General features: G+C 54.6%; 41 protein-coding genes. 19 read left to right on the top strand and 22 right to left on the bottom strand.

The window, feature by feature from the left end:
- The first annotated feature begins 330 nt into the window (after positions 1–330).
- The gene (locus IQ254_RS09450) at positions 331–474 is read left to right on the top strand and encodes a hypothetical protein (RefSeq protein ID WP_193965923.1); all 144 of its coding nucleotides are present in this window, start codon (positions 331–333) and stop codon (positions 472–474) included.
- Between the two features lie 18 nt (positions 475–492).
- On the opposite strand, the gene moaA is transcribed toward IQ254_RS09450, so the two are convergent.
- Positions 493–1,479, bottom strand: coding sequence for a GTP 3',8-cyclase MoaA (moaA, locus tag IQ254_RS09445; RefSeq protein WP_193965922.1), 987 nt, complete (start codon positions 1,477–1,479; stop codon positions 493–495).
- Between the two features lie 708 nt (positions 1,480–2,187).
- Between moaA and IQ254_RS09440 the strand changes: the two genes are divergently transcribed.
- Positions 2,188–3,270 carry a class I fructose-bisphosphate aldolase gene (locus tag IQ254_RS09440; protein ID WP_193965921.1) on the top strand — a complete coding sequence of 361 codons (1,083 nt, stop codon included), beginning with the start codon at positions 2,188–2,190 and terminating at the stop codon, positions 3,268–3,270.
- On the opposite strand, the gene IQ254_RS09435 is transcribed toward IQ254_RS09440, so the two are convergent.
- Positions 3,231–4,220 carry a methyltransferase domain-containing protein gene (locus IQ254_RS09435; protein ID WP_193965920.1) on the bottom strand — a complete coding sequence of 330 codons (990 nt, stop codon included), beginning with the start codon at positions 4,218–4,220 and terminating at the stop codon, positions 3,231–3,233. The two genes, IQ254_RS09440 and IQ254_RS09435, sit on opposite strands and share 40 nt — an antisense overlap.
- Positions 4,221–4,862: 642 nt before the next feature.
- On the opposite strand from IQ254_RS09435, the gene IQ254_RS09430 reads away from it, so the two are divergent.
- Entirely contained in the window at positions 4,863–5,333 is a 471-nt protein-coding gene (locus IQ254_RS09430) for a pentapeptide repeat-containing protein (RefSeq protein WP_193965928.1), read from the top strand.
- A gap of 110 nt (positions 5,334–5,443) precedes the next feature.
- Here IQ254_RS09430 and IQ254_RS09425 read toward each other — a convergent pair whose 3' ends face one another.
- Genes IQ254_RS09425 through IQ254_RS09415 form a run of 3 tightly spaced genes read right to left on the bottom strand, consistent with a single transcriptional unit; the run spans position 5,444 to position 8,236 of the window.
- Positions 5,444–5,872: a thioesterase family protein gene (locus tag IQ254_RS09425; RefSeq protein ID WP_193965919.1), complete on the bottom strand. Its 429-nt coding sequence runs from the start codon at positions 5,870–5,872 to the stop codon at positions 5,444–5,446.
- 60 nt (positions 5,873–5,932) lie between these two features.
- Positions 5,933–7,399, bottom strand: a complete 1,467-nt coding sequence (locus IQ254_RS09420) for a peptidoglycan DD-metalloendopeptidase family protein (RefSeq protein ID WP_228040426.1) — start codon at positions 7,397–7,399, stop codon at positions 5,933–5,935.
- A gap of 9 nt (positions 7,400–7,408) precedes the next feature.
- Positions 7,409–8,236: a biotin--[acetyl-CoA-carboxylase] ligase gene (locus tag IQ254_RS09415; RefSeq protein ID WP_193965918.1), complete on the bottom strand. Its 828-nt coding sequence runs from the start codon at positions 8,234–8,236 to the stop codon at positions 7,409–7,411.
- Positions 8,237–8,491: 255 nt separating this feature from the next.
- On the opposite strand from IQ254_RS09415, the gene pgeF reads away from it, so the two are divergent.
- Positions 8,492–9,310 carry a peptidoglycan editing factor PgeF gene (gene pgeF, locus IQ254_RS09410; protein WP_193965917.1) on the top strand — a complete coding sequence of 273 codons (819 nt, stop codon included), beginning with the start codon at positions 8,492–8,494 and terminating at the stop codon, positions 9,308–9,310.
- A 1-nt stretch (position 9,311) separates the two neighbouring features.
- Here the strand turns inward: pgeF and IQ254_RS09405 are convergent, their stop codons facing one another.
- The 5 genes from IQ254_RS09405 to IQ254_RS09385 form a co-directional block, all read right to left on the bottom strand.
- Positions 9,312–10,922 (bottom strand): Ig-like domain-containing protein, encoded by a 1,611-nt coding sequence (locus tag IQ254_RS09405; RefSeq protein ID WP_193965916.1) that lies wholly within the window; start codon positions 10,920–10,922, stop codon positions 9,312–9,314.
- Between the two features lie 3 nt (positions 10,923–10,925).
- Complete coding sequence (locus IQ254_RS09400; RefSeq protein ID WP_228040424.1) at positions 10,926–11,720, bottom strand: TIGR03943 family protein; 795 nt, start codon at positions 11,718–11,720, stop codon at positions 10,926–10,928.
- 77 nt (positions 11,721–11,797) lie between these two features.
- The gene (locus IQ254_RS09395; RefSeq protein WP_193965915.1) at positions 11,798–12,817 is read right to left on the bottom strand and encodes a permease; all 1,020 of its coding nucleotides are present in this window, start codon (positions 12,815–12,817) and stop codon (positions 11,798–11,800) included.
- Between the two features lie 144 nt (positions 12,818–12,961).
- Positions 12,962–13,936, bottom strand: a complete 975-nt coding sequence (locus tag IQ254_RS09390) for a 3'(2'),5'-bisphosphate nucleotidase (RefSeq protein ID WP_193965914.1) — start codon at positions 13,934–13,936, stop codon at positions 12,962–12,964.
- Between the two features lie 170 nt (positions 13,937–14,106).
- Positions 14,107–14,961, bottom strand: coding sequence for a PfkB family carbohydrate kinase (locus tag IQ254_RS09385; RefSeq protein ID WP_193965913.1), 855 nt, complete (start codon positions 14,959–14,961; stop codon positions 14,107–14,109).
- A 132-nt stretch (positions 14,962–15,093) separates the two neighbouring features.
- Here IQ254_RS09385 and IQ254_RS09380 point away from each other — a divergent pair, with 132 nt between their 5' ends.
- Entirely contained in the window at positions 15,094–15,285 is a 192-nt protein-coding gene (locus IQ254_RS09380; protein ID WP_193965912.1) for a hypothetical protein, read from the top strand.
- A 75-nt stretch (positions 15,286–15,360) separates the two neighbouring features.
- Here the strand turns inward: IQ254_RS09380 and IQ254_RS09375 are convergent, their stop codons facing one another.
- Positions 15,361–16,908 (bottom strand): GTP-binding protein, encoded by a 1,548-nt coding sequence (locus tag IQ254_RS09375; RefSeq protein ID WP_193965911.1) that lies wholly within the window; start codon positions 16,906–16,908, stop codon positions 15,361–15,363.
- Positions 16,909–17,037: 129 nt separating this feature from the next.
- A complete protein-coding gene (locus tag IQ254_RS09370; RefSeq protein ID WP_193965910.1) occupies positions 17,038–20,661 on the bottom strand; it encodes an AAA family ATPase in 3,624 nt (1,207 codons plus the stop codon).
- Positions 20,662–21,354: 693 nt separating this feature from the next.
- On the opposite strand from IQ254_RS09370, the gene IQ254_RS09365 reads away from it, so the two are divergent.
- From IQ254_RS09365 to IQ254_RS09350, 4 genes are all read left to right on the top strand, one after another.
- Positions 21,355–25,494: a response regulator gene (locus IQ254_RS09365; RefSeq protein WP_193965909.1), complete on the top strand. Its 4,140-nt coding sequence runs from the start codon at positions 21,355–21,357 to the stop codon at positions 25,492–25,494.
- A 44-nt stretch (positions 25,495–25,538) separates the two neighbouring features.
- Positions 25,539–28,661, top strand: a complete 3,123-nt coding sequence (locus IQ254_RS09360; RefSeq protein ID WP_193965908.1) for a GAF domain-containing protein — start codon at positions 25,539–25,541, stop codon at positions 28,659–28,661.
- A 151-nt stretch (positions 28,662–28,812) separates the two neighbouring features.
- Positions 28,813–31,116 carry a hybrid sensor histidine kinase/response regulator gene (locus IQ254_RS09355; RefSeq protein WP_193965907.1) on the top strand — a complete coding sequence of 768 codons (2,304 nt, stop codon included), beginning with the start codon at positions 28,813–28,815 and terminating at the stop codon, positions 31,114–31,116.
- On the top strand, positions 31,097–32,221 hold the full coding sequence (locus IQ254_RS09350) for a response regulator (protein WP_193965906.1): 1,125 nt from the start codon (positions 31,097–31,099) through the stop codon (positions 32,219–32,221). Before IQ254_RS09355 ends, IQ254_RS09350 begins: the two co-directional genes overlap by 20 nt.
- A 208-nt stretch (positions 32,222–32,429) precedes the next feature.
- On the opposite strand, the gene IQ254_RS09345 is transcribed toward IQ254_RS09350, so the two are convergent.
- A complete protein-coding gene (locus IQ254_RS09345) occupies positions 32,430–32,831 on the bottom strand; it encodes a response regulator (protein ID WP_193965905.1) in 402 nt (133 codons plus the stop codon).
- Positions 32,832–33,178: 347 nt separating this feature from the next.
- Between IQ254_RS09345 and gyrA the strand changes: the two genes are divergently transcribed.
- The 3 genes from gyrA to IQ254_RS09330 are packed head-to-tail and all read left to right on the top strand — an operon-like array spanning position 33,179 to position 37,398.
- Positions 33,179–35,719, top strand: coding sequence for a DNA gyrase subunit A (gene gyrA, locus IQ254_RS09340; RefSeq protein WP_193965904.1), 2,541 nt, complete (start codon positions 33,179–33,181; stop codon positions 35,717–35,719).
- Between the two features lie 8 nt (positions 35,720–35,727).
- Positions 35,728–36,045 carry a hypothetical protein gene (locus tag IQ254_RS09335; RefSeq protein ID WP_193965903.1) on the top strand — a complete coding sequence of 106 codons (318 nt, stop codon included), beginning with the start codon at positions 35,728–35,730 and terminating at the stop codon, positions 36,043–36,045.
- Between the two features lie 36 nt (positions 36,046–36,081).
- On the top strand, positions 36,082–37,398 hold the full coding sequence (locus tag IQ254_RS09330; protein WP_193965902.1) for an ABC transporter ATP-binding protein: 1,317 nt from the start codon (positions 36,082–36,084) through the stop codon (positions 37,396–37,398).
- Positions 37,399–37,427: 29 nt separating this feature from the next.
- Here IQ254_RS09330 and IQ254_RS09325 read toward each other — a convergent pair whose 3' ends face one another.
- The 5 genes from IQ254_RS09325 to IQ254_RS09305 all read right to left on the bottom strand — a co-directional run bounded on the left by IQ254_RS09325 (position 37,428) and on the right by IQ254_RS09305 (position 43,702).
- Positions 37,428–37,790, bottom strand: coding sequence for a co-chaperone YbbN (locus IQ254_RS09325; protein ID WP_193965901.1), 363 nt, complete (start codon positions 37,788–37,790; stop codon positions 37,428–37,430).
- A 230-nt stretch (positions 37,791–38,020) separates the two neighbouring features.
- Positions 38,021–40,558: a bifunctional diguanylate cyclase/phosphodiesterase gene (locus IQ254_RS09320; protein ID WP_193965900.1), complete on the bottom strand. Its 2,538-nt coding sequence runs from the start codon at positions 40,556–40,558 to the stop codon at positions 38,021–38,023.
- 959 nt (positions 40,559–41,517) lie between these two features.
- A complete protein-coding gene (locus IQ254_RS09315; RefSeq protein WP_193965899.1) occupies positions 41,518–42,312 on the bottom strand; it encodes a TIGR00297 family protein in 795 nt (264 codons plus the stop codon).
- 29 nt (positions 42,313–42,341) lie between these two features.
- Positions 42,342–42,767, bottom strand: a complete 426-nt coding sequence (locus IQ254_RS09310) for an ATP-binding protein (RefSeq protein ID WP_193965898.1) — start codon at positions 42,765–42,767, stop codon at positions 42,342–42,344.
- 164 nt (positions 42,768–42,931) lie between these two features.
- The gene (locus IQ254_RS09305; protein WP_193965925.1) at positions 42,932–43,702 is read right to left on the bottom strand and encodes a DUF1350 family protein; all 771 of its coding nucleotides are present in this window, start codon (positions 43,700–43,702) and stop codon (positions 42,932–42,934) included.
- A gap of 219 nt (positions 43,703–43,921) precedes the next feature.
- Between IQ254_RS09305 and IQ254_RS09300 the strand changes: the two genes are divergently transcribed.
- Positions 43,922–44,782: an alpha/beta fold hydrolase gene (locus IQ254_RS09300; RefSeq protein WP_193965897.1), complete on the top strand. Its 861-nt coding sequence runs from the start codon at positions 43,922–43,924 to the stop codon at positions 44,780–44,782.
- Positions 44,783–44,802: 20 nt separating this feature from the next.
- Here IQ254_RS09300 and IQ254_RS09295 read toward each other — a convergent pair whose 3' ends face one another.
- Positions 44,803–45,042, bottom strand: a complete 240-nt coding sequence (locus IQ254_RS09295; RefSeq protein ID WP_193965896.1) for a hypothetical protein — start codon at positions 45,040–45,042, stop codon at positions 44,803–44,805.
- A 150-nt stretch (positions 45,043–45,192) separates the two neighbouring features.
- On the opposite strand from IQ254_RS09295, the gene trxA reads away from it, so the two are divergent.
- The 3 genes from trxA (at position 45,193) to IQ254_RS09280 (ending at position 46,646) form a co-directional block, all read left to right on the top strand.
- Positions 45,193–45,513 (top strand): thioredoxin, encoded by a 321-nt coding sequence (trxA, locus tag IQ254_RS09290; protein ID WP_193965895.1) that lies wholly within the window; start codon positions 45,193–45,195, stop codon positions 45,511–45,513.
- 3 nt (positions 45,514–45,516) lie between these two features.
- Positions 45,517–46,014 (top strand): 2-amino-4-hydroxy-6-hydroxymethyldihydropteridine diphosphokinase, encoded by a 498-nt coding sequence (gene folK, locus IQ254_RS09285; RefSeq protein WP_193965894.1) that lies wholly within the window; start codon positions 45,517–45,519, stop codon positions 46,012–46,014.
- Between the two features lie 68 nt (positions 46,015–46,082).
- Positions 46,083–46,646: an NUDIX hydrolase gene (locus IQ254_RS09280; RefSeq protein ID WP_193965893.1), complete on the top strand. Its 564-nt coding sequence runs from the start codon at positions 46,083–46,085 to the stop codon at positions 46,644–46,646.
- A 45-nt stretch (positions 46,647–46,691) separates the two neighbouring features.
- On the opposite strand, the gene IQ254_RS09275 is transcribed toward IQ254_RS09280, so the two are convergent.
- Positions 46,692–47,414: an HAD family phosphatase gene (locus tag IQ254_RS09275; RefSeq protein WP_193965924.1), complete on the bottom strand. Its 723-nt coding sequence runs from the start codon at positions 47,412–47,414 to the stop codon at positions 46,692–46,694.
- Between the two features lie 321 nt (positions 47,415–47,735).
- Here IQ254_RS09275 and IQ254_RS09270 point away from each other — a divergent pair, with 321 nt between their 5' ends.
- The 3 genes from IQ254_RS09270 to IQ254_RS09260 all read left to right on the top strand — a co-directional run bounded on the left by IQ254_RS09270 (position 47,736) and on the right by IQ254_RS09260 (position 50,318).
- Positions 47,736–48,521, top strand: a complete 786-nt coding sequence (locus tag IQ254_RS09270; protein WP_193965892.1) for an RNA polymerase sigma factor SigF — start codon at positions 47,736–47,738, stop codon at positions 48,519–48,521.
- 280 nt (positions 48,522–48,801) lie between these two features.
- A complete protein-coding gene (locus IQ254_RS09265) occupies positions 48,802–50,082 on the top strand; it encodes a tetratricopeptide repeat protein (RefSeq protein WP_193965891.1) in 1,281 nt (426 codons plus the stop codon).
- Between the two features lie 53 nt (positions 50,083–50,135).
- On the top strand, positions 50,136–50,318 hold the full coding sequence (locus IQ254_RS09260) for a hypothetical protein (protein ID WP_193965890.1): 183 nt from the start codon (positions 50,136–50,138) through the stop codon (positions 50,316–50,318).
- A gap of 194 nt (positions 50,319–50,512) precedes the next feature.
- On the opposite strand, the gene IQ254_RS09255 is transcribed toward IQ254_RS09260, so the two are convergent.
- Together IQ254_RS09255 and IQ254_RS32040 are read right to left on the bottom strand one after the other, a co-directional pair.
- Positions 50,513–51,364, bottom strand: a complete 852-nt coding sequence (locus IQ254_RS09255; protein WP_193965889.1) for an SDR family oxidoreductase — start codon at positions 51,362–51,364, stop codon at positions 50,513–50,515.
- Positions 51,365–51,398: 34 nt separating this feature from the next.
- Positions 51,399–51,521 carry a hypothetical protein gene (locus IQ254_RS32040; RefSeq protein WP_255526990.1) on the bottom strand — a complete coding sequence of 41 codons (123 nt, stop codon included), beginning with the start codon at positions 51,519–51,521 and terminating at the stop codon, positions 51,399–51,401.
- Positions 51,522–51,608 lie beyond the last annotated feature (87 nt).

The following is a 51,608-nucleotide window of genomic DNA, read 5'->3' as shown; positions in this document are numbered from 1 at the left end:
GCTGGGGAGGGAGCAGGTTGTGAGGGGACGGGTGCTGCTGGCGCCGCAGACTTATGCCCAGGACTGCCAATGGTAAACGAAACGGGCTTCCGTGGTGTGGGCTCTTCGCTGGGGCCAATAGTCGAGGGGGCTACCGGAGGCAACTCAACGGAGTCTAAAAAATTATCCATAGGGGATGGAAGACAGATAAGCCAGACGGACGAAGACGATACAAAACCCGATTTCAGGAATGCTTGCTTGGGCAGTGGGGGGCTACAAAGTAAGAATCTCCCCTGCATGCTTCAATTTATACCTGAATCATTGGAATTCAGACCAATAAATACTGTTGAATTGCCCAAAATTAAGGGTAAACAGCCCTTTGGGGCAGTGAATCTGAATGACCAGGCCGACGAGGCGGTCGGAGACGCCCATACCCGTATGACCCAGCAGGGGCAAGACCTGGTCGAAGAACTGGAGTTTGTGCGCATCAACTAAAGCGCTTCGGGCCTGGGCTCACCCGCCAATCTGCGACATGGTACGGCCATAGGCTCCAGTGGTGCCCGACTCGCGCATCTTGTAATTAATATCGGGCTTGGCGGCCAGCAATTCAGCTACCTGGCGCTTGAGTTCGGCGGTCGGGACTCCCTGACGGAGGGAGGTGCCGAGATCAATTTGCCCGGTTTCGTTGAGCAGGCAGGGGCGCAGCCAGCCGTCCGCTGACAGGCGCATACGGTTGCAGCGATCGCAAAAGCACTCCGACATCTGGCTAATGAACCCCACCGTGCCCTTCGCCCCAGGGATTTGGAACACATCCGCTGGGCCATTGCCGAGCACATCGCCCTCGGTCAGCCCCCAGCGCTGGCGAATGCGATCGCGCAGCGTCTCCGAATCGACCCAGCCCTTTTGCTCAAACAGGCTGTCGTTGCCGATCGGCATGAACTCAATAAAGCGTACGTGCCACTCTCGCTCCAGAGTCAGGGCAGCCAGATCCAGCACCTCGTGATCGTTGACGCCAGGGATCACCACCACGTTCAGCTTCAACGGCGAAAACCCCACCCGATGCGCCGCCTGAATGCCCTTCCAGACCTGGGGCCAGCGCGACTTGCCCCGCCCGCCCACAATTTGATCAAAAATCGCCGGATCTAACGAATCCAGACTGATATTAATGCGCCGCAACCCCGCATTCCATAGATCCTGTGCCATGCCGCTGAGCAAAAAAGCGTTGGTGGTGAGCGCTAAATCTTGGGTGCCGGGCAGGTTAGCAATGTCGCGCACAATATCGATTACCCCAGGGCGCACCAGGGGCTCGCCCCCGGTCAGGCGAAAGTTTGAGAACCCCAGGGGCATAAACACCTCCTGCAACAGCTGCCGCAGCTCTGCCTGGGTCAGCCATTGCTGCTGGGGCAGATACTGCAAGTCGGCCCCCTCGGGCATGCAGTACTGGCACTGAAAGTTGCAGCGATCGACCAGGCTTATGCGGAGGTAGTCAATGGCAGGCATAGGCGCGGGGGCAAAAACAACAGGTACGTTCTCCCGATTATGGCACCCCCACCCAAATCCATCGGTTCCTCTGCTTAAGCTAACGGCGTCCGCCTACTCACGCTGGATTGGGCTTACCCGGCCGACAATGTCGATTGGGTTTTTCAGGGTGGGTTTTTCAGGGTGAGTTTCGCAGGGTGGGTTTCGCAGGGTTTGCTTCTGATGTCAAACTCAGCTGTCAAACTCAGCTAGATTTTAGGTTTGTCCGTCATTATCTCAGCCCATAGGGAGAACCAATCTATGGCTCGACCGTTTCTCAAAGGTTTGCTTTTAGGCGTAGTAGTGACTGCTCTGGTTGGTTTTAGCTTGGCGAAAGCCTTACATCAGCCTGCCTACGTTGATTTGTCTGGGCTAGTTTTAGTAGATAGCGCCAGCCACCCCGACAGCCGCCTGAACAACCGGATTTTTTTGGTGGAGGCTGCGCTCCCAGAGCCCGTTTACATTAACTCAAAGACTATTGACACCAACACTCTGTACAAGTTGGTGGATCAATCTGTCCAATTTCGAGGTGAGCTTAAACGCCTGACGCTGTCTACGGGCGAGTCCATACTTGAAATAGATGTGAGGGCAGTAAGCCAGGCTACTACCATTAGGTAGATCCATCTTTAGGTGACCTTGGGCTAACGTTTAGATAGCCCGTGCCCGAATGTTGTGATTTAATTCGCCGCTATGGTAACCGCTCTCTCATCTGCCCATACGATCGCCGACTGGCTTGGCCCTGAGGCTGAGTCAATGCTCACCTACGAGGCCAAGGTGTCGAAGTCGATGCTGCACCTGCCGGGGCCCGATTGGGTCGATCGCAGTTTTGCCCAGAGCGATCGCAGCCCCCAGGTGTTGCGCAGCCTGCAGCAGCTCTACGGCACGGGCCGCTTGGCCAACACCGGCTATCTGTCGATTTTGCCGGTGGATCAGGGCATTGAGCACTCCGCTGGGGCCTCTTTTGCGCCCAACCCGATCTACTTTGACCCCCAGAATATCGTCGAGCTGGCGATCGCAGGCGGCTGCAACGCCGTAGCCACCACTCTTGGGGTACTGGGCAGCGTATCCCGCCGCTATGCCCACAAGATTCCTTTCATTCTCAAGCTCAACCACAACGAGTTGCTCACCGCTCCCAACCGCTTCGATCAGGTCATGTTCGCCGATGTCGAGCAGGCCTGGAACCTGGGGGCCGTGGCTGTTGGAGCCACTGTCTACTTCGGCTCTGAGGAATCGACCCGGCAAATTCAGGAGGTCAGCGCCGCTTTCCAGCAGGCCCATGAATTGGGCATGGCCACTATCCTCTGGTGCTACCTGCGCAATAGCGCCTTCAAGCAAGACCAAGACTATCACCTGGCCGCTGACCTCACCGGTCAGGCCAACCATCTGGGCGTCACCATTGAGGCCGATATCATCAAGCAAAAATTGCCGGAGTGCAACAACGGCTACGGGGCCGTAGCGCAGGCGATTGGCAGTTCCTACGGTAAAACCCATAGCCGAGTCTATAGCGACCTCACTACCGATCACCCCATCGATCTCACCCGCTACCAGGTGCTCAACTGCTATGCCGTGCGCATGGGGCTGATCAACTCTGGTGGCGGCTCCGGCGATAACGATTTTGCCGATGCCGTGCGCACCGCCGTCATCAACAAGCGGGCTGGGGGGATGGGCCTAATTTCTGGGCGCAAAACCTTCCAGCGCGATTTCAAAGACGGCGTGAAGCTGTTTCACCTGATTCAGGATGTGTACCTGTCTGATGTCGTTACCATCGCCTGAGGCGGGGCCGGGGAGCTAGCCCGCACGGCGCGAAACATGCCAAACCGACACAGCCCGGTACCAAAGGCCAGCCGCATTAGCAGCAGGGTCGGCACCTCCCGCACCGACTTCACAATTCCCGCTGGCCCAAAGCGCACCATGCCCTGGGGCCGGATCACCCCCTGCCAGATCGAGTCCAGCCAGGAGGGCAGCGTCTCCTTCGACCAGTCGGCGGTGACCACCTGGCCTGCCACCAGTCCGGTGGCCTCTAGCTGTTCGGCGAAGCCTTCAATGCTGGCAAAGGCCGGGTGCGACCACTGGTCGAGCAGCTGACGCATCACCGGCTTTTCCCAAGCATTTAGAGGAATTTTGCGATCATCGCGTTGGTTCCAGTCAGCCACGACCAAAATACCCCCTGGTTTCAGCACCCGCAGTAATTCGCGGGCAAAGACAGCCTTATCTGGCATATGGGGGCCAGCTTCCACCGACCAGACCACATCAAAGCTGGCATCGGGAAACGACAGTGCCATGGCATCATCTACCTGGAAGCGGGCCGAAACCTCCGGGGGAGTGAGCTGTTGGGCACGGTGTACCTGGTTGGGGCTGATGGTCACGCCAGTGACGGCGAAGTTATAGGTTTGGGCCAAAATGCGGCTGCTGCCGCCGATGCCACAGCCTACATCGAGCAGGGTAGTGCCGACAGGAAGACAAGCTAGGCCGCCCCAACGCACCATTTCATGGACAAAGTCGGCCTTGGCGGTGAGAAAGTCTTTGCGCCGAGGGGGAGCCCCATAGTGGCCCAGGTGAATGTGTTCGCCCCAGTAAAATTCGAGAATGCCGTCCTCGGTCCACTGGTCATAGGAATTAGCGACGGAGTGAGAAGATTCATAGCGGCGAGGGGTCAGCAAGTAAACTACGGTGCCTACGCCTAATAGCGCCAGCAGCACCCCAAAAATATTTAGGAGGGTCATTTGTGAAAAAAGACCGTAATGTAACGGTTTGTATCGTCATCTGTCACTGTATTGTGACAAGCTGGAGCCTCCCGAGCAACCCAAAGGGCTTACCTGTAGCCGTAACCGCAATGATTAGGGCTTTATCTGAGTCAATTCTTGACCGTCCTCGCCGTGGAAACGGGAATTTATTTGAGAGTTGAGAGCCATGACTTGCCAGTGGATACCCGCCTAAGGGGAATGACGGCGCTGTCTTGCCCCCATCTGAGTGGCTGTGGTCACACCACCGATCGAGGCACTGTAGGCCTAAATTTTCCGCCAATAAAAACCCCCGACCGTGGCCGGGGGAAACCCCATCAGGAGACGCCTATCCGACGTTCAATTCAAGAACTAAGCCGCCCTTTAAGCGCATGTAACTAGACTATCGGACTCGTGGACAAATGGGGAATCTGGCCACCGTAATTTCACGCAAACTACACGGCTACCTTCAAGAAATACTCACAAAATCTGGGTGCTATCGATAGGGCCGGAGTTTGGGGCGTCTGGTTGACCCTAGGCCACCGCCTCAACTGCAGCCAAAAACTCAGGGTGATACAACTAAAGCAGTGGTTTAGGAGGTATCTAATGCCGTTTTCTGCCCCGCTAACAGGCGCGATCGCAACCATGCTCGGGCTGGCGATCGGGCTTTGTCTATGGATTGGCGGTGCGGCGGCGGCCGAGTATCCGCCACCCTTGTCGTTTAGCAATGCTGAGCTGAAAGGCAGAGATTTTTCGGGTCAGGAACTCCGGGCGGCAGAATTTTCTAACGCCAATTTGGAACTCACCAACTTTAGCGAGGCTGATGTCAGAGGAGCGATATTCAGCGGGTCGGTGGCGACCGACGCTAACTTCCACGGGGCTGACTTTACCACCGGCATGCTTGACTCGGTGAGTTTTACCCGCAGCGACTTGGGAGATGCGGTGCTAGTCGATACTATTTTGCTGCGAACCACCTTTGAGGACGCCACGATTGCCGGGGCAGACTTTTCAGGCGCAATTTTGGACGGGGCTCAGGTTCGTCAACTCTGTTTGCGGGCAGCGGGGATCAATCCTAAAACCGGGGTGGCGACCTGCGAGTCGTTGGGCTGCCGTTAGGTCACGACTACTTTGAGCGATCGCTGAGTACCAGCGCCGCGATCGCCACCAGAAACCCCACATAGCCTGCTACAAACAGCCACTCCTGCCAAGTGCCTGCCACCATGCCCTTACTCCTCTCCTGCTGCTGTAGGCTGGTCGATCCAAGACATGAGCCACCGCTCCATTGCCGTTGGTAGCGCACAGCGGTGGCGACCAGTGGTCTCGATGCAGACGTGGCGGGTGATGGCTTGGGCTGCCAGTATTTCTCCTAACATCACCTGATAGTGAATCTCAAAGGTGCTGTCGTTGAGCCGAGTGGGGTTGAGGTGAATGGCAACGCGATCGCCACACCGCAGCGGGCGGCGGTAGTCCATGCTGGCATGGATAATTGGGTAGGCCCTGGTTTGAGCCTGGAAAATGTCTCCGATATTTAGGCCAGCCGCCGCCAGAGAAGCTTCGTAGGCGATGTGACACATGACTAGCCCGTTGGCAAAATACACCACCCCCGCCCCGTCGGTTTCGTGAAACCGTACCTGGTGCTCAAAGACAAAACCCATAGTCGCTACCCCAGCAGCGTCAGTGCCGATACGAGTAGCGACCAGTCAGCGACCTTTCCCCTAGCTAGCATTGGGCTGTGCAGGCCGAAAAGGATACTCAATCGGAGTACCGTCTTCGCTGGTCTGAGCTGCGTTAGCCCCTTTCGGGTTGAGCGCCAGCATCGGATTGTTGATAATGTCTAGTAGGTTGGCAACGCCATATTCCAGAACCTCGATCGGGTCTACCGCAACCCAGCCTTCGGCGGTGAGCTGACGCAGCTCAAAGTGTAGGTGTGGCCCCGTCGAAGTACCTGTACTACCCACTAGGCCAATCACTTCGCCCTGTTCTACCCATTCCCCGGGCCGGACTGCGACCTGAGATAGATGGGCGTAGCGCGACTCCAGATCGTTGTTATCGTGGCGCAGAATGACTGTCAGACCGTACCCACCCAAAACATCAGACACGGTTACCCGGCCAGCCCGAGTCGCTAAGACCGGAGTACCCATGGGTGCCGCAAGGTCAGAGCCCGAGTGAAACCGCCAACTCTGGTGAATGGGGTGCATGCGCCAGCCAAACAGCGACGAAATCGAGGCGGGTACCGACAGCGGAAAAACGTACTCTTGGCTACCTCGCCGCAGCACGTTTAGCGGGCGCAGCTTTTCGTTGAGGGCTTCGCGGCTGACAATGGTAGTGCCGCCCAGCCGTACTCCCTGGGAACCAACAGCGATTGGCCCTACCTGAATTTCACCCTGATCTCCCCTAGCTGAACGGCTTCCGGGGTTAGCTGAGGCCGTTGGCGAACAGGAAGAATGGGGATCAGATTGGCCCGATGCCAACGTAATTTGGCAACCGGTGGAGCGTTCTGAAAATACAACACTGGGCGTGTTGGCTGCTGGGGTTTGGGTCGCCCCCAAACTGTAGTCGGTGGAATCAATGAAAACGCTGTTGTAGCCTGCGGGCACCGACTCATCGGCGGCAATATCAGCGGGCACCACTGGGTTCGCATCAACCTGTGCTGCTGCCGGGGGCGTTGCTGTGGGCGATGGCTCGAATTCTAAGGTCTCAGATGAAGCTTCTGGCGAGCGTTCTGCCATAGATGCCACGGCTGGCTTGAGCAAGCTTTCAGCCATGGTGGGGGCCGTGCTGGGGGCTGGTAATGTAACCGTAATAGCCGCGGGAGGCGGCGGGGGAACCGGAGAGAACATCGGCTGGCTCGCTGGAGGAGACGTCACATTGGCTGACACAGAGGGGCGCTGCGGTGAAAACTCAGGGCGCGCCACCGATGAGGTTGGAACACTGAGCGTGACCGCAGGGCCAGAGATATGGGTGCTGTTGATGGCTGGAGCCAGATCTTCTGCCGAGGTCTCGACCGCGTCACCTTGGTTAGAGGGTGCTACGGTTACAGGCTCTGCAGTTTCAGCAACGGCCTCACCACTTAAGGCTAGGCCTATGCCAAGGCCTAACATCAGCTTTAACATGGCCAGCGCTGCATAAATCTCGGGAGATTTAGCGGCTGGAATCATCTCTAAGCTATCTTTTTTAGTCATAGTCAGCCGTTACGCATTGTAGCCCAAAGTTACTTTGCCTGGTTGAATCTCTAGTGTTTCAACCACCGGGGAATGGTTGTGGGTTTGTGCTACTTGCACTTGCAGGTTACCCGATGGAGCAACCCCAATTACCTCTGCAGGTTCTCCTTCTAGGGTTATGACCTGACCTAGATTGGCCAGGCGAGCCTGGTAGGCATCGAGAAATGCCTCATCTCCCTGGTTTTGCCAGTGAAGATAGCCCTGCATGAGGCCATAGAGTGCGATCGCAGCTAATCCCTCCAAGGTCTTCAGGGCGGGTGCAGCGGTTTCCGGTTGAATTAGCTGCTGAATTGAAATCCCGGTGGGGGGCACTGGGTTAAAGCCATTGAGTCCCAGGCCAATCACGACATCCTGCACCATGCCGCCGTCGATCCGGGTTTCGGCTAGTACGCCACCCAATTTTTTGCCCTCTATCACCAGGTCATTGGGCCACTTCACCTGCACCGGCAGGCTGAGATTAGCCAAGCTGGTGGCGACTCCCCAGGCGCTAGCCAGCGTCAGGTAATGGCTGCGGTCGGCCGGTAATTCAGGCTTGATCCCCAGCGATAGATACAAGCCGCCTGCTGGCGATTGCCATTGCCGCCCCCACTGCCCTCGACCCAACCGCTGAGTAGTGGCCACTAGCGCTGTACCAGACGGGGCACCTGCCGCCATCATCTCCGCTAGTACCTGGTTGGTAGAGTCAGCCTGATCGACCCAGTGGAGGTGAAACCGAGGTCGCAGTGCCCGATAGGTGGGCATGATGCCGAGGGTTTCAGGGGGTTGTAGGAGGGCCTGGCGCAATCGTTTTAGGTTCACCCGATAATTACCAGCAGAATTTTGTATAAGACGTATCAATAAAGCATTAAGCCTGAAAACTACGCTATCACCTCAAGGAATGGCCGTAGAAAGCCGGGCCCGACTCCAAATAGAACTTGATAAAGTTGCAGGGTATCTTAATGCCTTCTCTATAGGGCTGCGCCCACTATTTTCCCAGGGCTCACCTTGAGGCCCTAGGGACTGGGCAGAGACGGTAGCATCGTAGTGGCGTTTTTAGGGGCTCCGATTGGCACCATGGCAGACTGGTATTGGCGGCCCTGGCAGGGGCAAGAATTTTTAACCTGTGGGCTGTTGCAGCCCTGGCCCCACGGCTTTTTTACCCGTCAGTTTTGGCCTCGGCTGCCGCCTGACCTGGGTGCGGCCCTGGCCGCAGATGCCACCGTACAGCGAGTCAAACAGGTGCACGGCAATCGAGTGCTGTGCCCTGCTGACCTGCCTGGGGAGAATCCGACTGGGGGGCTGGCCGAGGCCGATGGATTGATTAGCGATCGCGCTCAGCAATCACTTTGGGTCTGCTCGGCTGACTGTAGCCCTGTGTTAATTGGCGATCGCGCTACGGGGCAGGTAGCGGCTATCCACGCGGGCTGGCGTGGTACGGCCCAGGCCATAGTGCCAGTGGCGGTCAGTAAACTCCAGGCCCAGGGTAGCCGTTTGGAGGATTTAGTCGTGGCCATTGGCCCAGCGATCGCCGGGTCGGTCTACCAGGTTGCGAACGAGGTGGCGGCGGCGGTGGGGCGCCCCCTAATGACCCAGGCCGCCGATAACGACGGAGCGGTTGACGACGGAGCGGTTGACGACGGAGCGGCCATAGAGGCGCTGTTTGAGCAAGACCATGCCTTCCTGCTGCCGGATGAGAACCCTGGTAAAGTACGGCTGGATGTACGGTTGGCCAACCTAGAGCAGCTCGTACAGTTAGGCCTGAGCCGCGAACAAGTGGCGGTTGCCCCCCACTGCACCTTTCAGGAACCCGATCGATTCTTTTCCTACCGCCGGACAGGAGAAAAGCAGGTGCAGTGGTCGGGCATTGTCAGCCAGGGCAGCCTTGGAATCTAGCCTAGGGTAGCCAGGTGGCCTCAATGCCGCTGAAGGGAAACACCTCTGGATCGGCAAGGGCTGGGGTGGCCGCTGGGCTATCTGCGTCAGGGGCGTTATCTGCAGCCGTCCCTAGAGGGTCTGCTGAGACTGTGGGCTGGTCTATCAGAGGTAGATGCCAGATCTTAGCTCCAGCCTCAGCCGCCGTTGAAGCTGTCTGGTCGGTCAGATCGAGCAAGAGCGATCGCCCATCGGGGGCCACGCTCATATGGATGCGCTGCTGGGGCAGGCGTAGTAAAGGGTTCACCGTGCCATTAGCCAGGGTAATAGCCAGCAATAGGGGCTGCTCGACATAGCCATCGGTGGGCAAAATATCGTCGGTGCTGGCGGCATCGACCAGCTGGCTGGCCAATACGTAGAGCACCTGCTCGGCGGGGTCAAACTGAGCCTCTAAGATCTGTCCCGTAACCTGCAAAAGCTCCTCTTCACCGCCCTGGTTGGTGACGAGAAACAGCGACTCGATAAAGCGCTTCTCAGGGTCGTCTTGATTGAAGTTGACCATCGCTGCTGCCGTGCCGTCGTCGGCTAAGTCGAGCACGCGACCGTAGTTGGGCAAAAAGTCGAGGGGCTGGCGGGGGCCACGGCTATTATTGTCACTCAAGTCAATAATGGCGGTGCCCTCGCCCTGGAGTAGCAGCAGCGACTGGCTGTCAGGGGCAATCAAAAAATCTCCCCCCGGTTCGGTCTCAATCGGTTGAGGCGCTGCGCCAGCCCTCACCAGCCAGGGGCCAAAATCAGCCGGATCTTGCTGATTTGCCCGCTGCACCACAATGATTTGTCCATCGGGGGAGAGATCAAACTTGAGATTTTGGTAAGTATTGTTGTCGAGAATCAGGTCTAGCTTGCCAGAGGTGGTGCCTGTTTGCTGGGGTAAGAACCGCCGCCAGAGAGGGGGTGGCGCTGCCAATATGTCAGCCGGTGGGCGCGGGGTAATGCCTGTGGTAACGGTGTAGATCTGCTGATTGAGCAAACTGTCATCGCGCTCAGTGTTGGTGGCAGAAAACAGCACTTTATCGCCCAGGGGATAGGGTTCAAAGGCCACCACCGAGAGATTTTTGGGGGTGAGAATGATGCGCTCCTGACTGCTGAGGTCGGCCAGCACCAGGCGGTTAGCTTCGTCGCCCTCAACGCCAATGTACAGAAAGGCGCGGGGGCGGGTCTCAAATTGGCCTTGGAAGGGTTCGAAGCGGCTGGCCTCGGCCTTGGCTTCGGCGTAGCGATCGCGCGCTGTACCCAAACTCACCGTAAACGCCTTGCCGTAGGGCAGGGGCTCGGTGAGGGTGTAGGCCATGCGCCGCCCGGCCCAGCTCACCTTACCCGGCAGCGGTGGATCGAGGGTCAAATTTTGCTCCACGCTGGCTGGGTCCATGGGGCGACTGAAGGTGAGCAAAAAGGCTCGATCTTCGGCCCCGACCTGGCGATCTTGCCAAGTAAAATTGCGCACCCGGGCGGTGGCGTGGTCGCCAGAGAGGACCAACAGACCCAGGATCAGAGTTAGCCCGACGATCACAGCGAGGGCCAAACGGTCGAGGGGTTGGGTACGAGCGGAGCGGTGATGGCGGCGACGAACCATAGTCTAGTATTCGTAGGGAGTTCGGGGTTCGGGAATTTCGGTGAGAGTGGCTGAGCCTAGGGTGATCTGGCGTTTGCCGTCGAGGGTGGCGGTCTGCACAGTCGCCCCAATCTCTAGCCAGGTGTCGGGGGCCGGGCGCGGGGTACCAGCAGGCAACTCGACGGGCAGACCCACCGGGTAGGCATCGGCAGCGCAGCAGGTGAGCACAAACCGCGAAATCATAAAATAGTTATCGGGCCAGCCGGGAATGTGGGTGACAAAGCCGCTGACTTGGGCCTTCTGGCCAGCGTAGGCGTCGGGTTCGGGGTAGACGTTGAGGGTGCGAACCCAGTCGACGATGGTGCGATCTTCGCTGTTGCCGCTGAGGGAAAATCGCTGAGGTCGCGATCGCGTCTGGCCCAGCACATCGGTAATACCCCGCTGAAAGGCGGTTTCACTGGCAAAGGGGCGGGGGGTGTAAATGAGCCCAAAAACAGCGATCGCAATCAGTAGGCCCACACTCAACTGGCGGGGCAACAGAGCGATATGTTCTTGGCTGCGGGGAGCTGGCCCCCTGCCCTGACGATAGCTCAGCCACACCTGGGCCCCGCGGACGATACCCATCGTCAGCAACAGCACGGTGGCCAGGTGGGCGAGCCACATATAGTCGGGATGCAGCAGCAAGTAAAGTTTTCCAGTGATCGTAAACCGCAGAAACATGAGCCCCCACAGCAGCAGCATAGTGGCATCGATTAGGGCTTGCCAGGGCAATGATCGCCTAGGCCTACGAGAACCGTTAGTTCTGGGGAGAGAGGTCATGGGTGCTGGTTATCGGTACATCGGTACGTCGGGGTAAATCAATGCTGTTGGTTAACCCGCTCAGCGGGGTTGGGTGACTAGCCCGCATATAGGTTCATCACCAGAGTGAGCAAAAAGGTGAGCTGAGCGGCCAGCACAAACAAGTAGAGAATGGCCCGCCCCTTAAACACCGTCAGCAGCAGGCTGATGTTTTTGAGATCGATCATGGGGCCAAAGACCAAAAACGCCAGCAGCGCCCCGCTGGTAAAGGTAGAGGCAAAGGATAGGGCAAAGAACGAATCGACTGTAGAGCAGATCGAGACCACCCAGGCTAGCGCCATCATGGCCAAGATAGACGTTACCGGCCCCTGGCCCAGCCCCAAAATTACCTCGCGGGGAATGGCCACCTGCACAAAGGCGGCGATCGCGCTGCCGATCACCAGCACTGCTCCTAGCTCGCGCAGCTCTAGCACCATGTTGTCCATCATCATCCGGAGTCGGATAGATAACGAGGGTGGGGCGGTAGCAACCTGAGCCATTACGGTTGCGGCCGGGGCACTGAGCTGGAGCACCTGCCCCTGGGACTGCATTAAGAAGGTGCCAGAGCTGAGCAGCGGCGAGACGAGGGGCTCGCCGGGCTCGGTTGCGGCTGCCGAGTCACCCATGACCCGGGTGAGACTTTCCTGCAAAAAAGGGCGCAGGTCGGCCTGGGTGCTGAAAATAATTGCAATCGTGGTGGCGATGATCAGGGTGAAGCCCACCCGCAAAAACACAATCTCGGGCTGTTCACGAAACGCAATCCAGGTGGCCCAAAACACAATGGGGTTGACCGTCGGGGCCGCTAATAAAAATCCGATCGCCACCGCTGTGGGAGCGCCCTTAGTCAACAGTCGCCGGGCGACAGGCACATTCCCGCATTCGCAGACCGGAAACATAAACCCAATCAAACTCCCGGCCAGCGCTGCCAGCACTACATTTTTGGGAATCATCCCCAGCAGCTTTTGCTCATCCACAAAGAGCAGCAGCGCGCTGGAAAATATGACCCCCAGCAGCAAAAAGGGCATTGCCTCCACCAGCAGGCTAAAAAACAGCGTAATGCCGTTGTTGAGTTGGGTCATCGAACTAGCCCTAGCGCAGGGAAATAGGCCGAGTGGGAGCATCCCCCAGGGCCGAAGCACATTTTAGCGGATCTTGATGCTGCGTGGCTGTAGTCGGGGATCGCGGCTGGATGAGGCGATCCCCTTGGGCGGGGGCGGGCTTCCCTAGACAGGGGCACCTGCCCCTAGGGCGGCCAACACCGTGTCGTGGATAGTGCCGTTGCTGACCACAACCCCCTGGTTATCGGGGAACCGGGCCGCGCTGCCAAAGTCGAGGGGTTTGCCATGCATGTCGGTAACGCGACCCCCGGCCTCTTCGACCACCAGCACGCCGGCGGCATGATCCCAGATTTTTTCGCGGTAGTTGGGCGACTTCGGGGACGGTAGTCGCAGGTAGAGCACCGCCTGGCCCGCCGCTACGGCGGCGTATTTAGCCTGGCTATCCATCCGCATGGAGGGGGCGGTAATGCCCACCGCCTGGGCGATCGCACTCTGCTGACTCTGGTCGCCATGGCCCGACTCTACGCTTTCGACAAAGCGCCAATGGTCGCGATCGTCAGCCGCAGCTACGGTCAGAGGTTGCGGCGTGCCCCCCGATAGGGGCATCATCACGGTGCCTTCACCCCGCACCGCCACCAACAGCAGCCCGGTTTCGCCACCGTCGAAACTGAGGAACGGGCACCCCAGCACCCCTACCTTGAGATCGCCATCTTCGACCAGGGCCAGGGCGATCGCATACTGATCGCCGCGCAAAAATCCCTTAGTACCGTCGATCGGGTCGAGGGTCCAGTAGCGAGGGGCGACGGTGCCAGTGCCGTGGTCGATGGATTGCAGTACGTCGCGATCGGTGGTGCCGGGCATAAGACGCTGCACCTGCTCGGTGACAGCGGCCAGCACAGGGGCTGCCTCAGGCTGCCGGAGGTCGGTAGTATCTTCTTCCCCAACGACGGCATCGGCGGGAAAAGCGGTGGCCAAAGCCTTGCAGACAATGGCCTGGGCGCCGTAGTCGGCAATGGTGACGGGGCTTTTGTCATTTTTTTCGATCGCCTGGGGCACTAGACCCTGCCGCACCGCTTCGCAGAGGAGAGCCGCCTGGGTGACGGCCGCGATGGCGATCTGCTTTTCCTGTTCGTAGGCCATAGAATCCCCTCTATAAAGTCTTTCAGTAATAAACTAGCCAAGATATAAGGCCGATCGCAGCGGCCTTGACCGATCTCACAGAGCACTATACTTCTGGGTGATAAACCTTCGTAGACTTTACGGGCGATGTAGCCGTCGTCCAGCTGGAATTTGTCGAATTTATCGAAACTTCAAGGATGCAGCCAGGCGCGCGGGCCAAAATACCGACAGCTTTGGGCCGCCACCCGAGCCGCATTGCCCAGGGCCTGGGGGAAAGCGGCTTGCAGGCGATAGTGACAGAAGGCCCCGTGGAAAATATCTCCAGCCCCGAGGGTGTCTTTCACAACGACTTGAGGCACAGCTAAGTTGCCTGTCTCGCCGTCACCAATATATTGAATGGGATTTGGGCCGTGGGTCGTGGCCACTTCGGCCACACCCCGGTTGACCAAAGCCTGGCGGGTAGTAACGGCAGTAGCCAGCCCCGGCAGCCGAAATTTGGCGGCGGCGATCACGCTGGTGGCCCAGGGGAGGATCTGATCAAAGCCAGGTTTCCAACTACCAGCGTCAATGACGATGGGAATGTTCTGCGATCGCGTCCACTGGGCCACCGCCAGCCCTGCTGCCATCTGGTGACCGTCGATCAGCACAATATCGATGCCTTGGAGCAGCCTTTCGGCATCATTGGGTAAGGCCGCCTGACGACCCAGGGCGTTACGCGACACGACCGCGCGATCGCCCGTGGCCGCCGTCACCAAAATCGTGGATAGCGGTGGCGGTGCCTTGAGCTGGGGGGTCAAATCCACCACCGCCACGCCCCACTCAGCCAGTTCTGATCTGACCAGGTCAGCTAGGGGATGCTGCCCCAGAGAACCGATCAGAGTGGCTCGGTTGCCCAGGGCAGCAAAGGTGACCGCAGCATTGGTGGCCGGCCCCCCGGCGACCAGCAAACTGGCTTCGGCCACCAGCTTTTCATTGCTGCCGGGGACGTGGTCAACCCGATAGATGCAGTCGAGGGTAATCAGCCCGATAAAAAGTCCTGTGGTCATCAAGATCTATTGCGAAATCTATTGCGAAGACTGGCCTGGGGGACGCGATCGCCACCCCCGAAGGGTAGACGTTTTGCCACCATAGCCAGTGTAAGGTGATGAAGAAATATAACCCGTTGTTTCGTCTATCCCATGGCTGACACCCTGCCGCTGGTTTATCTGCCGATGTTTTTGCACTGCGTAATCGGGCTGGTGGCCGCTCGGGTGGCTTACCACAAGGGGTATGACCTGGGGCTGTGGCTGGTGTGGGGCATGATCGGTGGCACAGTGTCGCTGGTGGATGCCCTGCGGCGATCGCCGCGCGCGGAGCCACCGTTGTCATGAGCTTCTCTCGACTGCAATGGCTGCAGGGGTGGCTACCCGACCTCGACCCCTGCACCCATCCACCCCTGCCCCCATCTACGCTCCAATCTTCGCCCGCAGCTCGGCCTTGATGCGGTTCAAAATTGAAGTTTCATCGAGGCTGTCGAGAATGGTGCCGATCACCGCTCTAGGGCCGTCTGGGCCCCAGGTGGCCCCATTTGTAAGGTAGGTTTTGGTGATCTGACCAATGCCGTAGGTGGCCAGACCCGCCACGCCCCCCTGGGCCAGGGCGACAGGTACGTAGGGGGCCAGGGCAAGCCCACCCGTGGCGATCGCAGAGGCCCCCAGCAGCCCCTTGAGCGAACTCAGGCCCAGGGTAATGACCAACTCGCTGACGGTGATGCCCCCCAGCCCCAGGGCAATCTGCCGCAGCAGTTTGAGCGCCGCCGGGCGGGTCATGGGCAGCCCGTAGAGCCGTGACAGATTGAGAATCAGCATGATATCGATCACGGTGCCGCCCACTAGATCGGCCACGGTAATGGGGTTGAGGGCCACTGCGACGGCCTTGATCATGGTGGCATTCCAGATGGTGTCGTCGGCGATGCGATCGCAGATTTGCCGCTTGCGCTCCAAGATTTCGGCACTCACCCCCTCGGCATACATCAGGGTGTTGAGCGCCACCAGTGCCTTGCCCTCCCGGTGCAAAATATTCAAAATTTTGAGTTTGAGGTCGTCGATCTGGGGCTGGCCCCGCACGGTTTGGTAGGTGACCTCGCCAGCAGGGCCAGGGATGGTCTCCACCGCCAGTGGCGCCGCCGCCGCCATCACAATTTCGTCGGGGGAGAGCAGGTCTTGCAGGCGGCGATCGCGCAGGGTGGCGTAGAGGGCCTGGCGATCGGCCTCGGGGTATTGATCCACCTTGTTGAACACCAGCAGCATCGGCTTACTGGCCTGGCGCAAAGCCTGCAGTGCCTCGTACTCGACCCGGGTGATATCGCCCGCTACCACAAACAAAATCAGGTCAACCTGCTCGGCAATGCGGCGGGCCAGGGCAGCGCGATCGCTCCCCGCCACCTCATCGAGCCCCGGGGTATCGATCAGCTCAATGCGCGACTGCCCCAGGCCCTTAAGCGATACCCGCAGCAGGTCTGGCACCTCGGCGTCGAGGGCAGTTTGGCTCACCACCCAGGGGCTACCCTCGACCACCTGGGTGACCCCGTGGGTGGGGCCGGTGGCAAATACTGGCTGGCCCAGCAGGGCATTCAGCAGCGACGATTTGCCCCGCCCTACCAGACCAAACACAGCGATGTGTACCACCGTATTTTCTAGCTTGTCGATGAGGCCGCGCAGATTTTGCAGCGCCTCTTCGACCCCCGCCTGCTCCCGCGTGGTGAGGTTAAGACGCTGCACCAGGCTGCCCAGGGCTTCCTGGGCGCGACGGTAGTTGTAGTCATCCTGTAGGTCTTGAAAGTCGCCCACCAGATCGCCCAGTTCTTGCTCGACAGCTTCCCAGGTGGCGGCATCGGCGGGGGGTAGGCCCAGGGGAGTGCCCTGGAGGTCGGCAACCAGAGCCCCCAACTCAGCTTCCACGTCTTCCCAGGTGGGGCTGTCTGAGGGGGACAAGGCGGCATCGGGGTCGGTCATGGGTGGGGGTAAACAGGGCTTTCTCTAGAATAGCTAAGCTCAGCCCTAACCCAGGGCAGGTTCTGTTTGGCGGGCTGACCCCCAAAATAATCCAACCAAACTTTGGGGGACATATTTCCACGCTAATCTTTAAGGGTTGGTCGTGGCCCCCAGTTTTTGCAGGCCGGTGATCGCCGCTGAGCTCAGCCCCGTCGCCCCCTGAATCTGCATGCCCTCGTAGAGCCGATCGCCCTGTAGGGTAGCCACCCACCGTTGTTCGGCCACCGACCACAGCTTCACCAGCCCGTCTTCTCCGCCGGTCGCTACCGTTTTTCCGTCGGCACTCCACCCTACCGACCACAGCAGACTCTCGTGATCGGTTAAGACGGTGTCACAGGTGCCGGTGCGAATGTCCCAGATGCGGGCGGTGCGATCGGTACTGGCTGAGACTAATTTTTGGCCATCGGGGCTAAATTGAATATCCCAAACCCGGTTCTCATGCCCTTGCAGGGTGCAGGAGCCCTCCCCTGAGGCTACTTCCCACAGGCGAATGGTGCGATCTTCGCTGGCAGAGGCGAGCAAGCTGCCCGTGGGGTTGAACTGTAGCTGAGTAATGCGATCGCTGTGCCCGGCCAGGGTGTTCTCCAACTCTCCAGTCTTTAAATTCCAAAGCCGCAGGGTCTGATCTTCGCTGCCCGAAGCCAACCATTGACCATCGGGGCTAAATTGCAGGGCGACCACATCGCTGGCATGGGCCTGCCAGGCCTGAAGGCCGTGGTGGGTCATAGCATCCCAAAGGCAAATCGCGGCATCGGCTCCGCCACTGGCCAACAGACGGCCATCGGGGCTCCAGGTCACGGCCCAAATGCGATCGTGGCGGTGGCCCCGCAGCGATTCCAGATGGGTTCCGGTAGCGGTGTCCCACAGATGCACAGCGCCATCGTCCCCGCAACAGGCCAGCGTTTCACCGTCGGGGCTCCAGGCCAGTTCCCAGATCTGCCGGGTGTGACTGCCCAGCCGCCGCAGGGGAACCCCGGTTCCCCGCCGCCAGAGCCACACGCTACCGTCCTGATGGCCGCTGGCCAGCTCAGGCCGATCGGCCGCTAAGACCGCCTTGGGGTTCCAGGCCACCGCCCACACACTGGTGGTAAATCCCTTGAGAAACCTCAGCGCATGGCCCGAGCGGGTGTCCCACAGGCGCAGCATTTGATCGACTCCGCCGGAGGCTAGCAGCGGCTGCTGGGGATGCCAACAGAGGGCAGAAACCCCCATGGGGTGAGCTTTTAGCACCTTCGTAGTGGTACCGGTTGCCACATCCCACAGCCGAATAGTGCAATCGCGACTGCCACTGGCCAACCGTTGGCCGTCGGCACTGAACCGCAGCGACCAAATCCATTCGGTATGACCCGATAACACCTGCGCCGGGTATTCACCGTGGGCCTGCCAAAGCCGAACGGTGCCATCTTCTCCACCACTGGCCAGCCATTGCCCATCGGGGCTCCAGACGACGGCCCAAAGGCTATCGCTGTGGCCCGTCAGCACCTGACACTCGCCAGTGGCCAAATTCCACAGGCGCAGGGTGCCATCGGCACTGGCAGAGACTAGGATTTCGCCATCGGGGCTCCAACTGACCGATCGCACACTGTCGGTATGACCCCGCCAAACCTGACGGAGCTCGCCGCTGAGAGCATCCCAAAGGTGGACATTATGGTCTTCGCTACCGGTCGCCAGCAGCGCGCCCTGGGGATGCCAGCTGACCGACATCACCAGGTTTTGGTGGCCTTCCAAGACGGCAATTTCCTGGCCGGTGTGGGTATTCCACAGGCGAATGGTGCCATCCATGCTGGCGCTCGCCAGTTGCCGACCACTGGGGCTCCAATCCACTGACATTACCCGACTGCCGTGACCCACCAGAAGACTTTGAGTTTGCAGATCCGTGGTGCGGTGAATGCGGACGCCGCCGCTACTGTCGCCTACCGCCAGCTGTTGGCCATCGGGGCTAAAGGCCAGGGCCAGCACAATTCCAAATACGTCGGCAAAGCGGCTCTGGTGAAAGTAACTGCCCGAAAATTTCACCCGATGCAGGGGAGTTGCCTGCAGGTACGCCTGCCAGATCGGCAAGCCCGAAAAGTCATAGCCGGTTAGCTCCAGCCCGAGATAGGTGCCTAAATCAATCCAGTTGCCGGTGCCGTAACCCTGCTGGGCCCATTGTTCAAGTAGGCGCAACCGAGCCAAAACGACCTGTAGCTGTTGCTCCAGGGCTTCTAGAGAGCTGAATCTACGGCGGAGGCGCTCAGCCAGGGGCTGTAAAATCAGCCGCACCTGCGACTGACGAATGTAATCTCGGACGGTGGTTTTGACCAGGGCATAGCGGCTGACCATGGGCAGTGAGGCCAGGGTGGAGGCACTCTGGGTGGCCTCCAGCCGGGGCAGCGGCATGCCCCCGGTCAGTTCGCCGTAGATGATGTCGAGCAGATTCCCCAGCACGTACTCCATAATCACGGGCTGCTGGCTGTAGCGATCGCCCTGCTGTTCAATCAGCGATCGCCAGCGCAAAGACTCTAGCGCCGACAACAGCTCGGCCCGACCCACCGCTGGCAACAGATCGGTCATCAGCTCGTCAGCATGGGTCCACTCGCGATTGATAGCCAGCCAATAGCTGATGGAGCGCTCCAAATCAGACAGTCGGCTGAACTGCTGATCTAATAGCCAGCGCACCCCCCCGAAGACCCTCATATCTTGGGCCAAAAACAGCCCCAGATCGCCTCCAAATAAATCTTGGATGGAGGCCGCCACGATTTGTAGCACCAGGGGGTTGTGATCATAGTGTTGACTTAGAACCTGCCGCTGGGCCTCGGTGCCCGTGAGCGGTTTAGCTTGTAAGATCCCTTCGGTAACGGTGGCCGACCCCGACAGAGAAAAGATTCTGACTGGGGCAGTAGCGGCTGCGGCCAGGGCCACATCAAACGGTTTCTCTCGGCTGGTAAACAACAGACAACTGGTGTGATCGGCCGCCCCAACCGTGCTGAGAAACTCACCGTAGGTGTCATAACCGGGCTGATAGTGACCCGCTGAGCCACTGGTTTGCAACACCGCATCTAGATTGTCGAGCACAATTAAACAGCGCTGGCGGCGTAACTGCTCTATCAGGCTGGGCAGCGTGGGCTCCAGGCTGTGATGGTGCGACAAAAACGTCACCAGCTCGCCCAAGAGCAGCTCAAGCGGTGGTGCCTGCCGCAGCGATCGCCAGATGATGGCATCAAACTGAGGCGATATCTGGTGGGCCAGACGCGCCACCAAAGTAGTTTTGCCCACTCCCCCCAGCCCTAGCACGGTGACGCTGCGGCAACCCTCACGCTGAATCCATTCGCTCAACTGGTTGAGTTCGTCCTGGCGGCCATAGAAGGGGGCTCCATTGGGGGCAGTCCCCCAGTCTGTACGGGGCCAGTCCTGCCGGGGCAATGGCGGCGCCGAAACCATTTCCGTTGGCGATTGCGGATAGTCTAAATCCTCTGGCTCCAAAGGCATTTGAAAGGCTGAGAAACACAGCTCTAGGGTGCTGAAATCAACCGTGGATTGTCGCTTCAGTACTTTTCTTACCGTCTTGGGGGCGATGCGGATGCAGTCGCCCAACTCCTGTAGATTGAGCCGTCGGCCCTCGAAGTCTCTCTGTTCGGCCATGCGAATGGCTGCTCGTAGACGAGTGAGCCCCCGGGGCGATAGCACCGCCCCTCGCTGTCGGCGCTGGGATGATTCGTTTGCTGCTTCAGGCATAGGGCGATTGAGAATTCTAGCGAGTCTAAAGCTCAAGCCAACTTAAAAAAATAGCTTAACAGGGCGATCTTACCTTTGCTCTAGCTGGCATTGGATGCTATACCTAAACATGGTTTCACTTAACGGGGCTGACATACTGCCGCTTGGTTGAGTTAGGTCTGTCGTCGTCAGGCGAGGGGCAAAAAAGTGCGGTTGGGTTTCTCCGTGTAGTGAGTAGTAGGGCTGAGTAGTAGAGCTGGTGAGGTGCGCTGCCTGAATAGTGCAGATATCACCAAGCCATTGTTGCCAAAGACCACAGCCTGCCTTCTCCTAAATAAAGAAATTAGGTAAACGCTGCCAATTTAAGTTATTGGTGTTGGAGTTACGTAAAGAATTTTGCCCAAGTCTACTAAGCAGAAACCTATAGCATTCATTGCTTATTGGGTATTCTAAAAAGGATCCGCTAAGATGTTAAGAAACTTAGTATAAATGTAGTAAAAAGATTTTTATTGGCAGCAAGACTTACTTTCGCTTTTACTCTAAGGTGAGCTTCGTGCCTCTAGTGCCGAGCCTGTAAAAAGCTTCTGATTTCGATTTTATCTCGTCATCAAACCATTAAATAACCCAATTTCATTTGGTTTTATTCAAAAAAATCTCCCTTGGCCCTGCCATTACCTCACTTAATAACATCTAAATATTATCTGCGTCGTTGACATGTCCGACTACAGCCCTGGCAATCGCGAAACTCAAAGCGTCCCACGCAGTATTCTGATCGTGGATGATACGGTAGAAAACCTGAGCCTACTGGCCAGCCTGTTGTCTGCTCAAGGCTATGACGTGCGGATGGCTCCCAGCGGAGCACTGGCCTTGATGGCCATTCAGCAAAGTGCCCCTGACCTGGTTTTGCTAGATATTCGCATGCCGAAGATGAATGGCTATGAGGTCTGCCAGCAGATCAAGGCCAATGAGCATACCCGTCATATTCCAGTTATTTTTCTCAGCGCGCTACAGGAGGGTAACGATAAAGCTAGGGCGTTTGAGGTAGGTGGGGCTGACTATATTACTAAGCCGCTGCAGGCTGAAGAGGTGATGGCTCGGGTGCAGTATCAGCTGCAAGTTTTAGATCTGCAACAGCATCTAAACTATCAGCAAGCACTACTGATGGAACAAAATCAGCAGTTGCAGCAGGAAATTTGCGATCGCAAACGCGTCGAGGCAGAGCTATTGCAGGAAAAATCCCTGCTGCGTAGCGTGATTGATGCCATTCCAGACCTGATTTTCTTCAAAAACCAGCAGGGTCAGTACATCGTCTGGAATCAAGCCTTTGAACTCTTTACCGGGGTAGAGGCTGAATCGATTCGACAGCGCACCGATGCTGACTTATTTTCTCCCCAGGCGGCCGCATGGATTCAGACCCATGATAGCCAGGTCTTGAGGACTGGTGAACCCCTTCGCCATGAAGAATGGGCCACAACCCCCGACCAAAACCGGCGATTGCTCGATACCTATAAAATCCCCATCTACAGCCCCGAAGGAGTTTTACTAGGGCTAATTGGCGTCTGCCGCGACATGACCGACCGTAAGATTGTCGAAGATCACCTGAACCGAACGACGTCTCGGCTATCTACCTTAATTGGTAACTTACAGGCCGGCATCCTAGTCGAAAATGAGCATCGAGAGATTGTGCTGGCCAATCAAAGGTTTTGTGACATTTTTGGGGTTGAGCAGAAACCAGCGGCGCTGCTAGGAGCAGACTGTAGCCAGGTGGCCGCCCAGAGTGCGGCTATCTTTGTGAATCCAGACCAGGTGATTCAGCGCATCAATGAATTACTAGAGACGAAAAAACCTGTCACCGGGGAAGAAATAGTTCTCAAAGATGGGCGTGTTTTAGAGCGAGACTACGTGCCCATTGTTTCTGGCGATCGCTTTCAGGGTTATCTCTGGCAATATCGAGACATCACCAGCCGCAAAGCCAGTGAGCAGGCCTTAATTAAAACCTCTCAAACCCTAAAGGAATTTAGCCACAACCTCAAACAGATTCACCGTCTAAATATTCAAAACTTTGACAGCATTGACGATCTTTTTGAAGATTACATCCGCACCGGCTGCCAAATTTTAAATTTCTCAGGAGGGGCGATCGGATCCCTTCAAAGCCAAGATTACAAGATTGAAGCGGTTCAATCTAATCTCGAAGCGCTCTACCCTGGCCTTCAGTGTAGAGTAGACAACACCCTTTGTCTCCAAGCAATTCAGACTCGCCAAACCGTTTCCTATCCTCATTTAGGCAGTTTAACTGATATAGAAAATAACCCGACTTATCAAGCTTTTGAATGGGGATCATTCATCAGCACGCCCATTTTTGTCGATGATCGAGTGTTTGGCACCTTTTGCTTTTTCTCTGAACAGCCTAGAGAGCATGGATTTGTTAACCATGAGCATGAAATTATTGAATTAATGGCTCAAAGTATTGGCAAATTTATTCGCTCCCGTGAAATGGAGCAACAGCAACAGGCCGTAGAAGCGGCCCTGCGAGAAAGTGAATCGCGATTTCGCCAGCTAGCTGAGCACATTGAGAATGTCTTTTGGATCTTAGAGCCCTCTCGCCAGCAGTTTGTCTATGTCTCTGACGCCTACGAAACGATCTGGGGGCGACCCTGCAGCGAAATTTTGCGCAATCCTGAGCTGTGGCAGGCGGCCATTCATCCAGAAGATGCCACTCGCGTGGCCGTCAAACAGGCTGCCGGGCAGAGCTACGACGAAGAATATCGGATCCTCCGCCCCGATGGTTCCCTGCGCTGGATTCGAGACCAGGCTTTTCCGATCTTTGACGAAGCGGGACAGGTGTATCGGCTGGTGGGGCTAGCCGAAGACATTTCCGATCTTAAAAATCAGGAGCAGGCCCTGCGGCTGATTTTTGAAGGCACCGCCGCTAAGACCGGGCAAGAATTCTGCCGCTCCCTGACGCGCTATCTGGCCGAGGTGCTGCAGGTTCGCTACGTCTTGGTCGCTCAGCAAATCGCCCCCAATCACATGCGTTCTCTGGCCTTTTGGCACCATAACGGCTTTGACAACGATTTTGAATACACCACGACAGGCACTCCCTGTGAGTTGCTTAGTCACGGGCAAGTTGTCTACTATGGCGAAAATTTACAAGCCCACTACCCGCAGGCCCAAAACCTAAAGCAATGGGGGGCAACCAGCTATATGGGCGTCCCCCTGACCGACTCCAACAATCAAGTGATTGGGGTGCTGGTAGTCATGGATGACCGACCGATGCCGCCCAGCAAGCCCCGCGAATTAATTCTAAAAATATTTGCAGCCCGAGCGGGGGCAGAGTTAGAGCGCCAAACCTTTGAGAATGAGCTGCAGCGAGCCCGAGACATCGCCGATGCCGCTAACCTAGCTAAGAGCAGATTTTTGGCGAATATGAGCCATGAATTGCGCACTCCTCTAAACACCATCTTAGGATTTAGCCAGCTCATCTTGCGGGAGGGCCACCTCGATCGCACGACCCAAGACTATCTCAGCATTGTGAATCGAAGTGGGGGGCATCTGTTAACTCTAATTAACGATGTCTTAGAAATGTCTAAGATTGAGGCAGGCAAGGTGGTGCTTAATCCCCATCCCTTTGAGCTGCATCAGTTTCTGCAAACTCTGGAGGATATGTTTTCCCTCAGAGCCAAGGCCAAAAACATCAGCCTGATCATTGACTGTGCTCCTGAAATTCCTGTTTATATCCAGGCCGATGAGAGTAAACTGCGACAAGTATTGATCAACCTGTTGGGCAATGCGGTGAAATTTTCCCAGCGGGGGCAGGTTGTTTTGCAGGTCAACGCCACTCGCAAAACGAGGCCCGACGCTAAGGCCCTATCCGCCACCGAATTGTCACGATCGCTACCTATACTCTTATCATTTCAGGTCATGGATGATGGCCCAGGCATTGCCCCCGAGGAGCAGAAAATGCTCTTCGAGCCTTTTGTTCAAACGGAAACAGGTATCAGATCTCAGGAAGGTACGGGGTTAGGGTTACCGATTAGCCAGCGGTTTGTGCAGCTCATGGGAGGTAACATTCAGGTTCAAAGCACGCTGGGGCAAGGGTCAGCCTTTGCCTTTGATATCGAGGTTTTGGCGGCCTCCAGCGCAGATATGACGGTGCCAGCGCTAATGCCCCCCTTGATTGAGACGTTAGCGCCCGGGCAGCCTCAGTACCGGCTGTTGGTGGTAGACGATCATCGGGCTAATCAACGGCTTCTAGTCAAACTCCTGGAGTCCGTCGGGTTTACGGTTCAGACAGCCGACGATGGCATCGTCGCTGTGGAAAAAGCCTTGGCTTGGCAGCCGCATTTAATTTGGATGGACATTCGCATGCCTAGAATGGATGGCTACACCGCCACTCAGCAGATCAAGACCGCCGGCCTACAGCCAGCCCCCGTGATTATTGCCCTGACGGCTAGCACCTTTGAAGATGAGCGTACCCGAGTATTGGCGGCTGGCTGTGACGACTTTGTTAGAAAACCGTTTCAGTCAGAGCAAATTTTCCAAAAAATTGCTCAACACCTACCGGTGCGCTATCTCTATAAAGCTGATACCCAGGCCTCGCTATCTGATCGGGAGGCGCATTACCCGGAGATAATGTCAACCTGTCAACTGGCTATGGCCCTCGAAACGATCGCCCAACCGTGGCGTCAATCTCTATATCAAGCTGCCCTGCGGGGGTCGGATGAACAAATTTTGCAGCTGGTGCAGGCGTTGCCCCCCGAACAGGTTGACCTAGCTGCAGCCCTGACAGCCTGGGCCCAAAATTTTCAGTTCGATCCGATCTTGGCCATCCTAGAGCGCGAGTCATCGTCCTAGACACCTGGATGCTCTATTTTTCGTTTTCCTAGATACTTGCCGCTATGCTAGATAGCCTACTGGCCCAGGCCATTGACTATGAGCCGATAAAAATTGGGCCTCAGACTTCTCTACAGACAGCCATCGAGGCCATGCAACGGGCTGCCTTTACCGCGCTTTGGGTCATTGAAACTACCGCCACTGAAGAGACCAGGTTGATGGGGGCGGTTTTTCCGGCGCAGCTTTTAGAGGCGATTTCGACGGCAACCAATCCTATGGCTCTGACCGTTGAGCAGATTATGGTGCAGGGGCTGCCTACAGTTCTGCAGCATGAATCGCTCACGTTAGATAACCTGCTGTTGTTGTTTAACCAGTACCAAGTAAATTTTCTGCCGGTAACCGATGCCCAAAACCGATTCTTAGGCATGATTGGCCAGTCAGGAATATTGCGAGCCTATGGCCACCAGCCTCCTTCGCGGTTGCTGGAGCAGCTATTTAATCAGCGGTGCTATGGCTTTTTTGTCATGATGCTAGACCGACCTGTAACCTGGCATCGCTCAATGGATCGAGAGGCGACCCTCGACTACGTCTTTGCTCACCAGCGCATGACTCAGGTCAACCCTGCGATGTTGCGGCAGTATGGAGCCAGCGAGCAAGAATTTTTAGGGCTGACTCCCAATGACTGCTTTGCTCACAATCTGACCTATGGTCGAGAGATGTGGCGTCAGTTGTTTGATCATGGGGTGCTAACTGAAATCACCGAAGAACGTCGTTTCGACGATCACGCACCCATCTGGATTGAGGGCCACTATGTCTGTCTACACAATAGCGCTGGCCAGGTAGTAGGGCATTTCGGCATTCAGCGCGACATTACCCACTACAAACAAATGGAAGCCCTACTCGTACAGCGTGAACGCTATCTGGCGCTGGTGGTGGCGATTCAACAGCAACTGCTGGCGTCAGAGTATAGTTTACAGCCAGACGATGATGCCCCCGAGCCCAATGTTTTAGCTGGAGTTCAGGGGCTGTCGCCAGCTCCCTCGGGAGGATTTGATCAAGCCGCTTATCAGAATATTTTGAAGCAGCTAGGAGAAACGGCGAGGGCATCGAGGGTGTACCTGTTTGAAAACCACGACGACGGGTTAATGAGTCTGCGAGTGGAGTGGAGTGCCGACGGCATTGCTCCAGAAATTGACAACCCAATCCTACAAAACCTGCCTTATAAAACGTTTTTCCCGCGCTGGCTAGAGCTGTTGTCGCAGGATCATCCCGTTCATGGCATCGTGAGTGAGTTTCCGACACCAGAGCGCACGATCTTAGCTCCCCAGGGGATTTTAGCCATTCTAATTTTGCCGCTGAGGGTCAAGAGGCAATTCTGGGGCTTTATTGGGTTTGATAATTGTCTTCAGGCTCGTCCATGGCAGGCCGCTGAGGTTAAGTTGCTGGCAGCGGCGGCGGCGGCTTTTTCGCTGCACCTGGAAAATCGTCAGGCGGAGCTAAGGCTATACCAAAGTTGGCAGCGAGAACGCCTGACTCACCACCTGGTTGAGAATATGCGCCAGACCCTACAGCTGGGGCATATTTTCACCACCACCACGACAGAACTGCGGGCTTTGCTGGGCTGCGATCGCACCGTCATCTACCGCTTTAACCCCGACTGGAGCGGGAGCTTTGTGGCCGAGTCGGTGGGGCCAGGCTGGGTTTCCCTACTGGAGTCTACCGATACCCCTGCCGACCTCAACGCTGAAACCGTGACGGGTAGCCGAGACTGCTGTATCCAATCCTGGAGCCAGACGGTACCTCAAGACATTGATACCCATCTACAAACCACCCAGGGTGGCGCTTACCTGCGCGGTAAGCAATATAGTTGCGAAGCTGATATCTATAAGGCTGGGTTTTCGACCTGTTATCTAGAGCTGCTGGAGAAATTTCAGGCCAGGTCTTACCTGACGGTACCTATTTTTATTGGCCAACGGCTGTGGGGGTTGTTGGCTAACTATTGCAATAGCGGGCCACGCTATTGGGCCGATACCGATATTAGTCTAGTGCTGCACATTACCCATCAGCTGGGAATCGCCCTCCACCATGTAGAACTGCTCGAAAAAACCCATCAACAAGCCGTAGACCTGGCCCAGGCCAAGGAGCAGGCGGAGACCGCCAATCGGGCTAAAAGTGAATTTCTGGCCAATGTTAGCCATGAATTGCGCACCCCCCTCAACGCTATTTTAGGGTTTAGCGAACTGTTAGCAACCCAGGCCAATCTGCCCTTGCCATCTGAGAGCAGCCCCGGATTAGACCAAAAGGATTACCTCGACATCATCAACCGCAATGGTCGCCATCTCTTAGACCTGATCAACGAGGTGTTAAATATGTCGCGGATCGAATTAGGGCGGGTAGAAATGAGGCCCACTCGGTTTGATCTCTATCAACTATTGTTTGACATCAAAAACCTGATGGCGGTGGAGACTGCCCAAAAGGGCCTAAGGCTGACCTATGAGCTGGCCCCTCATATGCCCCAGTTCATCACAACTGACGCCGACAAACTGCGCCAGATCCTGTTGAATTTACTCAGCAATGCGATCAAGTTTACGGCCTCTGGTACCGTATCGCTGCGGGCAGGGGTACAGGCCCCAACAATAAGCCCGGCTTTAGACTCTAGCCTTGACCTGTGGTTTGAGGTAGAAGACACCGGCCAGGGCATTGCCCAGGGTGAGTTTAGTCACCTCTTTGAAGCCTTTACCCAGACCCAGGCGGGTCGTCAGGCCAATCAGGGAACAGGCCTGGGTCTCACCATTACGCGCGAATTTGTCAAGTTGTTGGGGGGCGATATTCAGGTCACGAGCGCGCTAAATCAGGGCAGCCTGTTTCGGTTTACCATCAGAACTCAAGCCGCGATCGCCGAACTCCCCAACCCAAGTCGCCCAGGTGAGTCAGTAGAGCCCTTGCTGGGGCTAAAAGAACCTTTAGACAGCAATATGTCTGAGCTCATGGCCGCCGCCTTGGTGACCCTCCCGCCGCAGTGGGGGCATCAACTCTATCAAGCCGCCGTCCTGGGATCTGATCGCAGAATCTTGCAGCTGCTGGCCCCGTTACCTCCCGCCTACGATCCTCTAGTTAAGGCCTTAACCCAGCTCACCGAACAGTTTCAATTTGATCAAATCATTGCCTACTTGCCCAATCCTAAGTAGGGCTGGGCACCCTAACCAAAGGTGTTTCTGGCCCTGCCACCTGAACGCTGCCCTGTTACCAGATCAGGCCATTATTCCCACTGCTGTGAAGGATTTTATCTTGACAACCCGGCGTCGTCACTTGTTTAGCCACATACCTCTATCTGTTATTTTGAAAGTTCCCTATACGCTGCAAATTATTGCTGCTGTGGGCTTGACGGGGTGGCTTTCACTGCGCAATGGACAGGTAGCAATCTATCAGTTAGCCCTGGAGCTCCGTCAGGAAGTTGCCGATCAGGTGTACCACCATATCGCAGATCAATTGCAGATGGCCCAAGATATTAATCAAGCCAATTTAGCGGCGATTGAATTAGGACTGTTGCCCCTAGATGACTTTGCCGGCATGAGCCAATTCTTTTGGCATCAAATGCAAATTTATCCGGTCAGCTATATCAATTTTGCCAACCCTCAGGGCGAATTCATTGGGGTAGAACTAATCGATGACAATCACTGGGTAATCAATGAGACCCTGGCGCCTAACCTCAACAGCATGACCATTTATCAGACTGACTCCCAGGGCGATCGCACCACAGCCAAAGTAGACTCGGTGCCCGATCCGGTCACTGAGGAGGGCTGGTACACCGATGCCGTTCAAGCGGGGCAACCCGTATGGAGCGATATTTACCAGTGGGCTGATCAGCCCGCAGTGCTGTCTATTTCTTCCAGCTACCCGGTCTATAACGATAGCCAACAGCTACTAGGTGTAATTGGGGTAGACCTTGTAGTGTCTCATATCAGTCAGTTTTTAAGCACCCTAGTCCCCAATGGAGACGGGGTAATTTTTATTATGGAGCCGAATGGATTGCTGGTGGCCACGTCTGGCGCCATGCCCGTATTTCAGTTAACCCAAGATACGGCCACAAGATTACCGGCAACCCAAAGCCAAGATGCCCTGATACAGGCAACTGCGGAACGGCTACAGGAGCAATTCCCCCAGGGGGTAGAGTTGCCTGAGTCCCTGGCGCTGACCCTAGACTTTGAGGGCATCCGGCACTATGTCAATGTCACCTGCCACCAAAATGAGTTGGGTCTAGATTGGATAATCGTACTGGTGGTGCCGGAAACGGCATTTATGCAGCAGATTGCTCAGAACACCAGGATTACAGTACTGATGTGTCTGCTGGCCGCTGCGATCGCAACTCTGCTAGGGTTAATTTTGTCCCGCTGGATCAACCACCCGATTCGAGAGCTGGTGGTAGCTAGCCAGACGATTACTAAGGGCGATCTATCCCACACCATTGATATCGATTCAATTCAAGAATTTGAAACCTTAGCGACATCTTTCAACACCATGGTCTTGCAGTTGAAGACGTCCTTTACCGATCTTGAAAACCGCGTTGATCAGCGTACTGCTGAATTAGCGGAAGCCAAGACCCAGGCAGAGGTTGCAAACCAGGCTAAAACTCGGTTTTTGGCCAACATGAGCCACGAACTCCGTACACCCCTGAATATAATTTTGGGATTTGTGCAGGTGCTAGAGCGTGACTTAGCCTTAGAGCCTGAGCAAAAAAATAACCTGCAGCGCATCTATCGCAGTGGGCAATATTTGCTGTCTCTGATTAACAATATTTTGCTGTTGACCAAGCTGGAATCCAAGGAAATAGGGCTTTACAATGTCTGCTTTAATCTCTGGGCAATGCTGGAAGATTTAATTACTACCTTGAAGCCCCAGGCTGACGCTAAAAAGCTCACTTTTACGGTTTCTTCTATTGCTGACTTACCCCACTATATCTACGGTGACGAAAATAAAATACGGCAAGTTTTAGTCAGCCTTCTAGAAAATGCTATCAATTTTACGGATGAGGGGCAAGTTATTCTGCAAATCAGGGCCATTCCGATAGAGACAACTGCCCAAGCCACCACCAATGAATGGATACTTCAGTTTGAAATTGAAGACACTGGACCTGGAATTTCGCTTGACTGGTTGCAGTCTGAAGAAGACCCTTTTTTATACTCCGATTTTGGCAAACAAGCACAGCAGGGCGGCGGTCTAGGCCTACATATCAGCCACGAATATGTGCGACTGATGGGAGGTACAATGATTTATAATAGCGATCGCGCCCAAGGAACTCTTTTCCATATCCGAATCCCCATTATTGTTGATTCTGACCTGAAAGACAGCGCTAGAATCGATACCTCTTCGACCTTCTTTGCAGATGCTTATCCACCTAATTTTGGTGCTGTCGCATCAGCTCACTTGACTAAGGTTTTGACTCAGCTATCCCCAGACTGGGTTGATCAAATCGAACAGGCTGCCATCAAAGGCTCTGATTTCGACTTAGAACAGCTAATTTTGCAACTACCAGAAAATTTCAACGAACTCAGAGCCTACCTAAAATATGCAACCCTAAACTTTCAATTTGATAAAATAATTGAGCTGATTGAAGAATATCGCCATGCATATCACTCCTATTAATCAATCAAAAAAAGAAATTCTAGTTGTCGACGATACGCCAGATAACCTGCGATTATTGTCTGCAATATTGACACAGCATAACTATGAGGTCAGAAAGGCATTGAATGGCTCACAGGCGATAGCCTCAGTTAATGCTGATGCCCCTGATCTAATCTTGTTAGATATTAAAATGCCTGGCATAGATGGCTTTGAAATTTGCACAACCCTTAAACAAGATCCAGCATGCGAGAGAATTCCAGTGATTTTCATCAGCGCTTTAGATGATGCACTTGATAAAGTGAAAGCGTTTTCGGTAGGAGGAGCAGACTATATTACCAAGCCTTTTCAGGAAGCAGAAGTACTTGCTCGTATTGAAAACCAGCTTCATATTTTGAGCCTTCAAGAGCAGTTGAAAAAACAAAATGAGGAATTGGCCCGATCAAACCAAGCCCTAGAGCAATTCGCTTATGTTGTCGCCCATGACTTACAGCAACCTCTCCAAAGTGTTTTAGGTTATGCGGCAATCATTAATTTAAAGTACTCAGAATCATTAGACAGTTCTGTCAATGGCTATCTCGAGAAAATCTCAGAGGCTGGCACTCGTATGCAGCGACTAATTCAAGATTTATTGAGATATGCTCAGATAGGTAAACAAGATATAGATTGTTTAAAGTTGGATGGCAATGTCATATTATCTAAGGCTCTAGACAATATAGCGCTAATGCTACAAGAAAGCCATGCCAAACTTACATATGCCGATCTGCCTACATTGTTTGGCAATGAGTCTCAGATAGTTCAACTATTCCAAAACCTAATTGGAAATGCTGTTAAATTTGCTCAACCAGGCACGAACCCTAAGATTGAGATAGCTGTTTCCCCGGTGAATAATTACTGGCTTTTTACAATCCATGATCATGGTATAGGTATTTCGCCCGACAATTTAAGCCATGTCTTTAAGCTTTTTTATAGATCTAAGTCAGACGAAAAAATTCACGGTTCTGGCATTGGTTTAGCCGTCTGCAAAAAGATTGTTGAAAGTCACGGTGGCCAAATCTGGGTTACCTCAGAGCTCAACGTTGGTACGACCTTCTCATTTACTATGCCGGTCAATAGCGGTACTCATTAAGCAGCATGACCAACGCACTTATCGGCTGGAGCTCAAAATACACAGGTACTGCTATGCTGCCGATTAGTTTGTCAACCCACCCCCATGGGCAGAAGTCTGAGTTGTGATAGCCCTGAGACTAACTGCCAACTGCCAGTGAGTGAGCAGCCTAAACACCAGGGAAGACAACCGAGCTTGCGAAAACACCACCAATAAAGTACAAATGTACTTATTCGGCGTTTCCCATGGTGGCCTTAATTTGGTCTACAAATTCTTGGTGATCGATCACTGGTTTCGAGATATAGCCATCGGCACCGCTCTGGCTCAAAAAATTCTCGCGATCGCCCTCCATGGCGTGGGCCGTCACCAAAATTATAGGTAGGTTAGCAGTGTCAGGGTCAGCCTTCAACAGTTGGGTAATCTTGATGCCATCCATAGGTCTGCCCTGGTACATGCTGTGGGCCAGTGACACATCCATTAACACAACGTCAATCTCGCCACTGCGGGCAATGGCAATTACCTCTTCGACATCTTCGGTATGCTTGACGACCAGACCACCGCGCTTGGTCAAAATTTTAGAAAACACCCGAGCATTTACCAGGTCGTCTTCGACGAGTAAGACGGTTTTCATCGTGCTGATTCACCCTCGTTATCGGAGAAATATATGAATAAACCATGGGCTAATGGCTGGTGTGGCGGGCGCCCTTGGTCGAGGGCGACCTACCATAGCCTGGCCCCTGTCGTCGAGTGCCATGCCCCAGACTAGTTAGATTAGGTGGCTAAGATGCTTGCCATGCTCCTAGGCTTGCCTATAAGTTACAGCATTGTTAGCGCCAATCTATGTAGGGTGATTAAAATTTCAGGTCTTAAAATGTTGTTTTGCTCTATGGCTGTGGCCACACTCAGCTACCATCTGGTTTTTGCTAGTTAACCGACACCGTCTCACTCACTCACTTTTTTCTCACTCAGGAACCTGCCATGGCCGACCAACTCGACATGCTCGCCTCCGGGCAAATTGTGCCCACCTCGCTTCATACCGAGGTGCAGCGGTCGTACCTGGAATACGCCATGAGTGTGATTGTAGGCCGGGCCTTGCCCGACGTGCGCGACGGTCTCAAGCCAGTGCATCGGCGCATTCTCTACGCCATGCATGAGCTGGGGCTAACCCCCGATCGCCCCTATCGCAAATGTGCCCGCGTGGTGGGCGATGTGCTCGGCAAATATCACCCCCACGGCGACCAGGCGGTGTACGACGCCCTGGTGCGCATGGTGCAAACCTTTTCTAGTCGCTACCCGTTGCTCGACGGCCACGGCAACTTTGGCTCGGTGGATAACGACCCGCCAGCGGCTATGCGCTACACCGAGACGCGCCTCTCGCCGATCAGCAACGACGCTATGCTGAGCGATATTAGCGAGGCTCTGGTCGACTTTAGCGACAACTTTGATAGCTCTCAGCAGGAGCCGGTGGTGCTGCCCACACAGCTACCTAATCTGCTGCTCAATGGCTCGTCGGGCATTGCCGTGGGCATGGCTACCAATATTCCGCCCCACAACATGGCCGAGGTAATTGACGGGCTGGTGGCGCTGATTGAGCGGCCTAGCCTAGCGGATGACGACCTCTTTCGCCTGATTCCTGGCCCCGATTTTCCCACTGGCGGCGAAATCATTGGCACTGAAGGCATTCTGGATGCCTATCGCACCGGGCGAGGCAGCATTCCCATTCGCGGCATTTGCCAGTTCGAAGAGGTGCATCCGGGGCGAGGGCGGCAGCGGCGTAACGCTATCGTCGTCACCGAGCTGCCCTACCAGGTGAATAAGGCAGGGTGGATTGAAAAAATTGCCCAGCTGGTCAATGCGGGGCGACTAGAAGGTATCGCCGATATTCGGGATGAGAGCGATCGCGACGGCATGCGGGTGGTGATCGAGCTCAAGCGGGAAGCCCCGGCCCAGCGAGTGCTGCAAGATCTCTACCGCACCACGCCGCTCCAGACTAACTTTGGCGTCATCATGCTGGCCCTCGACAATGGCCAGCCCCGTCAGCTGCCCCTGCGCGATGTCATGCAGGCGTTTCTCGACTTCCGCGAAATCACCCTCACCCGCCACTACCAGCACCAGCTCGACAAAACCGAAAACCGGCTGCATATTCTGACAGGGCTGCTTACGGCCCTGGGCAACCTGGATGCCATGATCGATATTCTGCGCCATGCTGCCGATGGCACCACGGCTAAACAGCAGTTTCAGCAGCAGTTTGACCTCAGCGATCGCCAGGCAGATGCCATCTTGGCCATGCCCCTGCGCAAACTCACTGGCATGGAGCGCCAGGGCTTAGAAACCGAGTTCGACGAATTTAGCCAGCGGCGCGACGATCTGACCCGGCTGCTGTCTGATCGCAAAGAGCTCCTCAAAGCCCTGAAAAAAGAACTCAAAGCCCTGAAGAAAAAGTTTAGTGACCCCCGCCGCACCCGCATTCAAACCGATGAAGAGCGGGCAGAAGAGTCGCAGCAGGTCGAAGAAATCATCGCCGAAGCGGTCGAAGAAGAGACGGTGGTGGAATTTACCCAAAAGGGCTACGTGCGGCGATATTCGCAAAAATCTTACCAACGGCGGCAGGCCCGGCTAGAGGCCGACACCAACCCCAAGCTCCACGCCATTGACGATGACCCAGTGGTGCAGCTGGCGGCGGCCATCACTACCCAGGAGGTGCTGGCGCTCACCCGTGACGGTCGCGCCTTTACCTTGTCGGTAGAGGCTATTCCCAATAACCCGCGCCAGGGTAAGGGCGCGCCCTTGGTGAACCTGCTGCCGGGCTCGGTGCCCCCCGACCCAGATGCCGTTGTGGCTCAGCTAATTATCCGCGACGACCTGCTGGAGCACGACCTGATTTTGGTCACCCGCAAGGGCAAAATCAAGCGCGCACCGCTGAAAGAATTCACCAACTTGACCGGGCGCGGCCTCACCGCAATGAAAGTGAAAGACAGCGATGAGCTGGCCCATGTCACCCTGGCTGAGTTTGGTGATGACCTGGTGCTGGGTACGACCGGCGGGCGGTTGCTGCGGTTTCCCCTCGATGACGATAACCTGGCGGTAATGGGGCGGGCGGCCCAGGGGCCCCAAGGCATTCGCATGGGTAAGCAAGAGACCCTGGCGGGCTGCGTGGCGGTACAGTCGAGCAAAGACTGTCTACTGCTGGTGACGGCGGCGGGCTATGCCAAACGTCTGCCCATTGAGGGGCTGCGGGTAGCAAAGCGCGGCGATATTGGCACCCAGTCGTTTCAGTTCAGCCTTAAGAGCGATCGCCTGGTGGCTCTACTGCCGGCGGTGCCTAAGGAAGCTGTAACTCTGTTCACCAGTGCTGACCGCACCGCCATCATCCCCACGGCATCGGTGCCGCGTCAGGGGAGAACCGGAGAGAGCGATCGCATCGTCAAGCCCAATAAGGGGGAAACCGTCAGCCAGGTGCGGCACGTCATGGTGCCCGATGGTGGCCCCAGTGCCCGATCATTGACCGCAGCAGAGTAAGATAAATTTTGGATTTGCGATCTACCGGAGGGCGTAGCACTACGCCACGGCACAGCTATGCAGGTCGGCCCACCCTGGTTATGCCCTACAGCCACGACCAGCCCGACAATGCCGCTAGGGCCAAGCGTCTGGGTACCTTACTGACGATTCATCGCGATCGCTATGCCGCTGCACCCGTGGCCAAAGTGCTGCAGAAATTGTTAGTAAATTCTAGCTATGCCGCTAAAGCCGAAGCCATTGGGCGTATCATCCAAGCAGAAAATGGGGTAACTGCTGCCTGTGACGCCATTGAGGCGCAGCTGCAAACTGCCTCGGTTTCGCTGTAGGCTCTAGATCTTTGCTGTTTTCTCGCCCAACCTGCCGTGGCCCACGTCGTCATCGAAAATGTCTACAAAACCTTTCCCAAGTCTCGCCAGGTCCATGGAACCAAGGAGAACAGTGCAGCTGCCGAAATCGACCATGAAACGGCGGCGGTGCTCAAACGCATCAACCTCACCATTGATGACGGTGAGTTTATGGTGCTGGTGGGCCCCTCGGGCTGCGGCAAGAGCACCCTACTGCGGCTGATTTCGGGCCTAGAGAGCATTACCGGCGGCAGCATCTGGGTGGGCGATCGCAAAGTCAACGACCTGCCCCCCAAGCAGCGCGACACCGCCATGGTGTTCCAGAGCTACGCCCTTTACCCCCATCTGTCGGTGTACGATAACTTGGCCTTTGGCCTCCGCCGCATGGGGGCCGATCTCGAAAAAACGCTGCCGAATCTAGACGCGGGAGTGAACCCTACCCCCATTAGCGACTCCCCCGCCAATCAGGAATTAGAGCGTCTGCTGACCCAAAGCCACTGGTGGGAAAAGCCCCTAGTCGCCATCACCCGACGATTGCCCGTTGGGCTGCGCTATGTCTCCGAGGCCGAGCGTCTGATCGACGAACGGGTACGGGCGGTGGCTAAAATGCTGCAAATCGATCGGCTGCTGAGTCGTTACCCCCGCCAGCTCTCGGGCGGACAAAAGCAGCGGGTAGCCCTGGGGCGAGCCATGGCCCGCAACCCCCAGGTGTTTTTGATGGATGAGCCCCTCTCCAACTTAGATGCCAAGCTGCGGATGGAAACCCGCGCTCAGATCGTAAACTTGCAGCGCCAGCTCGGCATTACAACGATTTACGTCACCCACGACCAGGTCGAAGCCATGACCATGGGCCACCGCATCGCCGTGATGAACCAGGGGCAAATTCAGCAGGTGGCCTCGCCGCTAGACCTATATAATCGCCCGCTTAATCGCTTTGTGGCTGGGTTCATCGGCTCACCACCCATGAACGTTATGCCTGTGCAGGTGCAAGCTCCGTTTTTGCTCACCCACCCCGACTTTCGGCTGTCGCTGCCTAGCCATTGGGACGATCGTCTGCTGCCCTACGATAACCGAGAGGTACTGCTCGGCATTCGCCCTGAGCACCTGAGTCTGGCCCTGCCCGCCCCCAAAAATATTCACGGACAGATCACCCACCTAGAAGCTCTGGGTAGCGAGACTTATCTGACGGTGCGGACTGAGGCACTGACTCTTCAAGCCAAAATTTCCCCCGAGGCACCAGCCCGTATTGGCGATGAGGTCTGGCTGGCGATCGCCGCTGAGAAAGTACACCTGTTTGACCCCATCACTGATCGATCCCTTTGGAATAACGACTAGACAACCCTGTTTGCGACTCAATCGGCCCCTCAAGGGTAGATACGCACTAGCCGAGGAATGTCATAGGTTAACTCTCGGTGGTGCATAAACGCATCTAGAACTAAACGCAGATCTTCCGTGCCCCGAAATGACTCGACTCGCTGGCACAGCTCACCCTGCTCAAACAACAACAGGGTAGGTAAATTAGACAGCCGATAGGTCGTAGCTAGACGAAAATTTTCGTCGGCATTGATATCCACAAGGCTTATTTGCCCCACCCATTCGGCCTGAAAGGTTTGCAAAATTGGCGTGATCAGTTTGCAGAGTCCACACCAAGGCGCCCAAAAGTGAACAAGTACCGGGATCTGTGACTCCAGTACAGATGATCTGAAAGTGGTTTCATCAACAGACATTGGATATGGATTTTGTAAGGAAAGATAACTATCTTGCTGGATCCGGTTTTGGGCAAAGCTGCTTTGCTCAATCAGGTATCTGGCTTCAACGTTTATACGGAGATTGCTATAGGGATCATTGTAGACCAGTGCAGAATAGAAGTTAATGGTCAGGATCAAGGATTATGTTAGATTCCTAACACAGATTTTTCTCTAGTCATTGAATAACGTTGGTCTAGCTTTGAGCTCGCTCAAAGCGGGTGCTTTTGGAGCAAAGCAAAGGCATCCGCTGCCGGCAGTGGCTTGGCAAAAAAGTACCCCTGACCGTAGTCACAGCCTTCCTGGCACAGCATGGCTACCTGGGTTTCGGTTTCGACGCCTTCAGCAACTACCTCCATGCCTAGCTTTTGGCCTAGGGTCAAAATAGTGTGGATAATGGCTCGATCTTCATTGCTTTTCTCCAGGCGACCGACGAAGGATTTATCGACCTTGAGGGTGTCCATAGGAAAGCGATGCAGGTAGCTGAGCGATGAGTAGCCTGTACCAAAGTCATCAATAGCTAGCTTGAGATCTAATGACTTAAGCTTGAGCATTAAATCAATGGCGGCATCGACATCCCCCATCACCATACTTTCGGTGATTTCTAACCGCACACAGTGACCATTGACCTGAGTTTCTTGTAATGCGGTCTCAATTTGGGCAATCAAGTTAGGTTGACCAAACTGCCGATTGGAGAGGTTAATGCTCATGGTCAGGTGTCGATGTTGAGGAAATTGATCGTGCCAGCTACGCAGTTGCCAACAGGCCTCTCTAAAAATCCACTGGCCCAAAGCCATAATTAATCCGGTTTCTTCAGCTGCTGGGATAAAGGCACTGGGCAATACAAACCCGCGGTCTTTTTGCCGCCACCTCACCAGAGCTTCGAATCCAGCTAGTTGTTGAGTTTTGAGATTGATAATGGGTTGGTAATAGAGCAAAAACTCATGGTTGTCTAGGGCACTGAGTAAATCACTCTCGAGCTGAAGGCGATTTACCGCGTCAGCGAGCATGCCGGCGGCAAATACTTCAAAGCGCGATCGGCCAAGGGCTTTAGCCCGGTACATGGCTGTGTGAGCATCGCGGAGCAGGTTAGCTGGTTTATGTTCCAGCTCTGGTTGGCTAATGGCGACTCCAATACTGAGGGTGCTGGGTAATTTCTGGCCGCGCAGGGTGAAGGGTTCTGAAAGGGCATCTTGCAGACGATCGATTAGATCCCTAGCCTCAGAACTGGGTAAGTGGGTTAATAAAAGCGCAAACTCATCGCCACCGACTTTAGCGATTTGTGCTTCCGGAGGCATGTGCTGTACTAGCCGTTGAGCCATCATTTGCAGAACTTCGTCTCCGACCTGGTGGCCAAGGCTTTCGTTGATTACCTTAAAGCGGTCAATACCCATAAAAGCCACTATGACCGGTGGTTCGGTAGGTCGTCGGTGGTGTAAAGCCTGCTGAATAGTGCCCATAAAGGCCTCTCGGTTGGGTAAACCAGTGAGGGAGTCGTGGGTAGTACGGTAAAGCAGCTTGTAGGCTAGCACCCCGGCGATGGTGCCAATCATGCCTGTCGTTGGTTCGATCAGAGGTATCCACAATAGCCGACTGACGCCTAGCCATCCGATACCGATGAGTCCGGCTATTAGCAGGCTGCTGGCAAGGAGTAAAAGGCTAGGGCGTTTGATTCCCCAGGCCAGCCCACCAGCAGCCAGACACCAACCCCACAGCCACAATCCTTCAGCCCATTGGGGTAAAAATCGATAGAGTGCCAGCTGTCCATCGACAATATCGAGCATTTGTCGAATCATCTGGCCATGGATGGCGACCCCTGGCATGGTTAGCTCGTTGTCTTGATTGAAACTAAAGGGAGTATAAAATCGGTCTTTAAGACTAGCTGCCGCAGTGCCAATTAGGACAATGTTGTCGGTTATCCAATCGGGGTCAAACTGCCCGCTCAGTGCTTGGCTAATGGATATATGCTGGGCAGGCATCTGGGCCGTATAATATCGCAGCAAAATTTGGTAGCCTCGGCTATCCACGTTTTGATAGCCGCCATCTTGGGCAGAGAGAACTGGAATGGCGCGATCGCCGAGGTAAAGATAATTTTCTTCGGCCCTGAGAGCATCGGCAGAGTAGCCTGCATAGGCCATGATGACTCGTAGCGCAAAGGAGTAGTACCCGCCCTCCTGGCTGCGTACAAATATCAGATTACGGCGAATAATCCCGTCAGAGTCTGTGGGAAAGTCATTGAAACCGACTCGATCCCTATCGACGGTGGGGGGGGGAGGCACCTCAGATTGTCCTTGGGTGCTGCCTACATTCCTAATGGCAACTAGGTTGGGATTAGCTAACTCCTCAATTAGCTCGCTAGAACCGGGCGGGCGGGGGGTGCTGCGATAGAGATCTAGACCGACAACCCGGGGCTGATAATTTTGAATTTGGTTAATGACTTGGGCGAGTACCTGGTCGCTCAGAGGCCAGCCATATTGACGAATATCGGCCTCAGTGATGCCTACGATGGTCATACGAGGGTCTAGATCTTCGCTGGGAAGCGATCGCACTAGCCGGTCGAACAGAAATAGTTCTGCTGGCTCCAGTATGGTAGCGACTTTCATCCCCGTTACCAGGGCACTGGTCAGCACACTGGCTAACAGCACAATCTTGCTACCGGTATTGAGGGGAGTAATACCCCACCAACGCACTACCCACGGCACCACATGACGATGCAGCCGGTGGTTTATGGCTTTAATTGTTGCTTTCACACCTGTTTGGCCTTTGACAACAAGAACTGACGGGGGCCAGTCAAGATATTTTTCCTAAGCATGCCCAGATCATACCGATAACCTCTGCCCTTTCCCCTGCAATGTTATTTTCGATACTTTAGTAACCTGGGCCAATATACAGAGTAGTTGGTCACCAAAAGCCTGAGGTTATGGTTTTTAGCCTGAGGGTATAGTCTTTGTTGCGGTCATCAGGAATATGAAGATCTAACGCAACGACGGCAGTTCCTAAGCAGAACTGCCGTCGTTGCGTTAGATAAATTTATGCTGCTCTAGCCCTATCATTGCTGACACCCTAGTGGATCAGGATAGAAACAGCATTCCAGGGTTCAGAGCTAATTTACCCCGGCTGGAATAGGAGTCACCCAATGGGTGCCGCCGCCTTGACGACGGCCCGGAAATTCGTCTCGGCTATTGGCGCTGGCAACCGCTCCTAATCCGAAGGCCTGACATAGAATCATTATGGCCAGCGATAGTACGCCAATTGCTAGCACTGAGTGACCTAAACTAAACGTTTTCTCTAGCGGAGTTTGCATCGTGATTATCGTTGTAGTCCCAGGTTTGATCGATGAAACCTGAGGGTAGACGCCCCTTAAACAACAGTTAAACACCCTGGCTTCGCTGTCTAGGATTTTAGAGGCCGGTTGGCAGTTAGATAGCAAAGCTTAAATCTATTAAGACCGAAGGTAAGGGCAGCTATCGACAGAGGACTTACGGAAGTTTGTACTCAGAAGTTTTACTGAGGACAATATTTGATCCGGATAAATTTCATGAGAGTTTGGTAAAAATTCGTCAATTTTTCGAGATGGAGGGGATCTGTAAAGCCAAGAATGCTCGTGTGAAGTGATTTCCCTGTTTGCCTCGCAAAAAAGTCGTCCGTAAACCTACGGATTTGCCCCTAAAATTATTTTGGCAAATAGAATGGAGCAGAGGTACAGCTTCTAGGCCAACAATTGCCCAGCTAGTCCCAGCAGGAGTGCCACTAGGGCACCGATGGTTGTATTGATGCCGTTGACCACCTCATTAGTTAGCCAGGCCAGCCGAGTTTGAAGGGTTGCGCCAATGAGACTTTCAACGGTGGTGGCAACAAAAGCCGATACTAAGCACAGGCCTATTTCCCAGGGGCCAATCAGCCCTACCCCCAGACCTACCAGGGCAATAATGGCTGAACCGATCACTCCGGCCAATGTTCCCTCTACACTAATGGCCCCTTCGGTACCGGCAGCAACTGGTCGCAGGGTAGTGATTAAAAAGGTGTGCTGGCCATAGGCTTTGCCGATCTCGCTGGCGGTTGTATCCGAGAGTTTAGTGCTCAGGCTACTGACGTAGGCTAACGCTAATAGGGGAATCCACCGCTCGGCTTGGAGCGGGCTACCAGCTAACTCGAGCAGTGCGATCGCTCCGGCACAAACTGCTGCGGTTAAGGCAGACCCCCAGACGTTTTCTGGCCCTCTGGCCCCTGAGCGGCCCTCGGCAATGCCCGCAGCTTCTTTACGCGCTTTACCCAATCGAGTTACGGCTGAGCCAGCCAAGAAATAGGCCATGATGACAACGTAGCCGCGCCAACCCAAGCATCCCCAGATCAAGACACCTAGAACCCAGGCATGCAGATAACCCGCCGGGGTAAGCAGCTTCTTGGGCGCTTGCCAAGCCACCGCCAACAGGGCTGTATTGATCATTCCTCCCAACAGCCATCCTATCCAAAGCAGCGGTATAGATGCTAAGTCTAAAACCATTGGTTTACCTCGTGAATTGGGCGTTAGGTCTAGATATCAAATACCTTGTGCAAGTGCAAACAGTTGCCCTGGTCAGGGTCTGGCTCGTAAGTCAGACGGTCGGCCACCAGGTACATAATTTTTAGGCCGCGCCCTCCCTCAGAGTTGGGATCGTTGGCAGTAATTTTGTGCCGCAGTACCGAAGCGAGATCAAATCCAGGGCCACGGTCCCAAATTTTAATCTCGATGGCGCGATCGCTAACCGAGACCTCAATCCGTATGGGGGTGCTTTGGGGTAGCTCAGCGTGGGCGTGGCGCACGGCATTGGTAAAGCCCTCAATTAGCGCCAGCTGGCATTGGAGCCAGATATTGTGAGGAATTGGGGATGTCTGAAACTGATCAAACCAGGCCAGCACCGACTTTAGCGCTGTAGGATCGGTCTGGATGTCAATCTGACTGGTGTGCTGATAGGTCAAAGCAGGCAATAGCTAGATAGCTCATCCTTGCATCATAGGCCTCAGCCTACCCTGGCAAACGCCCCAAAGACAAGAGTTTTACATCTGGAGGGAGGATGTTTCGGAACCGTTGAGGCATTGTAAGACATAGGCCTGAGATCCCTTGAAGTGAGCCTGAGTGCTTTTTATCGATAGGGGTCTAACCAGGTCAATAGCACATGGCGTAGATGGCCGAGATCGCGATAAAACTCTTGTTTGACAAACTGCCCTAGGGCATCAAGTGGGCTAAATGACTCGCCCGGCTGCCAGCCAAGATCTTGAGCGATGGGCGTGGTGTGGGAGCCCTGGAGAATTTGTACGGTGGTGAGGCGAGGAAAGCGTTGCACCAGTACCTCAGAGAGAGGCCGCGTTTGGTCGATGGTATCGCTGCGAAATTTAATCAGTAGATTGCTGGAAACTGGATATTGATTGCGTACCAGTGCCAGGGTGGTCTCAGGGTCAGGGGTGAACTCAACGTTAAAGGCTGGGTTGAACTGCACTACTTGCTCTAAGAACGGAATCGATCGTCGGGCTGGGTAGTTGTTAAAACTCATATAGATATTTCCGGCCCGTTCTATGTCCCAGAGGCTGTTGATCAGCAGATGTATTTTGCAGCCCAGGCTGTGTCCTAGACCGTAAATCGGTAAAGGGTCATGGTGAATGAGCACGCGCTTTTGCAAATATTCCATGGCCTGGTCGAAGGTGATCAGTGCCTCTTGGGCAATAGCCGTGTGATCAAAGGTATTGATAAATGGGGTTGCTACAACCAGATAGCCCTGCTGGGCTAGGTTCTCAAGCAGCCACTGGTACGTCACGCTAGGCGCTGCTGCCACAAAGGCACCCCCGAGGAAATGTACGATCGCTCTGGGGTTTGGCGGCACCAGAATCCAGTTGCCAGATACCTCTTGCCAGTTCATAGTCATCGGTAGTTATGTTCGTGCTGATTGGGCGTGGTCAAAACTAAGCGTCATACCCACAGGCCGTTGTTGAACTAGTATTCCTTCTAGACTAATGTAGCCAGTCTGGCTAGAGGACTGAAATCTAAGAGCCCTTAGACGTTGCCTAGACCTTACTGTGACACTTGCCTTTCGTTGAGCTAGGGCAGTAAGCTCAGTGGGCGGAGTTAGGAAAAAGTTATGGCACAGGGGGATGCGATCGCAGAGCGGACGATAGCGGTCAATGGACTGACCTGGTTTTACCGTGAACTGCAGCCCACCGTTGACTCATCTCGGTTGCCCGTGGTTTTGCTCCATGGCTTAGTGTCTCAGAGCTATAGCTGGCGTCAGGTCATGCCACCCCTAGCCCAGCAGGGGTTTCGTACCATTGCCCCTGACTGGATTGGCCACGGCTTTTCCGACAAGCCCGATCGCCGTGTTTTTTCCTACACGCCTGAGGCCCTCAGTGTTGCCCTAGGTGAATTTTTAGATGCTCTGGATCTTCCCCAAGTGCACCTAGTTGCCCAAGGGTTTCTCGGCTCGGTTGGCATACAGTATGCTCTGCAAAACCCCAGTCGAGTCGACCGCCTGGCAATGATTAATGCACCCATAGGCCCTGGCGCTAAACTACCTTGGAAAATACGCCAGATGGGCTGGCCCTTGGCCGGAGACATGATTACCCAAGACCCGCTCCTAGTCGATCGCACCCTAGAAGGTGGAGGGCCCTATCAAATAGACGATCCCGACTTAGATGTCTATCGCCGTCCCTTTCTCAAGAGCTCGGATGTCGGTCGGGCCTTGATGACGACTGTACGTCAACTATCTGTGGAAGCCCATAGTCAGGCCATTGCTGCAGCCCTACCTGGTTGGGATCACCCTACCCTAGTCCTCTGGGGGCAGAGTGATCCCTGGCTATCGGTGAGCTTAGCTGAGGCAGCCGTGCAGGCTCTGCCCAACGGCGAACTACAAACCCTAGCCGAGGTAGGCCATTATGCTCAGGAAGACTGGGCCGAAAAAGTAGCTGCGGCCCTCGATAGTTTTCTGCGTCAAATGAATGTGTAGTTGACGCTAGGGCTAAGGTATCACTGCCAGTCATACTCTAAGGCGGCATCTCCCAATACCTGACGAATAGTTGTCCGTAGGGTTACCAACTCATCTACCGTGACGCGGTGATCAGCATAGAGCAGAGTCTTGATATCTTCTAGTTCGCTCTGGGAGAGTTTTCCATCGGCCAAGGCATGACGGACTAAATTCCGCAGTTGTTCAAGGTGGGCTAGATCGGCTTCGCTGAGCTTCTGAGACTCATTTCTCTCAATATGCATTTGGTTCACCAGATAGCGCTTAGATTTAGTTAAACTAACGTTCCATGAGTTGATTAGACCCATAAAATAATTCATAAAATTGCAGTTTATATTAAATCAATGGGTGATGGTGTTGCTTAAGCAACAGGATTTTCTCTAAGGAGACTTGAGATGGCCAATAAGCAACAATTTCAGAGTTTTGAAGATCTATTAGCCGGTGCCGAAACCCCAGTGCTAGTTGATTTTTACGCTACTTGGTGTGGCCCCTGTCAAATGATGGCCAGCATTTTAGCTACGGTCAGCCGTCGCCTTAAAGGGGAGCTAAAAATCGTTAAAATTGATACCGACAAGTATCCGCAAATTGCATCTCAATATCAGGTTGCAGCCTTGCCGACACTGGTCTTGTTCAAAGCCGGAAAACCCATTGACCGTATCGAAGGAGTATTGCCTGCCGAACAACTGGTAACTCGGCTACGTCCCCATCTTGCCTGAGCAATGGCAAAAGTACCCTGTGCGATCGCAATGGGCAGCAATCTGGGCAATTCTCAGCACACGCTATTTCAAGCCCTCCAAGCTCTCCACTGCCCTCCCCTAATGACCGTGGTGGCTCAATCGAGCCTTTACCAAACGGTTCCTATAGGTCCTCCCCAGCCCGACATCCTCAATGCTTGTGTTCTGCTTGACACGACGCTGTCGGCAGTAGCTTTGCTGCACCAGTTGCTTAGTATAGAGCAGCAGTTTGGTCGAGAACGCCAACAGCGCTGGGGACCGCGCACCCTTGACCTCGATCTATTGTTTTACGATCAGGCTGTTGTCACCACACCAACTCTAGAAATCCCCCACCCTCGTTTCCGGGAACGCGCCTTTGTGCTTATTCCACTAGCCGAGATCGCCCCCAATTGGTGTGACCCGATTAGTGGTCAAACAGTGCTTACCCTCTGCCAATCGGTAAACCCCTCAGGAGTACAACGGCTTGGTCCGATTGTCGCCTAGGCCTCAATCGGGTGGCTAAAGACAGCTACAATAGGGCGAACATGAGTTGTCTCCAGAGTCTTTCACCCATGTCGCTTGGTCAAGAGCCACCCCAATTACTAAAACAGCGTCTTTTCTACGAAGGGCGTAAGTTTAACTTTGAGGTCAATCGGTTACGACTGCCTAACCGTGCCGAAGGCGATTGGGAATGCATTCGTCACCCTGGCGGCGCTTTAGCGGTTCCTGTTACCACCGAGGGCGATTTGATTATGGTGAGGCAGTATCGTTTTGCCGTACTGGGTCGGCTGCTAGAGTTTCCCGCAGGCACCCTTGAGTCCGAAGAAACCCCCATCGATACCATTCGCCGAGAAATTCAGGAAGAAATTGGATACACCGCCAAAACCTGGTTGCCCATGGGTAACTTCCCCTTAGCTCCAGGATATTCTGACGAAATTATCTATGCCTTTTTGGCTACCGATCTAGAACCAATTGAGGCTCCCCCTGCCGCCGATGCCGACGAAGACATGGAGGTTATTTCACTGTCTCCCACCCAACTCGAAAATTCTATTTTGGCAGGAGAAGCGATCGACGCCAAGACGATCGCCAGTTTCTATTTGGCCAAGCCCTACCTTGAGAAATTGGCTGCCCTCTAAAAGATCTGCCCCAGAGCAAATCATCGATCTTAGTCGACCGTCTAATTAAACACTTGGAGAGCCGCTGGTGCCATAGTAAGGCTTGAGCCAGTCTAGATTGAGCTCATAGAGATGATCAATCACCCAGGTAGCTCGACGATGAATCATTTGATAGGGGTAGGTGTGCGCGACTCCTAAGACGGGTACTCCAGCGCGCTTTGCAGCCTCTATACCGGCAAAAGAGTCTTCGATCGCTAGACACTCAGCTGGTTGGAGATTTAGACCGACTGATAGATTGTTGAGCTGATTGATCGCAGCTGTGAAGCCGTCTGGCTTAGGTTTACTCACACCAAAGGGAAGATCGTCTGCTGAGATAATGAGGTTTACATAATCGCCCCAGTTCACTAACGATAGTACGGTCTCAATTTCACTGCGTCGGGCGCCAGATACGATGGCTAGACTCAGCTGAGCTGACCTAACCTGATAAATCAAGTCATCAATGCCTGGATAAAGGGGAAGACGCTCTAACCTGCGTAAGATCTCTTGGTAGCGAGTTGCTTTGCGATCGAGTAATTTTTCTAGATAGCTATCAGATACTGTTCTTCCCCGAAGAGTCAGTAAATCTCTGAGGCACGCTGCATCCGATCGGCCTAGGCAACAATCGACAATATCTTGGGGGTTGGGTCGCAGGTTTTCTTCAAGGAGTAATTCGTCAATCAGCTGCTCATGGATGGCTTCGTCGTTGATAACAATCCCGTTAAAGTCGAGTAGAACAGCCTTGATAGCCATAAACCTAGCTGGGAAACCGTAAAGAAATGCAAAGCATTGGTTAGCTTTTAGTTTAGCCCGATTTTGAAATGGCAAGGGGGCTTCCTAGGCCAGGAATTGCGAGATTTGAATGTCAAAGGCGCGAGCATCAATCTGGTTGCTGATAGAGACTAAGTTTGGAGGTTACTACTCCGATCGGGAAATAGTATGCCCGTAGAACTACGGAGAACTCCACTTAGCCTTCGTCAGAGTACCGTGGATCAACCATGGTGCATACTGGCGTCACTTCAGAGAATGGGTACAGTTCCCAGCGAACCCGCTCTCGTAAGGACATCCGCAGATATGGCTACTGAAACTTCGACAATTCGCTCCCGTGGTATGGAACTGCTGATGCAGTACAAGCAGTCTCCCTCTGTGCACCTGCGCAATAGGCTTGTGCAGTTAAACGCTGGCTTAGTGCGTAAGATCGCCCATCGAGTCAGCCACCAGTGTTCTGAACCCTATGAAGATTTGGAGCAAATTGGCTACATTGGCTTAATTCGTGCGATTGAGCGGTTTAATCCTGGCCAGGGCTGTGCTTTTAGCTCTTTTGCAGTTCCTTATATTCGTGGCGAGATGCTGCATTTCCTTCGCGATCGCGGCACGACGGTTAAGATTCCCCGTCGCTGGCAAGATCTGCAAAAGGAGTCCCAAAAGCTCCAGATGGAACTGATGCGCAGTTTTGGCCGTAACCCCAGTGACGGGGAAATGGCTGATGCGTTAGGTGTCTCGGTTAAAGAATGGCGAGAGGTCAAAATGGCCCATAAAAACCGTTTGCCCCTCAGCCTGGATGCGACTGTTTGTCAGCAAGTCGACTCTAATATTACCCTTGGTGAGACGTTGCCGGATACCCACTATCAGCTGATGCAGGCCCTAGAAGAAGATCGCCAGCAAATTCAGCGAGCTCTAAACCAGCTTGAGTCTAAAACTCGCACGGCTATTGAGTTTGTGTTTTTTAAGGGCTTATCTCGTAAAGAGGTTGCCGAAAAAATTGGCGTTAGCCCCATGACTGTCACCCGTCGTATTCAGCGGGGAGTCGATGAAATGATTGCTTTCCTACAACCTCAGGAATTGCATACTGATCAATAGCCCTTCACCAACCCCAGACCTACGAGAGCAGTATGCCGTAGGGAGTCTCTAGAGACTCCCTACGGCGTTCTCATTGCTACAACTACCGGCGACTACCTCTGGCTGTGCGGCACCTACTATCAAGCTGCCCGACCCATCATCCGCGATCGCATCGAATAGCTTTTCTAGTTGGGGGCAGGCCCAGAAGCTTGCTTTCCTATTGCTTTCCTAAAAGGAGTCAGGAATTATCGGTCTTTTGCCTGTAGGTTTATACGAAGCCTCACAGCCTTGGCAAAACGATATGGTAGCCTCTCACCCGCTACACAGCGCCTATGACCAGTACCAGACCCTGGTAGACCAGTTGGCAAACAGCCCAACCTGGGAGCCAGAGCCGGTACTAACCATGCTGAGAACGCGCGATCGCATTCAGCACCTGATCGATCAGCTCGGTGAAATACCCGAGGCTCAGACCCTGCCGCCCCAATTTTGGTTAAGCCTGGCCAATACCGATGCCATTCTGGGTCGCCACACCGACCAGCTGCGAGCGGTGCCCGCCTTGGTCGACTGGCGCAAAAGCGTACATCCCCCAGAGCACCACTGGTGGTGGTACCCCCCCGAACTGGAACCGCCCAAGGATGCTCTGGCCTGGCTGTGGGGCGGGCTAACCATCGCCATGCTCACCATTAGTTTGGCCCTGGCCCAAGATATCGCCAGTCGTTTTACCCTCGATACGCCAGGGGTGTGGAGCTCGCTGGGGGCGATCGCCCCGGTTATTCTTACCCTGTTTGCCAGCGGCGGTGCCCTGACTAAAGTGGGGCAGCAACTGCTCGAAAGCGTGCTCGCCAGCCGTAGTTCGGCTGCCAAAAACTGGGCCAGAATTAAATTTGCCCTGGCCTTTGCCCTGGCCCTGGGGCTGTTTCTCTTTCACTCCCTGGTGCTGCCCCGGATCGCCGTAGCCTACAACCAAGCGGGCGAAGAGCAGTACGAATCAGGCGACTGGGCCAGCGCTCAAGACAACTTCGAGCAGGCCCTCAGCATTCGGCCCGACTACCCCGCTGCCCAGTTCAACCTGGGCGTGCTCTACGAAGCATATCAGCAGCTTGACCAGGCTCAAACCGAATACCTCAAGGCGGTGCAGGGAGGCTACCTACCTGCCTACAACAATCTGGCCCATCTCTATATTCAGCAGGGTAACCCCGAAGACGCCGTGCCCCTGCTGCGCTCGGCCCTGGGCAACCCGGTCTTGAGCCAGCAGGCGCCCGAGTTGCAATACCTGCTGCACAAAAATTTGGGCCAGGCGCGCCTGGAACAAGAGCGCTTTGCCGAGGCTCAAACGGCTTTGCTCGAGGCGATTGTAGTTGGCCAATCCTTAACCAATCCTCGCCCCGATGCCTTCTGTCTATTGGCCCAAGCCCTAGGCCAATCGTCTGCTCCGGCTGACTCCTCTCTACCTGCCGCCAACACTGCTTGGAGGAGCTGTTTGCAGTATGCCACCCGGCCTGAAGACGACATCTGGGAAAGCCAAGCCCGCCAAGCCCTGACCCAGCCGGAGAATTTGTATGCCCCAGAACCCGCACCGTAGTATTGGAACCTGTGGGTAACGTAATCAGCAGGTTATGGTTAACGGCGCGCTCGATGCGCCGCTTAATTTTGGATCAACCATCAGGAGAAAGCCAGAAGTCATTTCAGCTATTTCGCCACAGCGGCTGGCAGCTCACCGCCTGGTATACCGGCGTGATGACGGTGGTGCTGGGGCTGAGCGGTCTAGGGGGCTACGAGGCGCGATCGCCCTCACAGCCGCAAGTGTGTCTAGATTAACGGCAAAGCTGAGCTGCAACAGACATACTTAGCTTTCACACAAGTTTTCGACTGTCTGCTCCAGCGCTGTGTTGGACTGCTGACAACTACTCTTAGAGTATTCCAACTAAATACCTATCCGGTGTCTCTCCGCGACTGGCCCAGTGGGCCGAGTTCGCGTTCCTGATCGGGATGTTTTTTTAGGTGGAATACTCTTATGCAAATACTGCTTCATAATCTCGAGCAAATTCATTAAAAGTGATTGGTTGCTTTCTTCCAATTTTAGTAACCACGCCAGTAAGAGTTGGTCTTCCTTTGCTAGCGATTTGCCAAGACGTGGTTACTGCCTTAGCAAACCACTCTGAAACGCCAGATCGAATTAGGGCCTGATTAAAATCCAATGGAGAAGCATCAATGTAAGTAATCTTTTGATTGGCGACTGTGGAGAGCTTTTCAGCAATCTCTTGTAATGAGAGTAACTCTGGACCCGTTAAATTATACGTTTTCCCTTCATGCTTTTCCTCCGTTACAATTACAGATCCAACAAGCACAACATCACGAATATCTATGGGTGCGGTTTTTGCGTCTCTCATGGGCAAAGACAATGTGCCTTTTGTCCTCATCTCATGAGAAAACCATAGAAAGTTTTGCATAAACGAGTTTGTCTGCAAGATTGTAAATTTGATACCGGATTGTTTTAGGTACTGCTCTGCGATGGCATGTTGCTTGAAAAACTGGCAAGGTGATTTGGGGTCAGATTTAACAGGAGATAATTTGACAATATGCCGTATGCCAGTGCGTTTAGCTGCTTGGTAAAGTTGAATCTCTTGCTCGGCTTGATTAATCGTATTGGGAGGAATTGAAAAAAGGCGATCGCACCCCTGCAACGCAATATCTAAATGATCTAGTCGGTTGAGATTGCCTAAGCAAACAGATGCTCCCAAGGCTTGAAGGTTAGCTGCTTTTTGCGAATTTCTGACCAGCACCCTTACTTGTTTGCCCGACCGTAAGAGTGATTCAACCAGCTTACTACCGACCCTCCCAGTTGCACCTGTTATAAGAATCATGAGAATTGCCGTTAAACTTTGTACTCATACCTTGCTACAAAATAGGGGCCAACTTGGCGATCGCTATGATGCCAGAACCCAAAGTTTTCATAAACCCTTCTCCATCAAGGGTTTCTGGCCCAGCAGTTTGCAGCAGGTCATGGAGTAGCAGGGCCATTTCATTCTCAAGGGAGCCTAAAGATGCTAGAGTTTCAGGCTAGTTCCAATGGTTCTAGCGTTTATGCGTCTGCCCCCTCCCGCCCCC

Source organism: Nodosilinea sp. LEGE 07088, from assembly GCF_015207395.1.
GTDB lineage: Bacteria > Cyanobacteriota > Cyanobacteriia > Phormidesmidales > Phormidesmidaceae > Nodosilinea.
The sequence above is the reverse complement of the archived record's forward strand: the minus strand, read 5'-3'. Positions and strand labels throughout refer to the sequence as shown.

Coding starts and splice junctions, on each gene's coding strand:
- moaA (WP_193965922.1), bottom strand. CDS start 1,479: ATGCCTGCCATTGACTACCTCCGCATAAGCCTGGTCGATCGCTGCAAC.
- IQ254_RS09440 (WP_193965921.1), top strand. CDS start 2,188: ATGGTAACCGCTCTCTCATCTGCCCATACGATCGCCGACTGGCTTGGC.
- IQ254_RS09435 (WP_193965920.1), bottom strand. CDS start 4,220: ATGACCCTCCTAAATATTTTTGGGGTGCTGCTGGCGCTATTAGGCGTA.
- IQ254_RS09430 (WP_193965928.1), top strand. CDS start 4,863: ATGCTCGGGCTGGCGATCGGGCTTTGTCTATGGATTGGCGGTGCGGCG.
- IQ254_RS09425 (WP_193965919.1), bottom strand. CDS start 5,872: ATGGGTTTTGTCTTTGAGCACCAGGTACGGTTTCACGAAACCGACGGG.
- IQ254_RS09420 (WP_228040426.1), bottom strand. CDS start 7,399: ATGACTAAAAAAGATAGCTTAGAGATGATTCCAGCCGCTAAATCTCCC.
- pgeF (WP_193965917.1), top strand. CDS start 8,492: ATGGCAGACTGGTATTGGCGGCCCTGGCAGGGGCAAGAATTTTTAACC.
- IQ254_RS09405 (WP_193965916.1), bottom strand. CDS start 10,922: ATGGTTCGTCGCCGCCATCACCGCTCCGCTCGTACCCAACCCCTCGAC.
- IQ254_RS09400 (WP_228040424.1), bottom strand. CDS start 11,720: ATGACCTCTCTCCCCAGAACTAACGGTTCTCGTAGGCCTAGGCGATCA.
- IQ254_RS09395 (WP_193965915.1), bottom strand. CDS start 12,817: ATGACCCAACTCAACAACGGCATTACGCTGTTTTTTAGCCTGCTGGTG.
- IQ254_RS09390 (WP_193965914.1), bottom strand. CDS start 13,936: ATGGCCTACGAACAGGAAAAGCAGATCGCCATCGCGGCCGTCACCCAG.
- IQ254_RS09385 (WP_193965913.1), bottom strand. CDS start 14,961: ATGACCACAGGACTTTTTATCGGGCTGATTACCCTCGACTGCATCTAT.
- IQ254_RS09380 (WP_193965912.1), top strand. CDS start 15,094: ATGGCTGACACCCTGCCGCTGGTTTATCTGCCGATGTTTTTGCACTGC.
- IQ254_RS09375 (WP_193965911.1), bottom strand. CDS start 16,908: ATGACCGACCCCGATGCCGCCTTGTCCCCCTCAGACAGCCCCACCTGG.
- IQ254_RS09370 (WP_193965910.1), bottom strand. CDS start 20,661: ATGCCTGAAGCAGCAAACGAATCATCCCAGCGCCGACAGCGAGGGGCG.
- IQ254_RS09365 (WP_193965909.1), top strand. CDS start 21,355: ATGTCCGACTACAGCCCTGGCAATCGCGAAACTCAAAGCGTCCCACGC.
- IQ254_RS09360 (WP_193965908.1), top strand. CDS start 25,539: ATGCTAGATAGCCTACTGGCCCAGGCCATTGACTATGAGCCGATAAAA.
- IQ254_RS09350 (WP_193965906.1), top strand. CDS start 31,097: ATGCATATCACTCCTATTAATCAATCAAAAAAAGAAATTCTAGTTGTC.
- IQ254_RS09345 (WP_193965905.1), bottom strand. CDS start 32,831: ATGAAAACCGTCTTACTCGTCGAAGACGACCTGGTAAATGCTCGGGTG.
- gyrA (WP_193965904.1), top strand. CDS start 33,179: ATGGCCGACCAACTCGACATGCTCGCCTCCGGGCAAATTGTGCCCACC.
- IQ254_RS09325 (WP_193965901.1), bottom strand. CDS start 37,790: ATGTCTGTTGATGAAACCACTTTCAGATCATCTGTACTGGAGTCACAG.
- IQ254_RS09315 (WP_193965899.1), bottom strand. CDS start 42,312: ATGGTTTTAGACTTAGCATCTATACCGCTGCTTTGGATAGGATGGCTG.
- IQ254_RS09305 (WP_193965925.1), bottom strand. CDS start 43,702: ATGAACTGGCAAGAGGTATCTGGCAACTGGATTCTGGTGCCGCCAAAC.
- IQ254_RS09300 (WP_193965897.1), top strand. CDS start 43,922: ATGGCACAGGGGGATGCGATCGCAGAGCGGACGATAGCGGTCAATGGA.
- IQ254_RS09295 (WP_193965896.1), bottom strand. CDS start 45,042: ATGCATATTGAGAGAAATGAGTCTCAGAAGCTCAGCGAAGCCGATCTA.
- trxA (WP_193965895.1), top strand. CDS start 45,193: ATGGCCAATAAGCAACAATTTCAGAGTTTTGAAGATCTATTAGCCGGT.
- folK (WP_193965894.1), top strand. CDS start 45,517: ATGGCAAAAGTACCCTGTGCGATCGCAATGGGCAGCAATCTGGGCAAT.
- IQ254_RS09280 (WP_193965893.1), top strand. CDS start 46,083: ATGTCGCTTGGTCAAGAGCCACCCCAATTACTAAAACAGCGTCTTTTC.
- IQ254_RS09275 (WP_193965924.1), bottom strand. CDS start 47,414: ATGGCTATCAAGGCTGTTCTACTCGACTTTAACGGGATTGTTATCAAC.
- IQ254_RS09270 (WP_193965892.1), top strand. CDS start 47,736: ATGGCTACTGAAACTTCGACAATTCGCTCCCGTGGTATGGAACTGCTG.
- IQ254_RS09265 (WP_193965891.1), top strand. CDS start 48,802: ATGGTAGCCTCTCACCCGCTACACAGCGCCTATGACCAGTACCAGACC.
- IQ254_RS09260 (WP_193965890.1), top strand. CDS start 50,136: ATGCGCCGCTTAATTTTGGATCAACCATCAGGAGAAAGCCAGAAGTCA.
- IQ254_RS09255 (WP_193965889.1), bottom strand. CDS start 51,364: ATGATTCTTATAACAGGTGCAACTGGGAGGGTCGGTAGTAAGCTGGTT.
- IQ254_RS32040 (WP_255526990.1), bottom strand. CDS start 51,521: ATGGCCCTGCTACTCCATGACCTGCTGCAAACTGCTGGGCCAGAAACC.